The sequence below is a fragment of the Acinetobacter piscicola genome (assembly GCF_002233755.1).
Classification (GTDB): Bacteria; Pseudomonadota; Gammaproteobacteria; order Pseudomonadales; family Moraxellaceae; genus Acinetobacter; species Acinetobacter piscicola.
In genome coordinates, this window is record NZ_NIFO01000005.1 from 173,015 (window position 1) to 230,685 (window position 57,671).

45 protein-coding genes, 3 tRNA genes and 2 pseudogenes (2 of these 50 running past the window's edge) are annotated in these 57,671 nt (G+C 36.0%); 28 read left to right on the forward strand and 22 right to left on the reverse strand.

Annotated features, from left to right (window positions below):
* Both CDA10_RS10585 and CDA10_RS10590 read left to right on the forward strand, forming a co-directional pair.
* On the forward strand, positions 1-742 hold the 3' portion of the coding sequence (locus tag CDA10_RS10585) for a helix-turn-helix transcriptional regulator (protein WP_089605569.1). The gene continues 254 nt to the left of window position 1, outside the view; the window shows 742 of its 996 coding nt (coding positions 255-996); its start codon lies beyond the left edge, outside the window; its stop codon occupies positions 740-742.
* A 469-nt stretch (positions 743-1,211) separates the two neighbouring features.
* On the forward strand, positions 1,212-3,290 hold the full coding sequence (locus CDA10_RS10590) for an SIR2 family protein (RefSeq protein ID WP_228704621.1): 2,079 nt from the start codon (positions 1,212-1,214) through the stop codon (positions 3,288-3,290).
* A 44-nt stretch (positions 3,291-3,334) separates the two neighbouring features.
* Here the strand turns inward: CDA10_RS10590 and mnmG are convergent, their stop codons facing one another.
* Positions 3,335-5,215, reverse strand: coding sequence for a tRNA uridine-5-carboxymethylaminomethyl(34) synthesis enzyme MnmG (mnmG, locus tag CDA10_RS10595; protein ID WP_089605570.1), 1,881 nt, complete (start codon positions 5,213-5,215; stop codon positions 3,335-3,337).
* A 255-nt stretch (positions 5,216-5,470) separates the two neighbouring features.
* Here mnmG and CDA10_RS17010 point away from each other — a divergent pair.
* From CDA10_RS17010 to purD, 7 genes and pseudogenes are all read left to right on the forward strand, one after another.
* Positions 5,471-5,704 (forward strand): annotated as a pseudogene (locus CDA10_RS17010) (hypothetical protein); the annotation flags it as partial.
* Positions 5,705-6,166: 462 nt separating this feature from the next.
* Positions 6,167-7,060 (forward strand): bile acid:sodium symporter family protein, encoded by an 894-nt coding sequence (locus CDA10_RS10605; protein WP_089605572.1) that lies wholly within the window; start codon positions 6,167-6,169, stop codon positions 7,058-7,060.
* A 118-nt stretch (positions 7,061-7,178) separates the two neighbouring features.
* Positions 7,179-8,081, forward strand: a complete 903-nt coding sequence (gene prmA, locus CDA10_RS10610; protein WP_089605573.1) for a 50S ribosomal protein L11 methyltransferase — start codon at positions 7,179-7,181, stop codon at positions 8,079-8,081.
* 20 nt (positions 8,082-8,101) lie between these two features.
* Complete coding sequence (locus tag CDA10_RS10615; protein ID WP_089605574.1) at positions 8,102-8,977, forward strand: zinc-ribbon and DUF3426 domain-containing protein; 876 nt, start codon at positions 8,102-8,104, stop codon at positions 8,975-8,977.
* Between the two features lie 371 nt (positions 8,978-9,348).
* Positions 9,349-9,618 (forward strand): DNA-binding transcriptional regulator Fis, encoded by a 270-nt coding sequence (fis, locus tag CDA10_RS10620; RefSeq protein ID WP_001086304.1) that lies wholly within the window; start codon positions 9,349-9,351, stop codon positions 9,616-9,618.
* 95 nt (positions 9,619-9,713) lie between these two features.
* Positions 9,714-11,288 carry a bifunctional phosphoribosylaminoimidazolecarboxamide formyltransferase/IMP cyclohydrolase gene (gene purH / locus CDA10_RS10625; protein WP_089605575.1) on the forward strand — a complete coding sequence of 525 codons (1,575 nt, stop codon included), beginning with the start codon at positions 9,714-9,716 and terminating at the stop codon, positions 11,286-11,288.
* Positions 11,289-11,416: 128 nt separating this feature from the next.
* Entirely contained in the window at positions 11,417-12,700 is a 1,284-nt protein-coding gene (gene purD, locus CDA10_RS10630; RefSeq protein ID WP_089605576.1) for a phosphoribosylamine--glycine ligase, read from the forward strand.
* A gap of 269 nt (positions 12,701-12,969) precedes the next feature.
* Here the strand turns inward: purD and CDA10_RS10635 are convergent, their stop codons facing one another.
* A complete protein-coding gene (locus CDA10_RS10635) occupies positions 12,970-14,049 on the reverse strand; it encodes an AraC family transcriptional regulator (protein ID WP_089605577.1) in 1,080 nt (359 codons plus the stop codon).
* A gap of 203 nt (positions 14,050-14,252) precedes the next feature.
* On the opposite strand from CDA10_RS10635, the gene CDA10_RS10640 reads away from it, so the two are divergent.
* The 7 genes from CDA10_RS10640 (at position 14,253) to CDA10_RS10670 (ending at position 20,603) form a co-directional block, all read left to right on the forward strand.
* Positions 14,253-15,143 (forward strand): 3-hydroxyacyl-CoA dehydrogenase, encoded by an 891-nt coding sequence (locus tag CDA10_RS10640; protein WP_089605578.1) that lies wholly within the window; start codon positions 14,253-14,255, stop codon positions 15,141-15,143.
* A gap of 499 nt (positions 15,144-15,642) precedes the next feature.
* Positions 15,643-16,515 carry a MetQ/NlpA family ABC transporter substrate-binding protein gene (locus CDA10_RS10645; protein ID WP_089605579.1) on the forward strand — a complete coding sequence of 291 codons (873 nt, stop codon included), beginning with the start codon at positions 15,643-15,645 and terminating at the stop codon, positions 16,513-16,515.
* 73 nt (positions 16,516-16,588) lie between these two features.
* Positions 16,589-17,614, forward strand: a complete 1,026-nt coding sequence (locus CDA10_RS10650) for a methionine ABC transporter ATP-binding protein (RefSeq protein ID WP_089605580.1) — start codon at positions 16,589-16,591, stop codon at positions 17,612-17,614.
* Positions 17,611-18,306, forward strand: coding sequence for a methionine ABC transporter permease (locus CDA10_RS10655; protein WP_089605581.1), 696 nt, complete (start codon positions 17,611-17,613; stop codon positions 18,304-18,306). The genes CDA10_RS10650 and CDA10_RS10655 overlap by 4 nt, the downstream gene beginning before the upstream one ends.
* A gap of 156 nt (positions 18,307-18,462) precedes the next feature.
* Complete coding sequence (locus CDA10_RS10660) at positions 18,463-19,080, forward strand: hypothetical protein (RefSeq protein WP_089605620.1); 618 nt, start codon at positions 18,463-18,465, stop codon at positions 19,078-19,080.
* A 119-nt stretch (positions 19,081-19,199) separates the two neighbouring features.
* On the forward strand, positions 19,200-19,931 hold the full coding sequence (gene gloB / locus CDA10_RS10665; RefSeq protein WP_089605582.1) for a hydroxyacylglutathione hydrolase: 732 nt from the start codon (positions 19,200-19,202) through the stop codon (positions 19,929-19,931).
* Between the two features lie 468 nt (positions 19,932-20,399).
* Complete coding sequence (locus CDA10_RS10670) at positions 20,400-20,603, forward strand: hypothetical protein (protein ID WP_089605583.1); 204 nt, start codon at positions 20,400-20,402, stop codon at positions 20,601-20,603.
* Between the two features lie 344 nt (positions 20,604-20,947).
* Here CDA10_RS10670 and CDA10_RS10675 read toward each other — a convergent pair.
* The 5 genes from CDA10_RS10675 to CDA10_RS10695 all read right to left on the reverse strand — a co-directional run bounded on the left by CDA10_RS10675 (position 20,948) and on the right by CDA10_RS10695 (position 23,723).
* A tRNA-Leu gene (locus CDA10_RS10675) sits at positions 20,948-21,032 on the reverse strand.
* Between the two features lie 38 nt (positions 21,033-21,070).
* Positions 21,071-21,144 (reverse strand) — tRNA-Trp (locus tag CDA10_RS10680).
* Between the two features lie 41 nt (positions 21,145-21,185).
* A tRNA-Leu gene (locus CDA10_RS10685) sits at positions 21,186-21,270 on the reverse strand.
* Between the two features lie 108 nt (positions 21,271-21,378).
* The gene (locus CDA10_RS10690; RefSeq protein ID WP_089605584.1) at positions 21,379-22,212 is read right to left on the reverse strand and encodes a protein kinase domain-containing protein; all 834 of its coding nucleotides are present in this window, start codon (positions 22,210-22,212) and stop codon (positions 21,379-21,381) included.
* Complete coding sequence (locus CDA10_RS10695; protein ID WP_089605585.1) at positions 22,212-23,723, reverse strand: DUF3336 domain-containing protein; 1,512 nt, start codon at positions 23,721-23,723, stop codon at positions 22,212-22,214. Before CDA10_RS10695 ends, CDA10_RS10690 begins: the two co-directional genes overlap by 1 nt.
* A gap of 226 nt (positions 23,724-23,949) precedes the next feature.
* Between CDA10_RS10695 and CDA10_RS10700 the strand changes: the two genes are divergently transcribed.
* The 6 genes from CDA10_RS10700 (at position 23,950) to CDA10_RS10725 (ending at position 33,539) form a co-directional block, all read left to right on the forward strand.
* Positions 23,950-24,822, forward strand: coding sequence for an ATP-binding protein (locus CDA10_RS10700; RefSeq protein WP_089605586.1), 873 nt, complete (start codon positions 23,950-23,952; stop codon positions 24,820-24,822).
* Between the two features lie 261 nt (positions 24,823-25,083).
* On the forward strand, positions 25,084-28,653 hold the full coding sequence (dnaE, locus tag CDA10_RS10705; RefSeq protein ID WP_089605587.1) for a DNA polymerase III subunit alpha: 3,570 nt from the start codon (positions 25,084-25,086) through the stop codon (positions 28,651-28,653).
* 40 nt (positions 28,654-28,693) lie between these two features.
* Complete coding sequence (locus CDA10_RS10710) at positions 28,694-29,527, forward strand: RNA methyltransferase (protein WP_089605588.1); 834 nt, start codon at positions 28,694-28,696, stop codon at positions 29,525-29,527.
* Complete coding sequence (cysE, locus tag CDA10_RS10715; RefSeq protein ID WP_089605589.1) at positions 29,527-30,372, forward strand: serine O-acetyltransferase; 846 nt, start codon at positions 29,527-29,529, stop codon at positions 30,370-30,372. Before CDA10_RS10710 ends, cysE begins: the two co-directional genes overlap by 1 nt.
* A 116-nt stretch (positions 30,373-30,488) precedes the next feature.
* Positions 30,489-31,409, forward strand: a complete 921-nt coding sequence (locus CDA10_RS10720; RefSeq protein WP_089605590.1) for an ABUW_2363 family tetratricopeptide repeat lipoprotein — start codon at positions 30,489-30,491, stop codon at positions 31,407-31,409.
* Between the two features lie 99 nt (positions 31,410-31,508).
* Positions 31,509-33,539: a lipase family alpha/beta hydrolase gene (locus tag CDA10_RS10725; protein ID WP_089605591.1), complete on the forward strand. Its 2,031-nt coding sequence runs from the start codon at positions 31,509-31,511 to the stop codon at positions 33,537-33,539.
* Positions 33,540-33,798: 259 nt separating this feature from the next.
* Here CDA10_RS10725 and CDA10_RS10730 read toward each other — a convergent pair whose 3' ends face one another.
* Entirely contained in the window at positions 33,799-34,176 is a 378-nt protein-coding gene (locus CDA10_RS10730) for a winged helix-turn-helix transcriptional regulator (protein ID WP_089605592.1), read from the reverse strand.
* A 128-nt stretch (positions 34,177-34,304) separates the two neighbouring features.
* On the opposite strand from CDA10_RS10730, the gene CDA10_RS10735 reads away from it, so the two are divergent.
* The gene (locus CDA10_RS10735) at positions 34,305-35,159 is read left to right on the forward strand and encodes an SDR family oxidoreductase (protein WP_089605593.1); all 855 of its coding nucleotides are present in this window, start codon (positions 34,305-34,307) and stop codon (positions 35,157-35,159) included.
* A gap of 63 nt (positions 35,160-35,222) precedes the next feature.
* On the opposite strand, the gene CDA10_RS10740 is transcribed toward CDA10_RS10735, so the two are convergent.
* The 8 genes from CDA10_RS10740 to uvrB form a co-directional block, all read right to left on the reverse strand.
* Complete coding sequence (locus CDA10_RS10740; RefSeq protein WP_089605621.1) at positions 35,223-35,903, reverse strand: hypothetical protein; 681 nt, start codon at positions 35,901-35,903, stop codon at positions 35,223-35,225.
* 9 nt (positions 35,904-35,912) lie between these two features.
* Positions 35,913-36,641, reverse strand: coding sequence for an MFS transporter (locus tag CDA10_RS10745; RefSeq protein WP_089605594.1), 729 nt, complete (start codon positions 36,639-36,641; stop codon positions 35,913-35,915).
* A gap of 140 nt (positions 36,642-36,781) precedes the next feature.
* Positions 36,782-37,243, reverse strand: a complete 462-nt coding sequence (locus tag CDA10_RS10750; protein WP_089605595.1) for a hypothetical protein — start codon at positions 37,241-37,243, stop codon at positions 36,782-36,784.
* A 107-nt stretch (positions 37,244-37,350) separates the two neighbouring features.
* Entirely contained in the window at positions 37,351-38,808 is a 1,458-nt protein-coding gene (locus CDA10_RS10755) for a glyceraldehyde-3-phosphate dehydrogenase (protein WP_089605596.1), read from the reverse strand.
* 343 nt (positions 38,809-39,151) lie between these two features.
* Positions 39,152-40,876, reverse strand: coding sequence for a hypothetical protein (locus CDA10_RS10760; protein ID WP_228704622.1), 1,725 nt, complete (start codon positions 40,874-40,876; stop codon positions 39,152-39,154).
* A 482-nt stretch (positions 40,877-41,358) separates the two neighbouring features.
* Positions 41,359-42,282 (reverse strand): EamA family transporter RarD, encoded by a 924-nt coding sequence (rarD, locus tag CDA10_RS10765; protein WP_089605598.1) that lies wholly within the window; start codon positions 42,280-42,282, stop codon positions 41,359-41,361.
* 160 nt (positions 42,283-42,442) lie between these two features.
* Positions 42,443-43,030, reverse strand: a complete 588-nt coding sequence (locus CDA10_RS10770; protein WP_089605599.1) for a lipocalin family protein — start codon at positions 43,028-43,030, stop codon at positions 42,443-42,445.
* 128 nt (positions 43,031-43,158) lie between these two features.
* Positions 43,159-45,180: an excinuclease ABC subunit UvrB gene (uvrB, locus tag CDA10_RS10775; protein ID WP_089605600.1), complete on the reverse strand. Its 2,022-nt coding sequence runs from the start codon at positions 45,178-45,180 to the stop codon at positions 43,159-43,161.
* A gap of 263 nt (positions 45,181-45,443) precedes the next feature.
* On the opposite strand from uvrB, the gene CDA10_RS10780 reads away from it, so the two are divergent.
* Together CDA10_RS10780 and CDA10_RS10785 are read left to right on the forward strand one after the other, a co-directional pair.
* Positions 45,444-46,223 carry an A1S_2505 family phage non-structural protein gene (locus tag CDA10_RS10780; RefSeq protein ID WP_089605601.1) on the forward strand — a complete coding sequence of 260 codons (780 nt, stop codon included), beginning with the start codon at positions 45,444-45,446 and terminating at the stop codon, positions 46,221-46,223.
* Between the two features lie 575 nt (positions 46,224-46,798).
* Positions 46,799-48,244: pseudogene (locus tag CDA10_RS10785) on the forward strand (diguanylate cyclase domain-containing protein).
* 73 nt (positions 48,245-48,317) lie between these two features.
* On the opposite strand, the gene CDA10_RS10790 reads toward CDA10_RS10785, so the two are convergent.
* Entirely contained in the window at positions 48,318-48,500 is a 183-nt protein-coding gene (locus CDA10_RS10790) for a hypothetical protein (RefSeq protein ID WP_089605602.1), read from the reverse strand.
* 219 nt (positions 48,501-48,719) lie between these two features.
* Between CDA10_RS10790 and CDA10_RS10795 the strand changes: the two genes are divergently transcribed.
* Positions 48,720-49,955 (forward strand): pyridoxal phosphate-dependent aminotransferase, encoded by a 1,236-nt coding sequence (locus CDA10_RS10795; RefSeq protein WP_089605603.1) that lies wholly within the window; start codon positions 48,720-48,722, stop codon positions 49,953-49,955.
* Positions 49,956-50,089: 134 nt separating this feature from the next.
* Here the strand turns inward: CDA10_RS10795 and CDA10_RS10800 are convergent, their stop codons facing one another.
* The 3 genes from CDA10_RS10800 to CDA10_RS10810 all read right to left on the reverse strand — a co-directional run bounded on the left by CDA10_RS10800 (position 50,090) and on the right by CDA10_RS10810 (position 52,968).
* Positions 50,090-51,418, reverse strand: coding sequence for an MATE family efflux transporter (locus tag CDA10_RS10800; RefSeq protein ID WP_089605604.1), 1,329 nt, complete (start codon positions 51,416-51,418; stop codon positions 50,090-50,092).
* Between the two features lie 235 nt (positions 51,419-51,653).
* Positions 51,654-52,493, reverse strand: a complete 840-nt coding sequence (locus CDA10_RS10805; protein ID WP_089605622.1) for a DMT family transporter — start codon at positions 52,491-52,493, stop codon at positions 51,654-51,656.
* Positions 52,494-52,551: 58 nt separating this feature from the next.
* Positions 52,552-52,968, reverse strand: coding sequence for a GFA family protein (locus CDA10_RS10810; RefSeq protein WP_089605605.1), 417 nt, complete (start codon positions 52,966-52,968; stop codon positions 52,552-52,554).
* A 168-nt stretch (positions 52,969-53,136) separates the two neighbouring features.
* On the opposite strand from CDA10_RS10810, the gene CDA10_RS10815 reads away from it, so the two are divergent.
* Together CDA10_RS10815 and CDA10_RS10820 are read left to right on the forward strand one after the other, a co-directional pair.
* Positions 53,137-53,382 carry a hypothetical protein gene (locus CDA10_RS10815; RefSeq protein ID WP_089605606.1) on the forward strand — a complete coding sequence of 82 codons (246 nt, stop codon included), beginning with the start codon at positions 53,137-53,139 and terminating at the stop codon, positions 53,380-53,382.
* A 116-nt stretch (positions 53,383-53,498) separates the two neighbouring features.
* Complete coding sequence (locus CDA10_RS10820) at positions 53,499-53,936, forward strand: PaaI family thioesterase (RefSeq protein ID WP_089605607.1); 438 nt, start codon at positions 53,499-53,501, stop codon at positions 53,934-53,936.
* Positions 53,937-54,027: 91 nt separating this feature from the next.
* Here CDA10_RS10820 and CDA10_RS10825 read toward each other — a convergent pair whose 3' ends face one another.
* Together CDA10_RS10825 and CDA10_RS17105 are read right to left on the reverse strand one after the other, a co-directional pair.
* On the reverse strand, positions 54,028-54,645 hold the full coding sequence (locus CDA10_RS10825) for an HD domain-containing protein (RefSeq protein ID WP_407640372.1): 618 nt from the start codon (positions 54,643-54,645) through the stop codon (positions 54,028-54,030).
* A gap of 195 nt (positions 54,646-54,840) precedes the next feature.
* Positions 54,841-57,671: the 3' portion of a calcium-binding protein gene (locus CDA10_RS17105; RefSeq protein ID WP_089605609.1), read on the reverse strand. 2,005 nt of this gene lie beyond the right edge of the window; only the last 2,831 of its 4,836 coding nucleotides appear in the window; its start codon lies off the right edge, out of view; the stop codon is at positions 54,841-54,843.

The following is a 57,671-nucleotide window of genomic DNA, read 5'->3' on the forward strand; positions in this document are numbered from 1 at the left end:
CATGACCAGCTCTCAAGCGGTGACCTTTATGATGGTTGAAGAACATTTAAAGCATTTATTACCACCAAGTTTAATCGATGAAATGAATCCATGGTTTGACTTAGCAAAACGTAGCTTATCGACCCAAAATAATGTTCGACAATGGATTAATCGTGTCCGTATCGTCCCTGCGACACAACCTGTGATTCCGCCTTTGGTTGAGCGCAATGCACAACAAGCAATTTATGAAGGTCTGTTACAAGACAAACAAATTGAGTGTATTTATCGCTCACGTGGACATTTGGGTGAAGACAAAACTTATTTGCTCAATCCGCTCGGCTTAGTTCAAAAAGGTGCAATTATTTATTTGATCTGCACGCGTCATGATAAATCTGACGTACAAACTTTTGCTTTGCATCGTTTTAAATCGGCAACCGTTCTAGATACACGTGCTTTGCATCCTGTTGATTTTGATATTGATACTTATATCGACTCTGGTGCTTTAGGTTTCCGCGTTGATTTTTCAAAACCGACAGAGAATGTAGAGTTAAAACTCATCATGCACGAAGATGATGCACAGTATTTTACTGAAAGCCAGCTGAGTAAAGAGCAAAAAGTTGAAGCTTTGAATGATCAGCTTTATCAAATTAGTGCGGTTGTTCCTTTTACCTCACAATTGGTTTGGTGGCTCAGAAGTTTCGGTAAAAAATTAGTCCGTATCGAACCTGTTGAAGTATTTAATGCAGTGCATGAGATTGAGTAATTGAATACTCATTTAAATGACTCACTTGCTTTTAAATCTATAAAAAAAGAGCCTTAACGGCTCTATAGTTTGATCATTTTTGTTTTGTTTACTTTTACTGATTGTTTTATTGCTGATTTAAATCATTGATGTTGTATGTCCACACCAATACAACATCAATTTTTTATTGGAGAATGATGAACTAAGGTGACATCGCACATGCAAGCTCACCCGTGTTATAACGTATCGATTTCATCGTCATCGCAATTTACCTCTTGTTTTAGAATGTAAATTAACTATAGTCAAATTTTCTTTCACTGGAAAATAATTAAAAATGCTTTTTATTTAATTAATTTTCAATAAGATTTTTTTTATAAGCTTATATAGGAAATTTTTAAGCTACAAATCTCTAGTCATATGGATTATGAATGAGATTTAAATTATTAAACTCTATATAATTAGATAGTTACCTTTTACACCAAGTCATATCATGAGTTATAACGTTAAAGACATTGCTAAAACACTGAAAGATAATAAAAAACAAGGTACACCAGTTGTTATATTTACTGGTGCAGGCTGTTCGAAAAGTGCTGGCATGCCATTAGCCAACGAGCTTATTGCTGAAATCAACAAAAAACATAAAGGTAATCTCAGGAGTCTATCAGAGCAGGACAAAAAAGATTATGGTCTATGTATGAGTAAGCTCACCCCACATGAGCAAAAAACGCTAATCGAAAAACACATCACTAAAGCAAAAATCAACTGGGCACACATCGCTTTAGCTAGTCTTTTAAAAAATGGTTATTTAGGAAAAGTACTTACTTTTAATTTCGACAATATCCTAAATCGTGCTTGTAGTTTAGATAATTTTTTCCCGCCCATATATGACTTAAAAGTTTTATCAGAAGAATACTTTACTGCCATTCCCAATCAATCTATTGTCCATTTACACGGTCAATGGAGTGGATTTCAGCTTGCAAACTCAGATGCTGATACACTTTCTCAAGCCAATAAATTAAAAAATTATATTAAAAATACAATTAATACCTCACCGACTTTATTTATTGGCTATAGTGGTGGAGCTGATGCTTTCTTTCAATTAGTTCAAGAAAATTTTATTGGTCAACATCGTTTATATTGGATTGATTATGGTAAAGAACCTAATGCCAATGTGAAACAATTTCTTGAGGTGAATCCAAATCATCGTAATTTTATTGGTGAACAAGATGCGGATAAGTTTTTATTAGAACTCGCAATTGAACTTAAATGTTTTCCAACAGAACTTTTCAAAGACCCAATCAAACACCTAAAAGAAATTTGTGAATATGTAAATAATTTCCCTCTAAATACACCTGAAAATGAAATTGATATTTTAGAAGATACTAAAAGAACTTTAGCGATTGCAGATGCAAGCAAGCCTGCAATTACACAGCTAAAATTAGTTGAACTTTTACATACTCAAAAATTCGAAACCATAATTAACCAAACAAAAAACTTAGACTTAGGTTTGAAACCTATTTCTAAAATTGTAGCCTCAGCATATTTAGGTAAATCTCTAACATTTCTAACAAAAGATGATAACCAATTCCAAAATAACTTCGATAAAGCTATAAAATTAGAACCCAATTTTTATCAGGCATATGCCAAAGTCGGTGATCAACTAGTTCACAGTTCAAAAAAACAAGATTTAGTACAAGCGAAGCTTTTTTACGAGAAATGTTTTTCAATAAAATCTAATCTTAGAGATGATACAGTTATTGGTAATTTTGCTGTTGTTTTAACTAAATTAGCAATCTTAGATAAAAATGAAATTCTTTTTAATCAGTCATTTAAACAATTTGAAAAAGCTTTAAAAATTGAACCTGATGATCCAGTCCACCTTGGTAATTATGGTAATGCTCTTTTTTCACTTGGCAAATTAAAAGAAGATGAGCATTTATTTAATAAAGCTTTCGAACAATATAAAAAAGCCTTAAATATTCAACCTGATCATATCAATAATCTTGGCAACTATGGCAACTCTCTTTCTGATCTAGCAAAATTAAAAGAAGATGAGGATTTATTTAATAAAGCTTTCGAACTATACGAAAAAGCTTTAAAAATTCAGCCTGATCATACTGATCATCTTGGTAATTATGGTACTGCTCTTTCAGATCTAGCAACATTAAAAGAAGATGAGGATTTATTCAATAAAGCTTTCGAACTATACGAAAAAGCTTTAAAAATTCAGCCTGATCATGCTGATCATCTTGGCAATTATGGTACTACTCTTTTAGATTTAGCAAAGTTAAAAGAAGATGAGGATTTATTCAATAAAGCTTTCGAACAGTATCAAAAAGCTTTAAAAAACAATCAAAATAAAACTTATAACATCGCATGTTATTATGTAGTAAAAGGTGATTTAAATTTAGCCAAAATCAACTTATTACATGCCGAACAACATAATACTTTACCTAATTTAAAGTATTTAAATGAAGATAAAGATTTAAACAATGTTCGCAACGAAACTTGGTTTATTGAACTCTTAGAACGCTTAAGAGCAAAAGAAGAAACAAACAAATTAGCATAAACAAAAAACCCGCACTCAGCGGGTTTTTTTACAACTTTAAAATCCTACGCAGACTTTTTCGCTTGATTATTCTTACGAATCGTAATCATCACCAATTGAACAGCTGCAGGTGTTACACCCGGAATACGACCTGCTTGCGCCAAAGTTTCAGGACGTACATCTTTCAATTTCAAAGTAATTTCACGAGATAAGCCTGAAACAATATCATAATCAAAATCAGCAGGAATACGCGTTTCTTCCAAACGCTTCATTTGAGCCACATCTTCTTGCTGACGGTTAATATAACCTTCATATTTCACCGCAATTTCAATCTGCTCACCAACAAATGCCGAAACTTCAGAACCTGTCAATTCAGCAATTTGAGCAAAATTGATATTTGGACGTTTTAACAAATCAATCGCAGAACATTCTTTAGAAAGGTCAGCACCTGTCATTTCAACGAATTTTTTACCCATTGGATTGTTTGGCGCAGCCCAAAGATGTTGCAAACGACCTGTTTCTTTCTCTACCGCTTCCATTTTTTCGCAATACGCATTCCAACGTTCATCATCTACCAAGCCCATTTCACGACCAATAGGTGTTAAACGTTGATCCGCATTATCTTCACGCAACATCAAACGATATTCAGCGCGTGAGGTAAACATACGGTACGGTTCTTTAGTACCTAATGTAATCAAGTCATCGACTAGAACACCCATATACGCTTCATCACGTTTTGGTGTCCATTGCTCTTGATCCCACGCACGGCGAGCAGCGTTCAGACCAGCAAGTAAACCTTGTGCTCCCGCCTCTTCATAACCCGTCGTACCGTTAATTTGACCTGCAAAATACAAATTAGCAATCGCTTTGGTTTCTAAAGAGAATTTCAAAGCTTGCGGATTGAAATAGTCATATTCAATCGCATAACCCGGACGAAGGATGTGTGCATTTTCCATACCACGAATCGAACGAACCAATTCAAATTGAACATCAAAAGGTAGTGACGTTGAAATACCGTTTGGATAAAGTTCATGCGTATCCAAACCTTCAGGTTCTAAGAAGACTTGATGTGAATTTTTATCTGCAAATTTATGAATTTTATCTTCAATTGATGGGCAATAACGTGGGCCAACGCCTTCGATCACACCTGTATACATGGGTGAGCGATCTAAACCCCCACGAATAATGTCATGGGTACGTTCATTGGTATGTGTGATGTAACAATTCACTTGCTCAGGATGCATAGACGCATCACCCATAAATGACATCGTCGGAGATGGGAAATCACCCGGTTGTGGTGTCATCACTGAAAAATCTACTGAACGTGCATCAATACGTGGCGGTGTACCTGTTTTCAAACGACCTACAGGTAAATTCAATTCGCGTAAACGAGCAGCCAACGAAATTGAAGGTGGATCACCTGCACGACCACCTGAAGAATTATTTAAACCGACGTGGATCACACCACCAAGGAATGTACCTGTGGTTAATACAACCGTTTTCGCATCAAAGCGGATACCCATTTGAGTAACCACGCCTTTAACGGTATCACCCTCAACAATTAAGTCATCTGCTGATTGTTGAAAAATGTCTAAATTGGCTTGATTTTCTAGCGTATGACGAATTGCAGCTTTAAAACGAATACGGTCGGCTTGAGCACGTGTTGCACGAACCGCAGCACCTTTCCGTGAGTTGAGAATACGGAATTGAATACCACCTTTATCGGCAGCCAAAGCCATTGCACCGCCTAATGCATCAATCTCACGAACAAGATGTGATTTTCCAATACCACCAATCGCTGGGTTACAGCTCATCTGCCCTAAAGTCTCAATGTTATGAGTTAGGAGTAAAGTCTGTCGACCCATACGTGCCGCAGCAAGCGCCGCTTCCGTACCTGCGTGACCGCCACCAATAACAATGACATCGTAAACTTTAGGATAATGCATAGTGATAATTGAGAGATAAATAAAAATGACAGAAAATTATAGCAAAATTTTGCTTTTTATTTTAGCTCGTTTTACAAATTTTATTTTATACAGAATAACTATAGATCTTACACAAGCTGACACTTTGTTTCATGATTCCCTCATAAATAAAATTTAATTTAATCAAAAACTTCTCTAGGATAAAAACCGAACTGGCAATGATCTAATCTCTTTTTAGCGATTGAATCCGCATTTTTTAATAAAAGGAATATCATCATGAAAAACACGATGTCTAAAGTGATTGCAACAACTTTACTCAGTTTTGTGACTTTTTCCTTCGCCCATGCAGCAGATGAAAATGCCAGCAAAGCTGAAGTTAAAAAACAAATTCAAATTTGTAGCAAGAAAAAACAAGGTGACTGGGTGGTATATGCCAATAAAGGCGTTACTTTTAATGGTACTTGTGAACCAAATGCAGAAGGTAAACTACAATTCACGTTCCCTGCACCACCTGCTGGAGCTAGTGCGATGAATGCACCGAGTGCCGAAGCAACAACAAATACCGCAACAATGGAATCGGCACCTGCTGCTGAACCGATGGCCGCTCCTGTAAATGAAGCACCTCAAGCCACTCAACAACCAAGTGAAAGTCAGCCTGCTGAAGCGCCTATTCAAGCGCAATAATTCAATACTGTAATATTCAACTATTGTACATTATAAAAATGCCTATTTCAGCGATATTGAAATAGCATATAGATGAAGAGAACAAAAAGTGGTTGACGATAATGTCAGCCACTTTTTTATTGTCCAATCTCTTTATTTTTGGATATTGAAAAATCTTAATTTAAATACAAGCTATTAATATGTATAGCATTTTAATTAATCAAAAATTCATTTTAAAAAATAAAGATTATCAATTACACTCAAAGAAAATAGATATTTTAAAAACAATGACATGGAGTGTACAAAAAGATGGATTCGGGAATTATTACCATAATGTTACCGCTAGCACTGGCCATTATTATGATGGGTTTGGGCTTAGAATTAACACCAAAAGATTTTGCACGTGTTTCAAAACACCCCAAAGCTGTACTGATTGCTTTATTTTGCCAATTGGTACTTTTAGTCGGAATTGCCTTTATTATCTGTAAAGTTCTTGCTTTACCGCCCTTACTTGCAGTCGGTTTAATGCTCTTGGCAGCATCACCGGGTGGAAGTACTGCCAATTTATTTAGCTATTTATTTAAAGGTGATATTGCACTTAATATTACCCTCACGGCAATTAATTCTATCATTGCAGCTTTTACCTTACCTTTAATTGTGAATTTCGCTATTCAGCACTTTATGAATGACGGACAACAAATCACTATGCAATTCGGTAAAATCTTACAGGTTTTTGCCATTATTTTAGTTCCTGTGTGTATTGGTATGCTCATTCGCCACTACGCACCCTCTTTTACCGAGAAACTGAATAAACCCTTACGTATTTTCTCTGTAGTCTTTTTAGTCTTGATTATTATTGGTGCGATTGCCAAAGAACGTGCTCATATTTTGGAATATTTAGCGCAGGTCGGTTTAGCCACAGTGATCTTCTGTATTTGTAGTTTAATGATTGGTTATTTTGTTCCAAGACTACTTGGTATTAATAGTGCCCAAGCACGTGCTTGTGCTTTTGAAATTGGTATTCATAACAGTACATTGGCGATGACGATTGCACTGACAGTCATTGCGAATAGTACCGTGGCGATGCCTGCTGCTGTTTATTCTATTTTTATGTACATTTTCGCAGCGATTTTTGGCATGCTCATTACACGTTTAACCGCCAATGAACCCAGTATAGAAAACTCACCAACCCCCAGTACATAATGCTGAATAAATAGTTTTAAAATGAATGGTTTAGCCATCCATTTTTATTTTCATAAGGCGTGACAATGGAGTTTCGGCTACAATAGCTTTTTTTAAGAAAATACATTAGGTCTTTACCGTGAAGTGGTTACAAATTCATATTACTGTTGAACAAGCTCAAGTTGATTTTACAGAAACATTATTAAGTTCTCTTGGCGCTGTGAGCGTTACACTCGATGATGCTGAAAATCAAGACCTGCTTGAACCACTTCCGGGTGAAACGCCACTTTGGAATAAAGTTATTGTTACTGGCATCTATGCGCAAGAAGATGACGAACAGATTGATGTTGCAGCTTTAGAAACATTTATTCGTACACAAATGCCTGAAGCACCTATGCGTAGTGAGTTTCTTGAAGACCAAGAATGGGAACGCACTTGGATGGATGCTTATGAACCAATCCAAATTGGCGAAAAATATTGGATCGTACCTGAATGGATGGAGCCACCAGAAGCCGATGCGGTCAATATTAAATTAGATCCGGGTTTAGCGTTTGGTACTGGTAACCATGCCTCAACATTTCTATGCTTACAATGGTTAGGCAAAATTGATGTTAAAGATAAAGTTGTCATCGATTATGGTTGTGGTTCAGGTATTTTAGGTGTCGCTGCCCTACTTCTAGGTGCTCAAAAAGTATATGCCACTGATATCGACCCACAAGCCGTTTTAGCGACAAAACAAAATGCTGAATTGAATGGTGTCCTCGATAAGCTTTACGTGGGACTTCCTGAAGAATTTAATCAGGAGCTCTCAGGTCAAAAAGCTGATGTGTTTGTAGCAAATATACTTGCAGGACCACTTATGGCACTTGCGGCTGAATTCTCAACTTTAATTAAATCTGAGGGTGAGTTCGCACTTGCAGGTGTAATTGAAGAGCAAGTTACTGATGTTTCTAATGTTTATTCTGAGTTTTTTGATATAGTAGATGTCGAGAAGCGTGATGAAAATTGGTGCCGAATTTCAGGGTCACGTCAAAAGTATTAATTTGTGAAATATAAACACCCATGACAGAGAAACAAACCCGCTGCCCAAATTGTCAAACGATCTATAAAGTATCAGTTACGCAACTAACTGTTGCTCAGGGTATGGTTTGTTGTCCCAAATGTTCAACTAACTTTAATGCTTTATTAAACTTACAGATAAATCTGCAAACAGATCCACAAAATCATCATGATTCGGATCTAAAAGAACCAAACCTAGACGCTAAGCATGGTGAGCCACAAACATTAAACCATCAACCTGAAACACATATTTTAGATATTTTTGATCGTAAAATAGAAAATTCTAATATTGATTTAAGAACCTACTTAAACAACCTTAATTATTTTAATAATGAACCGATTCAAAATATTCCCAGTTTAAACTTATCCCAAGGGATCAATGACTATGCTCATCAAGGGGAAAACCCAAAGAGTACATTTTATTATGCTTCATGGGGGTTGATTAATATTGCATTACTTGGAATCTTACTGTTTCAAATCGTGTGGTTTAATCCGAGTTTGACTGACCGATATCCTTTAATCAATCGCATATTTACTCAAACCTGTTCAATTTTACGTTGCGATACTGCTGACCAACGTTATAAGCACATTGTGATTAGTAACCTGCAAGTAAAAGTCATCGATAAGCAACAAACACAATTTACTGGTCAGCTGAATAATAAATACTCTAAAAGCTTAGAACTCCCCCTTATCAAGGTATTACTCAAAGCACATGATAAAGTTGTGGTGACCTATATCATCACACCCGATGAATATCTAATTGAAAGTCTCATTGGTATTAAACGTATTCCAAAGGATAGCCCATACCCCTTTAAATTTGTTGTTACAGCGTCTAGAAACACATTCGATGCGTACCAATTAGAAGTAATTCACCCTTAAGATTGAAAAAATCTATAAAAAAATGAAAAAAAATGTAGTTTTCTTGCTCATTTTTTCTTAGACAATGGTATCATATGCGCCACGAAAGCTTTGCGCCACAAACTCCTCGCAATTTTCCACAAAAAATACAATCTTGTTTATGTGCTTTATAATAAATTTAGCGCATCAGGGATATTTTTTGTTTTGAGGCGTTCAGTAACAAATATTAATCTATTGTTACGCTTATTTTTCGCTCAATTGTGTAAGCTGTGGCAAGCTAATTGTTTCTGTTTTAGAGCTAACCGTTTTAGGATCTAAAACGGAGCTCAGTATTTTTTAGACCACATTTATCACTTTACCCAAGTGATTATAGATTTTTCGGATTAACTCGCATGAATAGCAAATCTCCTATTTTTACTGCACAATCTGATGTCGCTCTTCGTATCCACGTAGATCGCGCAGTTCGTCACTATTTTGCACAATTGCAAGGTGAACAACCATCACAAGTGTACGACATGGTGCTAGCAGAAATGGAGAAACCTCTTTTATCTGTAGTTCTAGAATATACGCGAGGTAATCAAACTCGCGCCGCTGAGATTCTAGGACTCAACCGCGGTACTTTACGTAAAAAGTTGAAAGCTCACGGTTTAATGAGTGAATAAATGATAAAATGCTCACGACTTACGTGGGCATTTTTTTTACCTACGTTTTGCCTATTTGTTTAAATCTCTAGACTTAAAAACTGTTGATGAAGATCATGACTATTAAACGCGCTTTAATCTCTGTTTCCGATAAAACTGGGATCGTTGAATTTGCCCAGAACCTTGTTGCTCTTGGGGTAGAAATTTTATCTACTGGTGGTACATATAAGTTGCTTAAAGACAACAATGTGTCAGTAGTTGAAGTTTCAGAGCATACTGGTTTTCCTGAGATGATGGATGGACGTGTAAAAACACTACATCCGAAAATTCACGGTGGTATCTTAGCTCGTCGTGGTCTAGACGAAGCTGTTATGGCTGAACATAACATCGATGCGATCGATTTAGTTGTTGTTAACCTTTATCCATTTGCAGCAACTGTAGCAAAACCAAATTGTTCACTGGCTGATGCAATCGAAAATATCGATATCGGTGGTCCAACAATGGTTCGTGCTGCTGCGAAAAACCATGCTTCAGTTGGTATTGTTGTCAATGCTTCTGACTATGCAACAGTGATTAACGAATTAAAAGCTAATGCAGCGTTGTCTTATGAGACTCGTTTTGATTTAGCTGTGAAAGCTTTTGAGCACACTGCACAATACGACGGCATGATCGCTTCATATTTAGGCGCACGTGTAGGTAAAGAAGAAGGTCAAGCTGATAAGTTTGCACGTACTTTTAATACGCAACTGAATAAAGTACAAGATTTGCGTTATGGTGAAAATCCTCATCAATCTGCTGCCTTCTATGTAGAAAGCACAGCAACTGAAGCTTCTGTTTCAACTGCGAAGCAACTTCAAGGTAAAGAACTTTCTTATAACAACATCGCAGATACCGATGCAGCACTAGAATGCGTTAAATCATTTGCAAAACCTGCTTGTGTCATCGTTAAACATGCGAACCCTTGCGGCGTCGCTGTTTCTCTAGACGGTATTCAAGTTGCTTATGATCTTGCTTATGCAACTGATCCTGAGTCTGCTTTTGGTGGCATCATTGCTTTCAACCGTGAGTTAGATGTTGCAACTGCACAAGCAATTGTTGATCGTCAATTCGTTGAAGTAATTATTGCACCAAGTATTGCAGACGGCGTACTCGAAGTGACTGGTGCAAAGAAAAATGTACGTGTTTTAGTTTGTGGTGAATTACCAAAAATTGATGAACGCGCAACTCAATACGATTATAAACGTGTGAATGGCGGTTTATTGGTTCAAGACCAAGACTTAGGCATGATCACTAAAGATGATCTTAAAGTTGTAACTAAACGCGCTCCAACAGATGCAGAAATTGATGACTTAATCTTTGCTTGGAAAGTAGCGAAATACGTGAAGTCTAATGCGATTGTTTATGCAAAAGGGCGTCAAACCATTGGTGTCGGCGCTGGTCAAATGAGTCGCGTGAACTCTGCTCGTATTGCTGCAATTAAAGCTGAACATGCAGGTCTAGTGGTTGAAGGTGCTGTAATGGCTTCGGATGCATTCTTCCCATTCCGTGATGGTATTGATAATGCTGCAAAAGCAGGTATTAAATGTATTATCCAACCGGGTGGTTCAATGCGTGATGAAGAAACAATTGCAGCAGCTGATGAAGCAGGTATTGCAATGGTCTTTACTGGCATGCGTCATTTCCGTCACTAATTAATTTTTAAATCCTCCCTAGCCCTCCTTTATTCAAGGAGGGTTTTCTATATCATAATAGAACGAAGGGAGTCCCCCTTTTATAAAGGGGGATTTAGGGGGATTCTATTTCTGAAGGATTTTTGAAAATGAACATTTTAGTATTGGGTAGTGGTGGTCGTGAACATGCACTTGCATGGAAAATTGCGCAAGATGAAAAAGTAACTAAAATTTTTGTTGCTCCTGGTAATGCAGGCACTGCAACTGAAAATAAATGTGAAAATGTCGCTTTAGATATTCAAAACAATCCTGCAATTATCGATTTTGCTCAAAATAATGCTATTGATTTGATCATTGTGGGGCCAGAAGCACCACTCGTGAATGGTGTCGTTGATGCATGCCGTGAAGCTGGTCTTAAAATTTGGGGGCCAACCCAATTTGCTGCACAGCTTGAAGGCTCTAAAGCATTTGCCAAGCACTTCTTAAAGCGCCATAACATCCCTACAGCGTTCTACGATGTGTTTACCGAAGTAGATGCAGCAAAAGCTTTTGTTGAAAAAAATGGCGCACCGATTGTGATCAAAGCCGATGGTCTAGCTGCTGGTAAAGGCGTGATTGTTGCGATGACCAATCAAGAAGCATTTGATGCGATTGATGATATGTTGGCAGGCAACAAATTTGGTGATGCAGGTTCTCGTGTTGTTATTGAAGAGTTTCTTGCAGGTGAAGAAGCCTCTTTCATTTGTATGATTGATGGCGACAACATATTACCAATGGCAACTTCGCAAGATCATAAACGCATCTTTGAAGGTGACCAAGGTCCAAATACAGGCGGTATGGGTGCGTATTCCCCTGCTCCAGTTGTAACTACCGATGTCTTTGATAAAGTGATGCAACAAGTGATGCGCCCAACAGTGGATGGTATGAAAGCTGATGGTCATGTCTATACAGGCTTTTTATATGCAGGCTTAATGATTGATGATGCAGGTCAACCTCGTGTCATTGAATTCAACTGCCGTTTCGGAGATCCTGAAACTCAGCCAATCATGATGCGTTTAAAATCATCTTTAGTTGATTTAGTTGAAGCAGGTATTGCTGGAAACCTTCCTGCAGAAGCTGAATGGGATGCACGTAAAACTGTAGGTATCGTTCTTGCATCTAAAGGCTATCCTGAAACTTCAAGTAAAGATGATGTGATTTTTGGTCTAGATACCAAAATGACTGATGCTAAAGTTTTCCATGCAGGTACAACAAGTAATGCCAATGGTGAAATCGTCACTGCTGGTGGACGTGTACTTTGCGTAACGGCTCTTGGCAACACCATTGGTGAAGCTCAAGCGAAAGCTTTAGCACTCTGTGAAAAGGTAACTTTTGATGGCGTTCAATATCGCAAAGACATTGGTTACCGCGCAATTGCACGTGAAAATGCTTAATTAATTAATTTTCACAAATAAAGCCCGCTCAATGCGTAATTCTGATCAGTTAAGCATTTTTAATCCTCCCCAACCCTCCTTTGAAAAAGGAGGGAGTATCTTGGATTTAATACCGTATTGAATTCACGAGTGTTCCCCTCTTTTGTAAAGAGGGGTTAGGGGAGATTTATTAATCAGTAATAATAAAATTACGCTTAACTGACTGACATTAGCTAAATGCAATTTTTCATAACACATTATTTTATATGAAAAATAAAAAAAATTGCCTGTTAATTTCCGACTTTTCGTAATTGTCTAGGTGTCATTCCAAACCAATTTTGGCATGCACGACTTAAAGCAGATTGCTCAGAGAAACCAAGTACTGAGGCAATTTGACTCATCGATGCATGTGAATCTGCTAAATATTGTAAAAGTAACTGTTGTCGCAGTTTATCTTTAATAAGCTCAAAACTGGTTCCTTCTTCATGTAGTTTGCGCTGTAAACTTCTCGGATGCATGGCAAGCATATATGCAATATCAGTTTTATTGGCTTTGGGTGTAGATAAATGAATACGGATCGCATGACGAACACGATCACTGATTGATCCTTGATGACTGCGAAAGTTCCGCTCAAGATAGCTCTCTACAATTTCACGCAAGCCATGATCTGTATTACCCAGTGGTATATCGAATATTTTTTTATGTAAATACAAAGCAGCATGCTGTTGATCTGCAATCACTTCTGCTTGAAAAAATCGCTTATAGACACTCAAAGAAGCAATAGGACTATGCGGCAAAGTGACTTTAAGTAGTTGATAATGATCACCACTGAGGTAACGCATCACCCGATGGCAAACTGCAAGCCCAAGATCCATCGATTGCCGTTTACTTAGAATATGAGTTGCGTCATTCAATTGAATATCAAAAATAATTTCAACAATATCATGCTCATGTTCAAATAAATCTGTTGTCACATATTCATTTAAATAAAGTCGTGGTGCTGAAGCATGTAAAAATAATAAATCCGAACTGTATTTAAGGACGTCTCGAAGCGTTGATGCACTTTGTAAAATCATCCCCAGCACACCCAAGATGGTAATATCTTGATAACGCGATATTCGCAGACCCAGATCTGCACATTGAGATTGCCGCGCACTTTCTTCTAAAAGCTGAATCAACGCATAATGTGAAATCCACGCATTATCATCCTGCAATTGAGCAAGCTGAATACCATACTTTTCCAACAAAGGCATTGGGTCAATGCCCAACTGTTGCATCACTTCGACATAACCACGCAAGCCAGAACTATGCACCATATCCTCATGGGCATTTGCCGTCCGTGTAAAACCCATTAAATTTGAGCGATCCATTCGAACAATCCTTGTCTCAATGCGTCAAAAAATAGGCTCATTTTGTCAAGTTAGCATAAAAATTCAAAGACACAATAGTACTAATGAACATTTTAACCACTCATTGATTTCGCACCTTCAATTAACCAATTGATGTGCCATATGAAGAGGGTTCAAGGATACGAATGCTTCATTTTCATTAAGGATAATACAAGGGAAATATAATGAATTTTAAAAATGTAACCGTTGCAGGCAGTGGTGTATTGGGTTATCAAATCGCGTTTCAAACTGCTTTTCACGGCTTTAAAGTTACGGTTTACGATATCAACGATGATGTGCTTAATAAAGCAAAAGTAAAATTTTTTGAATTGGCTGAATGCTATAAACATGATTTAAATGCAAGCCAAGAGCAATTAGACAATGCATTTAACAATTTAAGTTATCAGTCTAATCTTGCAGAAGCAGTCAAAGATGCAGACTTACTCATCGAAGCTGTACCTGAAGACCCAAGTATTAAACAAGACTTCTATCAAAAACTCAGCCAAGTTGCTCCCGAAAAAACCATATTTGCAACCAACACCTCGACTTTATTACCGAGTCAATTTGCAGAATTTACAGGAAGACCCGAAAAATTCTTAGCACTGCATTTTGCCAATATGATTTGGGTCAATAATATGGCTGAAATTATGGGACATGCATCTACAGACCGTGAAGTCTTTGACGATCTAGTAGAATTTGCCAAGGCGATTAATATGTTGCCATTGCCTATTTACAAAGAACAACCGGGACATATTCTCAACTCAATGCTTGTGCCCTACTGTATTTCTGCATTAGAACTTTGGGTAAAAGAAGTTTCAGACCCTGAAACCATTGATAAAACATGGATGAAATCGTTCGGTTCACCAAAAGGCCCATTTGCGATTTTAGATATCATTGGCATTAACACTGTCTACAATGTTGCCAAATTGAATATTGATACTAGCCCACTTATGGCTCGTATCGCAGAAAGACTACAAACTGAATTTATTGATCAAGGACATTTAGGTATGCCTACTGGAAAAGGGTTTTATAGTTACCCAAATCCAGCCTATGAATCGGACACTTTCTTACAGTAAGTTTGTATTAAAAATATTGTAAAAGTATTGTTTATCGTATAGTTGCACATAAAATGCTTCGCTGATTAAGTAAAGTGAATTAAGCCTTCAAGTCATTGAAGGCTTTTTATATGCAAAAACAAGATAATTAATCCGAAAAAACTTATATATTAAGAATAAGTATAAAAATAAACCACATAGCTCAATCAATTATATCAAAGCATTTGTTTTATTTATTAATTTAATAAAATCATGCATTTTCATTTGAATGTTTTACGATACAAGGCAAAAAAGCGACACTATGTATAATATAAATTTATTGATATGATAAACAAATCTTTAGCGTACATTTTAAGAAATCAACTTTAAAATGCGACACTAATCAACAAATTAAAGAAGGCAATATTCACAGATAAACACAACAAAAATCTATGAATATGGTTTTCGATATAATGCTAGAAATTCAATTAAATCAATTGAGAATACAAAGAAATTTGTACTTCTTCATTAGGACGAATACATGAAAAAGCTGTTTGGTGTTTTATTCAGTGCATCTGTGCTTACTCTTGCTGCATGTGGTAAACAAGAAGCACCTAAAAATGATGTTGCTCAAGCTGATGCAGGGAAAGAACAAACTGTCGTAATGGCATCTACTGGTTCAGATGCAGATATTTGGCGTTATATTGCAACATTACCTGAAACAAAGCAGGCAGGTATCAAATTAGAAGTTAAAAACTTCACTGACTATGTTGCAATGAATACTGCTGTTGCAAACAAAGAAGTCGACATCAACGCTTTCCAATCTTATGCATATCTTGTTGCGTTCAACGACTCAAACAAAGATAAAATTGCTGCTGTTTCTACAACTTACTTAGAGCCTATGGGTATTTACTCAAGCAAAGTTAAAAAAATTGAAGACTTCGCTCAAGGCGCAACAATTGCTATTCCAAATGATGGTGCAAATGAATCACGTGCATTGTTACTTTTACAATCGGCTGGCTTAGTAAAATTAAAAGATGGCTTTGACCTTGTAAAAGGTACACCTGCTGATATTACTGAAAATACTAAAAAAATCGTGATCAAACCAATTCAAATGGCGACTGCTGTACGAGCTAAAGATGAAGTTGATGCAATTGTATTGGGTAATACACTGGCAATGGAAGGTGGTTTAAACGTACTGAAAGACTCTATTTACTACGAACCAACGGATCAAAGCACGAAAATGAATGTGAATGTTCTTGCCGTTGCAGAATCTCGTAAAGATGATCCTATTTTGAAAAAAGTGGGTGAGCTATATCACGTTCCTGCTGTAGGTAAATACGTTCAAGAACACTTCGGTGGAACTAAAGTCGATGTAAATAAACCTGTAAGCTATCTTACAGAATCAAAATAGTCTTATAATGGCTTAAACGAAACAGGCAAAGTTACTTTGCCTGTTTTTTCATTTTTGTATAGTTTCTGACGATATGATTGAATTTAAAAACATTTCAAAACACTATGAGCTAAAAGGTCAAACCATACATGCTCTGGACCAAATTAATTTGGAAATTCCAGCAGGCAGTATTTTCGGAATTATCGGCTATAGTGGTGCAGGAAAAAGTACCCTAATCCGCTTGATTAATTTGCTTGAACGCCCAAATCAGGGGCAAATCATTATTAATCAAACAGATTTTACGGCACTGGATTCGCGAGCATTACGTCAAGAACGCGCAAATATCGGCATGATTTTTCAACATTTTAATTTACTGCAAACTAAAACTGTTGCTGAAAATATTGAAATGCCTTTGAAATTGCTTGGTGTAAATAAAGCTAAGCGTGAAAATCGTTTAAATGAATTACTTGAGTTTATTGATTTAAAACATAAAAAAGATGCCTATCCTGATGAGCTTTCAGGTGGTCAGAAGCAACGTGTCGGAATTGCACGAGCTTTGGCAAATCACCCTAAAATTTTACTTTGCGATGAAGCCACTTCTGCACTAGATCCGCAAACCACCAAATCTGTTTTAGCATTGCTTAAAAAGATCAATAAAGAGCAAGGTATTACCATTGTCATGGTTACACATGAAATGGATGTGATTGAAAGTATTTGTGATTACGTTGCAGTGATGGAACAAGGTAAAGTGATTGAAACGGGTTCTACACTGGAACTATTTAGTCAACCACAACACCCAACGACTCAAAATTTTATTCAAACCGTGTTGCAGCAACAATTACCGATTAATATTCTCAATAACCTTGAAAATCAAAATCATAAAAGTATTTATAGCCTACAATTCCTTGGTACTTCTGCACAAGAAACGGTAGTACAAGCAGCGATTAAACAATTTGATATTAGTTTAAATATTTTATTTGCCAATATGACTGAAATTAATGGTTCCGTCATTGGGCAAATGTTTATTCAATTACTAGGTGATCCAAAAATCATCCAACAAGCAATTGAATTTTTTGAACAAAATGGCGTTAAAGTTTCACAATCAGGAGTAACTGTATGAGAGATTTAATCGTACAATGGCTCACTCAAATCACTGCACCCTTTTGGCATAGCTCATTATCAATTGATCAATTCGTTACAGCACTTCAAGAAACCTTTCACATGGTTTTCTTTGCAATGCTATTTGGTACGATTTGGGGCTTTATACAAGCGATTATCCTGTTAGTGACACGTCCACAAGGGATTATGCCAAATCGCGCGATTTATCATATTTTAAATCCAATTGTGAATGCTTTACGCTCACTACCGTTCATTATTCTTTTAATTGCAGTAATTCCATTAACTAAGCTCCTTGTGGGAACGTCAATTGGTACTTGGGCAGCGATCGTTCCTTTAACGATCTATGTAGGCCCTTATATCGGCCGTTTGATTGAAACCTCACTACTTGAAGTCAATGAAGGCATAATCGAGTCAGCACAAGCAATGGGCGCTTCTCCAAGCCAAATTATTTTTAAATTTATTATCCCTGAAGCACGTAGCTCTTTGATTTTAAATTTAACCACTGCAACCATTAGTTTAATCGGTGCAACTGCAATGGCTGGTGCAGTCGGTGCAGGTGGTATTGGTGACTTAGCTATTTCTTATGGTTATCAACGTTTTGACACTAGTGTTGTTATTTTAACCGTTATTGTTTTACTTATCTTGGTGCAACTTGTACAAAGTATCGGTGATTGGTTATCTAAATTGAGATAATTACTTTTCACTCTACTATTTAGTTTAGCATTTTCAATATACCCTCTTTTCAGAGGGTATTTTTATTACCACCGCATCACTGATTTAATAATCAAATCATTGAAAGATCTAAATATATTGGTTAATGTAAAATAAATTTTAAGATAAACCATGCAAATGAATAAGCTTACTCAAATAACCACAACGATCGCAGTCCTATTACCATCAATAAGTTCTGCACAAATCATCATGGACTACACAACCACAGTAAAAGTCAACGAGGTTGAGCTCGTTCAAAGCGTGGCTGCCAACCAACTTGAGAAACTTATTGCTAAACCTGCACAAAAAATAAAGAAAGAATACTCTGAATGCACAGCAAACTATGAATATTCCACATCATTTCCAAATGGAAAAACTTTGAAGTTTGAAATATTTTCAGAAGATAATCCGCAAATTAAATCAGAGAATTTCTATAAAACTAAATATAACTTTCAACAACTTGGCCTAACTCAAGGACGTGTCTGGCTCTCATGGAACAACACACAATCACTCACTGAAAAAGTACTCGTAAATGGCAAACACATCAATAATCAATACACATTCAATCAATTTAAAAAAGACTTTCCACTCAGTGCCAAAACAGGAAATTCAGTGTTAATGTTGAGTAATCTAGAAGTCAAAAGCTACCTTAAAAACCCGAATGACTACACTGCTGGCTATACAGCATATGTTCATTTTGAGTTTAAACATGGAAAATTAAGTCAGCTAGAAATTAATCAAGCCATAGCCTGCTAGCGAGAGAGCGTAATTTCTTAAATAGTCCAATTCAATGCAGATCAATACATAAATCCAAGATTTAATAGGATGATTCATTTAAAATATACATTAAATAAGATTAGAGACGGAAATCTGTCATGAGTTATAAAATTCACGTAATCGATGTAAAGAATCAGTTACAAAACTATATTTGGCTCATAGAAGAAACCAATAGTCATGATGTTGTTGTTATTGACCCTACACAAGCTGATTTGGTAGAAAATTACTGTACTGAACAGCAACTTCATTTAAAACAAATTTGGCTAACACATTGGCATAAAGATCATATTGGTGGCGTACCTAAACTCATTAACGATTATCAAATTCCTGTTTATGGCCCTCGTGGAGAATTGAGCCAAATCCCCTTCCTAACCCATCCATTACAACATGATGATCATTTCAAATTTCATGATTTAAACATTGAAATTATTGCAATTCCAGGTCATACCTTAGGGCATATTGCATATTTTATAGATGAAATAGACAGTGTTTTCTGTGGTGATACTTTATTTGCAATGGGTTGTGGACGTATGTTTGAAGGCACACCTGAGCAATTCTATCATTCACTAAATCGCTTAGCAGCTTTACCTCCAAGAACTAAAGTTTACTGTACGCACGAATACACGCTCTCAAATGCTCAATTTGCGCTACATATCGAACCAGAGAATAAAGCCATTCAACAACGCGCAGAAGAGGTTACACAACTTCGTGCACAAGGTGAAATTACACTACCCAGTACGATTGAATTAGAACTTGAAACCAATCCATTCTTAAGAGTTGAAAGTGCCGAAGAGTTTGCCCGTATTCGCGCATTAAAAGATAACTTTTAAGCCAAGCAATGAGTGAAAGCTTGTGTTGTATTTAATGCTTGAATTTGACTATAAATTTTGATGTTTTTATCAGCATCTTCATTTGGTACGTATTGCCCAGTATTTTTTAAGTTACTACGACCTTAATAAATAAATCACACATCACTGCTATGCCTTGATAAATTTATTTACATTTTCGAGGCATTATTTTTATCTAAGTCTATTTAAAGAATTTGTGACAAATCATTTAGCAAAATTGAGCCACCCTTTACCACCAAAAACCCTATCCAATTGATATTTTTAATATTTAAATAATAAATTCGCACTCAATAACCTTTTTTGAAGCATTTAATTGTTTTATATTTAAAATAGTGATTTTTACTTATGATCAAAAATTGATATAAAAAATAACTTTATGCAAATTGCCCCTTTAAAAGTTTAATGATCATCCCTATTAAATTTTATAGGAAGAAATTAAGGAGATCTTCAGTGAAAAAGGTTGTTAAAGCAAAGAATTTAATTGCATTTCGTATTTGGTTAGAAAAGTTAGGTTATTCAGTAAAAAATTTGGCTGATAATAAGGGATTTACTTTCAGCTTTAAAAAAGAATACGGTTTAGTCACATGTGATTTATCAGGTAACCCTTTGGCGGTTCAACTTGGTGAAGAATTTGAAGATCACTTAAAAGCATAGTGAGTTTTAAAAGTTTAGTGAATTTTATAAACTATATTTAAATGAAGCGTCTCTTTGAATCAAAGACCTGTGTTGTATTTTGCTTAGAATAAGCAAAGCTCAGGTCTATTATAATGAATAAAACATTACACTCTGATCTGTCTGCCGTTCCCAACAGCTCATCACGATATTGTTATTATTAAAACCGCTATTTGGCCCTTATGGCTTAAAGTGTCGCAAAAACTCAGCTTATGTCAAAATATCAGCCTTGATACATTAAATAAATCGATCATGTATAACTGAATAGCACATCACTTATTTTAGACAATAAAAAAGGTAAGATTTTCATCTTACCTTCTTAAATATGGTGGGGACGGAGAGACTCGAACTCTCACACCTTGCGGCGCTGGAACCTAAATCCAGTGCGTCTACCAATTTCGCCACGTCCCCGAATAAAAAAACCACATCAGTGGTATTTTTAAATAACTTGGCAGAGGATCAAGGATTCGAACCTTGACGAACGGTTTTGGAGACCGTCATGCTACCATTACACCAATCCTCTATCACATTTCATTCTGCTTTAATGCCACAAAATGAATTGCTTGGTGGGGACGGAGAGACTCGAACTCTCACACCTTGCGGCGCTGGAACCTAAATCCAGTGCGTCTACCAATTTCGCCACGTCCCCAATGGCTGTGTATATTATAGAGATCATTTCAGTATGACAAGTCCTTTTTTATAAAAAGATGTTCGTTTGTTTAAATAAAAAACAAAAATAAGCAACTCTGCCTTTTCATTAAACAATTCGGCTTAATACTTGTTTTAATTGATAAATATTTGAGCAACGTTGTGCTTTATTTTTCATTAACATACTCAATAATATTTCTTCTAGCATTTTAAACTGTACTGGGAGATCAATTTTTAAACGCTGACAATGCAACTTCGCCCAGTCCAAATAACTTTTTTGCTGAAATCGAATTTGAGTTAACCATTCTAGCCAAATCATCCCCAATGCATAGACATCACTGGCAAACGACTTGCTTTCAGCATGAAATAATTCTGGCGCCATATAGCGTGGAGTCGCTGTATTTGGCATACGACGAATCCATTCAATCTGTGAAGCTTGTTCAAAATCAATTAAAGCAGCTTGATCATTAGAATAACGGAAATGCGCTATTTTCAAATCACCATGTATATAACCATATTCATGTAAATTTTCTAAGACATCTAAGCTTAATTTTAAACGCTGAAAAATTTCAGCTCGTGATAATTGACTTATATTGTCAGAAAATAATAAAGCGGCATCTTCAACACACAATACTTGCTCAACAAAAGCATCATGTTCTTGAAAATATTGTGAAGTGTCCAATATTGAAAAGTTCAGCAACAGCTTTTTTTCAGGTGTTTCACTTAAACTAAGTTGCGTATAGCACTTAAGTTCATTTAAAAAGCTGTGTTCATATGCATAATAATCACATCGACCCGCTGTACTTTTTAATTGTAGCTTGAGCCAAAAACGTCGCCCCTGCTGCTCGATTAAATAAATACGACGACCCAAACTTTGGCTTTTAGGCGAGTTGGTCGCTGTCGTTAAATTAATCCATCCAGCGTCTAATCCAACAATTGCCATTAGACCTCTACGAGTTGCACCGAAGAACTTTCTGCTTTTTTCTCAAAGTTTAAAACTTCCAAGCAATGTTGAATGGTTTTACCAATCCGTGCATGTGTTTCAATACTTGAAATTTTCGGCCAAGTCGCCCGCTCACCTTCTCGCTGTAAAAGTTTAAACAAATGTGGGCGGGGGTTTTGCAACATATAACTATAATGACGCAAACTATACTGTCCGATAATATTAACATCACCATAATAACGTTGATCAACCACACCATAGCCATGATCGAGCAAACGGCGTACCGATGGGATCCGTCCCATGCGCCCACGAGCAAAATCCATAATTCCCATGGTTGCCAATTTGCCTTGTTGACGCACAATACGTTCAGGCCAACTCAATAAATCTTTGCGATAACGATCTTCATCATTTTGCATAAAAGGAACAATATGCGGATTTACTTGACTCGCAATGGTGTAATTTAAATTATATAAACGTGACATGCGTTCTTGAGGAAAGTCATTGCGCACACTACCATCCACCCAACGTGTATTGGCTAAATAAGGTGTATGTACTCCATCAAAACGTTTACTGGTCAACCGTACTGGTGGAAATAAGATCGGTACAGCACAAGAAGCAAGGACTGCACTCCATACCAATAAATCAGGTGAAGTGTATTTGTTCATAATCCGTGCGTCTTCTTGCGTGACATCATAAGGCGCAACCGTGACATTAATGTCTAGACCTGATTTCTCAAAAGCCTCTTCAAACGTCACATCCCCCAAATTTTCGATTAAGAATTTTTTGAGATATTTAACATCGGCAAAGCCACCATTTCCTTTAATGAGCTCTCTAAAACCACGGAAATGAAATGCTTCACTATAGAATTGATCACCTGAAAGCAAATTTGGAATTTGACTCGGTTCATTCACACCCAATAAAGCAGTCATGAATGCGCCTGCACTTGAGCCTGATAGTACATTAGGCATTAAATCCTGTTCCATCAATGCCTTACACACTCCACTATGGAATAGACCTAATGTTGCGCCACCTGAGAACATTAATGCAGGCTGACCATAGGCTTTTTCACAGTTTTTGAAGAAGTTTATTTTATTTTCAATGGTGAATAATTTGCAACTTTCTGAAGCAATAAACGTTAAGCTTTTATTTACCTCATCGATATAATCTTCAATGATTTTTTTAGTACCAAAATAGCTATGGGCAAACAACATCGGATGACCAATATTTGCAACATCATGACTAAAGCCTTCACGAAGAATATAAATTAAATCTTGTGTTCTATTTTGTTGACGATAACGACGGAGTAAATTTAAACGATAAGAAATAATTTCAGCATCAAAATAAGGTGAGCTGTTATCCAATTTCCACTCTTGCGCGCCTGTTTCTTCATCCAGTTTTAAGGCAATAGATTGCCACTCTTCATAGCTTTCAGCCTGTTCTAATCTTCTTTTAAGTTTTTTTATACGATAAGCCTGATGCGGATTTAAATCTTGAGTAAGTTCTAATAACATTTCAAATATTCCTTTGATTTTAATCCGATGGACTACACGAACATCTAACTGGACTCAATTCCATCTGTAAACTATGCTTAAAAATAAATAGATAATCAATCACCATAGCGCATTTAATCCCAGTAAAAAGATCAATGCTCTATATCTGAGGATAAATAGCTTAAAAATACTGTGCTAATATCCATAATTCAAAGTCGTTTATTTAAAACCTTGAATGGATGTGGCAATGGCAGCTTTCGATTTACCTGATAATATCATTGAAAAATTATCAGCTGTACTAGATCAGTTACAACAAGTTCTTCCAGAAACTAAACAAGACACTGATTTTTCAGCACCTGCATTTAGATGGCACGACAAGCAACTTAAAGCCATATATCAACCTACTGCAATGCATTTGGATGACCTTAAAGGGATCGAACGTCAAAAAGCAAAAATTCTGCAAAATACTGAACAATTCCTACACGGACTTCCTGCAAACGATATCCTGCTTACAGGTTCTCGTGGTACGGGAAAATCATCCATTGTCCGTTCTTTATTGACTGAATATAGTGCTCAAGGCTTACGTTTAATTGAAATTGAACGTGATGATTTGTCTGATCTTCCTGACATTCAAAAACTCATCAAAGATCGTTCTGAAAAATTCATCGTCTATTGTGATGATTTAGCATTTAACGCTGAAGATGAAAATTACCGCAGTCTGAAAAGTGTTTTGGATGGCTCATTACAATCGGGTGCGAGCAATTTTATTATCTATGCAACCAGTAATCGTCGTCATTTACTGCCTGAATTTATGCATGAAAATACACCAGTGACAAAAGTTGATGTTCCTCAATATAAAGAGCTACATCCTCAAGAAGCGATTGAAGAAAAAATCTCTTTATCCGACCGTTTTGGTCTATGGTTATCTTTTTATCCGATGGATCAAAATTTGTATTTAGAAATTGTTGAACATTATTTAAAGAAAGAAAATATGTCTTTTAATGAAGATGTTCGCGCTGAAGCATTACGGTGGTGCCAAGCACGTGGACAACGTTCAGGGCGTGCAGCTTATCAGTTTTCTAAACATTGGGTCGGCTCAGAGCGTTTAAAAGCGCTTTAATCTAAAGCTGATTTAATATTTGATTTCAAATCAAAGTGATGATTGGAAAATACTACGCCAATGATCACTTTGACTGAGTTTTAAAACCAAATGATTTGGTTTTTTTACATTCAATTAGAAAAAATCTCTTTAAAAATATTTTAATAACAATAAATTTCAATAAGTTAAAATAAGTCACTGCCAAATTAAAGAATCAGTTATTTCAGCACATCACAGTTTAAGCGTGATAAAATGCCCAACAGTTTGATATAGGATTCATCTATGCAGTTTGTTCATCTTGGTATTCATACAGAATTTTCGATCACTGAGTCGATCGTACGGATACCTGATCTGATTAAAGCTGCGACATCAGACGAAATGCCTGCTTTAGCCATTACAGATTTATCCAATCTGCATGCTGCTGTTAAATTTTATAATAAAATACAAGGCAAAGGCATTAAACCAATTTTTGGTAGTGTCATTCGTCTCAATGATGCCAACCACAAAGCAACTTTATTAGCGATGACCAATAAGGGTTGGCGTAGTCTGACTGAAATTGTGTCACGTGGTTTTATTGAAGGTCAGCAACTTTCTATTCCTTGTATCCAGAAAGATTGGATTCTTGAACAATCTGACGATTTAATTATTTTATTAGGCTTACACAGCGATATCGGAGAAATGTTGTGCTCTGCTTATCCTGAAAAAGCTGAACCTTTATTAGAACAATGGATTGAAAAGTTTGGCAATCGAGTTTATTTGGCACTGACTCGTACAGGTCGTCCATTAGAAGAAAGCTTTAACCAAGAAGCGCTTAAACTTGCTGCAAAATATAATATTGGTGTTGTGGCACATAATGATGTGCATTTTGTTAGACCTCAAGATTATGAAGCACACGAAGCTCGAGTATGTATTGCGGATGGTTATGTTTTAGGTGATAGCAAACGACCTAAAACCTTTACAGCTGAACAATATTTTAAATCTTCTGCTGAAATGATCGAGCTTTTTGCCGACATTCCAAGTGCGATTGAAAACACCTTACAAATTGCTAAACGCTGTACTGTATCACTACGTTTAGGTTTCAATGATTTACCTGACTATCCAATTCCTGATGGTCACACGATTCATAGTTATTTTAACCATTTGTCTGAGTTAGGTTTAGAAGAGCGTTTAGCTGTTCTCTACCCTGCTGAAAAGCGTGATGAAGATTGGGCTGAAATCCGAAAACCTTATGATGAACGATTAGCTTATGAGCTGGGTATCATCAATAAGATGGAGTTCCCTGGTTATTTCCTTATCGTCATGGATTTCATTCAATGGTCTAAAAACAATGGTGTTCCTGTCGGCCCTGGACGTGGTTCAGGTGCAGGCTCTTTGGTTGCTTATAGTTTAAAAATCACAGACTTAGACCCACTTCGCTATGATCTACTGTTCGAACGTTTCTTAAACCCAGAACGTGTGTCCATGCCCGACTTCGATATCGATTTCTGTATCGCAGGTCGTGATAAAGTCATTGATTATGTAGCTCGACACTATGGGCGTGATGCTGTTTCTCAGATCGCAACTTTTGGTACCATGGCAGCAAAAGGTGCGATTCGTGATGTAGCACGTGTTTTAAGTAAGTCCTATGGTTTGGCAGATCGTATTTCTAAAATGATCCCGACCAAACCGCTAGGACTGACCTTAGAAGAATCGATTGAAGTTGAACCACAACTGAAAGATATTGTGACCAACCCTTCAAACCCTGATTATGATGATGCCTCAGAAATTTGGGAAATGGCTCTCAAGCTTGAAGGCATTACTCGAAACACAGGTAAACACGCAGGTGGTGTGGTGATTGCACCCACTAAAATTACCGATTATTCAGCAGTTTTATGTGAAGCAGATGGTACAGGTCGTGTTGCACAATTTGATAAAGACGATGTTGAAGCCGCAGGACTGGTTAAATTCGACTTTTTAGGTTTACGTAACCTGACCGTGATCGAAGCCGCTGTGCAAAATATTAATAAACGCATTCAATTAGAAACACCTATCGATATTTCGCTTATTTCTTTGACTGATCAAAAAGCTTATTCAGTATTTGCTGATGCAAATACGACTGCGGTATTCCAGTTTGAATCCGTGGGTATGAAAAAGATGCTCAAAGAAGCACGCCCAAGTAAGTTCGAAGAAATTATTGCCTTTGTATCCTTGTATCGCCCCGGCCCAATGGATCTGATTCCAGACTTTATTCATCGTATGCATGGTGGTGAGTTTGAGTATCTACATCCTTTATTGGAAAGCGTACTTGAACCAACCTACGGCATCATGGTTTACCAAGAACAAGTAATGCAAGCCGCTCAGCTCTGTGCGGGATATACACTTGGTGGCGCCGATTTACTTCGTCGTGCGATGGGTAAAAAGAAAGTCGAAGAAATGGTCAAACAACGTGCCACCTTTATTGAAGGTGCTGCGTTAAAAGATATCGATGAAGGTACAGCCAACCATATCTTCGACTATATGGAAAAATTCGCAGGCTACGGTTTTAACAAATCACATGCTGCCGCATATGCACTGGTTGCATATCAAACCGCTTGGTTAAAAGCACACTACCCGTCTGAATTCTTAGCGGCCGTTTTATCTTCGGAAATGCAGAATACAGATAGCGTAGTCTTCTTGATTGATGACTGTCGAAATAATGGCTTAGAGGTTTTACCTCCATCAATCAATATGTCGTTCTATCAATTCCATGCCAGTGATGCAGAAACCATTATTTACGGTTTAGGTGCAATTAAAGGTGTTGGCGAACAAGCCATGCAATCTGTGATTGACTCACGAATTCAAGATGGCCCATATAAAGATTTATTCGATTTCTGCCACCGCGTAGATTTAAAGAAAATCAATAAACGAACTTTAGAAGCTTTGATTCGTGCAGGTGCTTTGGACTGTCTTGGTATTGAACGTGCAAGTTTAATGCTACAACTTCCAGAAGCCGTTCAAGCTGCTGAACAAGCCCGATCTAACCGTGAAACAGGTATCATGGACTTGTTTGGAGAAGTTGAAGAAGTTCAACGTAAACCTGCTAAGCCTGTAAAACCATGGTCAGACGAAGTTCGTTTAAAAGGTGAAAAAGATACACTTGGCCTGTATTTGACAGGTCATCCGATTGATGTTTACCGTGCTGAACTTAAAGCTTTTATTCCAAATAAAATTAATGAATTAACGCCTACACGTCGTGGAGTGACCACTGTTTTTTCAGGCTTGGTTGTCGACGTTGCGAACTTTCCAAACCGCATGATGATCACACTTGATGATGGTACAGCGCGAATCGAAGTTTCTGCGAATCATGAAAGATTTCAGCGCTTTAAAGATATCATTCAGAATGAAAAAGTCGTTGTTATCGAAGGTGAAATTTACGAACGTGAAGGTTTTGACCGTCCAATGGGACGCTTAACCAAAGCATTTACACTGAATGAAATTCGCCAGAAACGTGCTAATAATATTTCTGTAAAATTAAATCCTGAGATTATCACTAAAACCTTAGCATCTGATATTCAAAAGATTTTATTACCTTATTGTAATGTCGATATGTGTCAACACATTCCAATGCAAATTCAATTGGACTATGACTATGCCACTGCTGAATTGCATTTAGGACAACAATGGAAAATTGCTCCTTTAGATGAATTACTTGCAAAATTACGTGACTATTTTGGTAAAGAAGCAATTCACATTGAATATCAAGTCAAATCAAAAGCTGCGAAAGCTGTTGATCATCGACAACAACCAACTCAGCAACTTGCTCCTCCCTCAAGTGACATGAGTATGGATGATGCTATGGATCAATACATGGCTGATGCAGGTCAATTTTCGTAATTCACAGTCTTAAATTAAAGCTTATATTTTTGGAAAAATAATGGATATTATCGACAATGCTGTGATTTCGCAGCATTTAAGTCATGTACGTATTGTGATGGTCAATACCACACTTCCTGCAAATATTGGAAGTGCGTTACGTGCAATGAAAACCATGGGATTATCTAAATTAGTCCTTGTTGCACCAAAGACCTATCCACATCCAGATATTGACGCACTCGCAGCAGGTGCTACAGATCTTATCGATCAAATTGAAATTGTAGAAACTTTAGAACAAGCCATTCAAGATTGCCATATCGTCTTTGGTACCAGTGCACGTAGTCGTACCATTCCATGGCCACTTTTAGATGCTCGTCCCGCTGCACAAAAATCGATGCAAGGTGTCATAAAAGATCAACAAGAAATCGCTATTGTCTTTGGGCGCGAAGATCGTGGTTTAACCAATGAAGAATTGGCTCTAGCGAATTACCATGTCACTATTCCTGTGAATACGGATTATGGTGTTTTAAATGTAGCCCAAGCCATTCAAGTGTTATGCTATGAAATGCGTATGGCAACCTTAGAGTTAGTAGAAAAAGAAACAGATACGCAAGCAGTCATGCATGTTACTGACTCAGATGCTATGCACTGGGATGAACCTTTGGTCACACATGAGCAAATGGAACAGTTTTACCCACATATTGAAAAAATGCTCGCTGAAATTGAATTCTTAGACCCTAAAAATCCAAGATTACTACCATTACGCTTGCGTCGATTATTTGGGCGTATACAATTAGATAAAATGGAATATCATTTATTACGCGGCATATTTAGCCGAGTTCAAGCTTTAAATAATGGTACATGGAAAAAATCCCAAAATGAGGATCAAAACTAATGCTTAAACAGCTCAAAGAAGATATTCAAGCTGTATTTGCGCGAGATCCCGCTGCGCGAAATACATTCGAAGTTTTAACAACTTACCCAGGTATACATGCCTTAATTATGCATCGTATAGCACATGAGCTATGGGAAAAAGAGTGTAAAACTTCAGCACGAATTTTGTCTTCTTTTAGTCGTTTTGCTACAGGTATTGAAATTCATCCAGGTGCTAAAATCGGTAGACGCTTTTTTATTGATCATGGCATGGGTGTCGTGATTGGTGAAACGGCTGAAATTGGCGATGATGTGACTTTATATCATGGCGTAACATTAGGTGGCACAACGTGGAATAAAGGCAAACGCCATCCTACTCTTGGAGATGGGGTGGTTGTCGGCGCAGGTGCAAAAATCCTCGGGCCATTTATTGTGGGTAAAAATGCCAAAGTTGGTTCCAATGCTGTGGTAACCAAAGCAGTGCCCGAAGGTGTAACAGCAGTCGGCAACCCTGCTCGCTTTATTAGCAAAGACAAAGAATCTGTTCAAGTTAAAGAGCAAGAACCACGATGTCCTGACAATACCAACACAGATCATTTAACTGAAAGCAATGAAAATACTGACTTTCAAGCCTATGCTGCAAGCCAAGAACAGGTCGATCCTATTCTGGAAGGTATGCGTATGCTGATTGATCGCTTAGAACAAAATGAAAAGCGTATGAATGATTTTTGCCTTCGACTCTCATTATTAGATCCAACATTCAATAAACAACAGATCGATGAACAGCCATATAGCGAAGAAGAACTTAAGATTATTGAAGATGTTAGACGTGAATGTAAGTCACAAAGTAATCAATCTAAAAGCTAATGTATAGTTTTTAATACAATAAACTAAATCGAGTTGCATGTTTATACGTCTTTTCATAGACTGATGAATATGCAACTCCACTTTTAATTTTCAATATAAATCATTGGAAGAAATACATGACAATTAAGCCTTTGGCATATGCGTTACTTGCTACTTCAGTACTTACAGCATGTTCTATGACACCAGTGCAGCAAAAACCTGTTGCAAATGAACCTATCGTATATACAGAACCAGATTTATCTCCTCCGTTTTATGCACTCAATCCATTCAATTATGATCAACCACCAGTATTTGAATTAGAATTGAAAAAAGCATCAGCACAACCTGTAAATAAACTTGAAGTGACTGATCCTGCCAATCCAGCGCATAAATTAATTTTAGATACCAATAAATTGATTGTTCCGACTGTAAATAATACACAACGTGCAATGAAGTATGCAGTGCTTGCAGGTGAAAATGAAATTGATATCACCTCAATTGATGACTTCTTACAGATGGTAGAAGGTAAAGCACGTCATTACCCACCTCAATTTACAGATCGCCAAGAACGTAAAGGTTTTGAAAGCAAACTCAGAGAAGTTTCTGCGCAACTTGATCAATTGGCTGCACATCCAAATGCATCTTTTGATATTTTAATTCGTGCATTTAAAGCCAGCGTATTGGGTCGTAATCTTGATTTAGGTTCTTCTTACACCACTAAATCTCTAGACTACGCACAACGTATTTTGAAAATAAACAAAGAAGATCCTGAAGCGAACTTATGGTTTGGTTTCTCTTTATCTGAAGGTGGCGGTCAAAAAGAAGCACAACCTTATTTAGATAAAGCCATTAAACTGAATGTTCAAGAAGCTTATTTATCGTCTGCGAATAACTACATTAGTATGGAGCAGAAAAAGAATGCGATTCAAACTTTGAAAAATTACAAAGTTAAATACCCTTCTGAAGCTGAAGTCGCAGACCGCTTAATTCAAGAAATTGAGAAGCAAGGACGTTATAACGTCTGGCAAATTATGAAGAATCCTGCGCTAGCGCAATAATCTGATATAAAAAATAGACTGATCATTCAGTCTATTTTTTTAAATAAAAATAGAAATTAAACAAAAGTATCGTATTATCCTTAAAAATTGATCTAGTTCATGATTATGCAAAGTACTAAAAAAACAATCTTGCTCTCTATTATGGCGCTCAGCACACTTAGCTTGAGTGGCTGTCAAGTCGTCAGCGTTAAAAATCAGAAAGTTAATGTTACTATTACCAATGAACGTGACAGTATCTTAACGCGCTCAAAGATGAGTGAAGCAAGTTTAAATGTACTTTCGATGACAGGTCGTGAAGCCAAATCATGTGCTGAAGACCCTGACAAATGTGTCAAGGATTTAGAAGCAATACCACAGATTCAAGATGAACAATTACTCTCTACCATCAGTGAAATTTATTTAACCAAAGCCATCAATCTTAATGGTTCATCAAATTGCAAAATTAGTATTCTTTCAAAACATCAATCAGAAGAAAAACAAAAACTCAATCAACAAAACTACGACCAATGTTTAGATCAACAAATGGCGATGTTAGATAAGAGCATCCGCTATAGCTATGCTTATTTATTTAAAACTGAACGCCATGCACAAGATCGTATTTTTAATAACAGACAAGTTCAAATACGTGACTTTTATAATCAGGCTTTAGCCAAACTCATCACCACCTACTCAACTAGAAATAAATATCAAAAGGTGGGTAAACAGATTAAGGTGGGTGCTAGTACTTACAGTATTAACTTCAATGGTTATCCTCAACTTGATAATACTGATTTAGAAAATCTACTCTCTAGCTATAACCTAAACTTTTCAGGATTGCGCTCTATCAACCGTAGAGATGGTTTTGGTGCTGAATTTGTAGCAGTATTACCGAAATTAGAAGAAGAGCCTGAAGAAAGTAAATATATTATTGATCCATTTCATTACAAATATAAAAACGGTATCAATCCGAATATTCATCAACCCCGTTACTTATCAGTCAGCATGACTGCTCAACCTAAAAGCACAGCCACTTTACAAAATATTTTGCATGGCACAGACTTCCAACTAAATGTTTATGATCCCTATAGTGTTGAAAAAATAAATGTCGGTGCAAATGAATACCCGCTTGCGGCAAATTTCTCTGCACCTTATGGGCTATGGCTGGCCGAAAATAACTTAGGCGCTGCAGCCTACCTGAGCTTGATCGATCGTGATCAGCGCTTAACCATGCCACATTTATATATGCTTGAACCCTATAACCCAAACAAAAAAGTGATTGTTTTGGTACATGGTTTGGCAAGTAGCCCTGAAGCATGGATTCGTTTAACCAACGATATTATGGGTGATCAAGTTTTAAGAGAAAACTATCAAGTTTGGCAAGTTTTCTACTCGACCAATATGCCAATTCTTGAAAGCCGTTATCAAATTAATGCGATTATTAATCAAACCTTTGCTGCTATTGATCAAGAATCATCATCTGTAAAGGATGCAGTGTTGATTGGACATAGTATGGGAGGAATTATTGCGCGTTTATTGGTCAGTGATGCCGATTTAGTCAAACCTGCCTTAAAAAGATTAAATAATCGAAAATACGATAAATTTAAAGATGACCCGATCTTTAAAGAACGTTTAACAATCAAATCTGTACCTAACTTTGAGCGTGCTATTTTTATTTCCGCACCGCACCGTGGTACTGAATTTGCGGATCGTTGGTTTACTTTAGCTGCACGTAAAATTATTAAACTTCCGGGCGCATTTTTAGGCGCTTTAGCTGATTCAATCGATGATCGAGATATCAATGCTAAAAACTTCTTAACAGATGTTGGACAAGGTTTAATCCAAAATGGTCCGAGTGATTTAAGTCGTAATTCTAAATTTACTTTGGTGACTGAAAACGTCATACCTAAAAAAGATATGATTTATCATTCGATTATGGGTAATGATACCGATAGTACTGACCCTAATGTGATGTCCGATGGTATCGTTCCTTATAAAAGTTCTCATTTAGATGGTGCTGTTTCTGAAAAAATCATCAAAGGTGGCCATTCTATTCAAGAAACGCCTGAAGCTGTTCTAGAACTAAGACGTATTTTGAGATTACATCTGACTGATTTGGGTATTTATAAACCCAATAATTTAAAAACCCAGTAACCCATGCTGAACAGCTAAGCGTAAATAATTTGTCATTGGCTAAAATTCTACATACCCTGAACCTTATATGGTTCAAGGTATGTGAATAGAGATCTAAATAAAGATCTGAATTAAAATTTTGTTCCGATTCATTATTTTATATTTATTAACTAGATTTTCTTAACACGATCCAACTTAAAAGACTAAATGAATCATTAATATCTAATACTTGAATGAATGAATTTTACAACTTCTATCACCAAGTACGATAAAGTCATTATTATTTTATTTGAACACGTTGTTTATTTTCCAAAATATCAGGCAAGCTACGCTCAATCCAACCGATGAGATAATTGAGTTTCTCTGCGGCTTGAGCACCTAAAACAGTCAGCTGATACTCTACTTTAGGGGGGACTTCTGGATATACCGTACGTAAAATAAAGCCATCTTTTTCTAAAGTTTTCAGCGTTTGAGCAAGCATCTTTTCACTCACGCCTTCTATACGATTTCGTAACTCACTAAAACGCTGTACCCCTTCGCTTAAACAACGAAGAACCAACACCGACCACTTACTGGTTAAATGTTCTAGGATTTGACGTGAGGGACATTCACTGGATAAAACTTGACCAATTAAATCACTACGACCATAAATACTCATAAAATTCTCTCTATCTAGTAATTAACTTACTTTTAGGTACGTACTTACATTTGGTAAGTTTAATAATTATGATATTAACATCAAGTTTAAAAAACATCCAACTTAAATCTTAAATGAAGGTAAATACTATGAAAATTGCAATTACAGGCGCTACTGGTCAACTTGGTGAATTGGTTATTCACAACTTATTAAAACAAACAAAAGCTGAAAATATTATCGCTTTGGTCAGAGATTTTGGCAAAGCTCAATCACTTAAACAACAAGGTGTTGAATTAAGATTATTTGATTATGACCAACCAGAAACACTTATTCCTGCCTTACAAGGTGTTGATAAATTATTACTTATTTCTGCAAATGAAATTGGTCGCCGTACACCACAACACCAAGCTGTTATAAATGCAGCTGTTTCAGCAAAAGTACCTTATATTGCCTACACCAGCTTATTAAATGCCGATACAAATCCATTAGGCTTAGCCCAAGAACATCGAGAAACTGAAGCTGTGATTCTACAAAGCGCTATGAAGTACACCTTTTTACGTAACAACTGGTATAGCGAGAACTACCTTGCAAATGTACAGCATGTTGCTGAAACAGGAGTGCTTTATGGCAGTGCTCAGGATGGTAAAATCAGTTCTGCATCAAGACTCGATTATGCTGAAGCCGCAGCTAAAGTCCTCCTCACAACGAACCATGACAATAAAATTTATGAATTAGCAGGATCGACCAGTTATACCCTTACAGATTTAGCATCATATATCGCCAATTCTTCTGGTAAAACAGTCCATTATCAAAATATCAGCGCAGAAGACTACAATGAAGCTTTGACATCAGCAGGATTACCTAAAGCGCTTGTAGAGGTTATTATTGATGCCGATGTTCAAAGTGTAGCTGGCGCAATGTTTAGTGATAGCAAAGATTTAGAAAATCTAATTGGTCGAAAAACAACACCTATCCAAGATCAGGTACAGGCACTATTTAAATAATCAGTTCAATGTACAAAATTAACTGCGTATATAATCATATTTTTAAATTCAATAACTTACCCATCAAGGATGAATGTTTTTGATGGGTAAATCGATATTCATATTTAAATCAGCAATAGATTGTCTTTCTGCATTGATCATTGTCGCATTAAAGGTTGAAATTTTACGCATTGTAATCGGATCATTGATTTTCAATACAGGTCTAAATTGATGATTAACCATGACATCTACGGCTTCATCAAATTGAAAATAAACTGATCCATCAAATAAAATTTTGATCGGGATTTCATAACTGCGTTTTAATTGAAACGGTACAGATAGCTGAATTGGAATATCCATTTTCAATGGAAATTTAGGCAGTAGTTTATTTTGATAGACTAAATCTGTATTGGTTTCCAAAGGCATCACCGTTTCAATTTGAATATTGGTTGTATAATCAATATCAACGATAATCGGTGTTGTTACTGCAAAGCTAAGATCTGCAAGATATTTGCCAGTTAAAGGCAAATTAAGCGTCCGCTCAACTTTTAGATCCGCATCTAATGCTCCCTTGGCTTGAGCTTGTAAATAATTTCCAACTTGGATTTTGGTAGGTAATTGCTTTGACAATTGAATTTGTGCATTTTTTGCCGAAATATACATAGAAGCCTGAACATTCAAATATATCCAAGCCAATGATGCAATCAGTAATACTACAATTATAAAGCTAAACAGCATATACCGAACCGAACTAAAAATCCCCATCATTCAACCTCACTTACTTTGTATTTGAACTTGTGGATGATCAGGAGCAATATCATGTTGAGACAGTTTTAAGCTATTTAATGGGATCTTTAATTGCCCTTTTTCAATTTTCACTGGCAAAGTATTTTGAACATCTACAGTTGCAGCCAAAGCCGATTTGATTGGAACATTTAAATGTCCTTCTATAGGAATATTGGTTTTCAGTGTTGCTTTCAGCGGTACTTTTAAATTCTCTTTGAGTACAGTTTTAACAGGTACATCAAATTTCAAATGTACTTTTTGATTCAACGGTATTTTCAAATCAATCGGCACATCCATATGAATGGGTATCGTGCCTTTCAATGGCAAACTAATGTCTTTACCCAATACCTTCACTTTAACAATAGTGTCAATTGGCATATTTTGATTTACTTTCAAAACCTCTTTGACTGGAATCGTGGTTTGAATCGGAACATGATTATCGAAATAAACTCGCGGCGTTAAAGTCTGTGAAATAGGTAATTCTAAATTCTCATCAATTGGAATCGTTGCATTCACCTGCCCTGTCACGTCGACATCTAAAGCATCATGAATCACAACTTTAGCCTGTAAGGGTTCTTGCAAATCAATATTTACCGCTTGATTTTCAAGCGGAATATAAATACTGAAATGTTTAAATACCCAAATCGCGATCAATACGCCACATAACGTTGCAATGAGAATAAAAGCAACACCCATCATTATTTGTTTTAACTGCAAAATTCATCCCTTGAATCTTAGTTTTATCTATTTTCTATTCTAAATATTATTGTGAATCAATTTGCCTTTTTCTGTACGAAAGTTGAATCTATTTGTTCTTATTTTAAGCATTTATGCATTCTTAAGTTACGTTCATGTGATTAAGAATAATCACTTAACCAATAACAATGTACGATTGCCGTATTTTTCTTATACTCTACACCAATAGCACCATTCTTATAATTTTGTTTAAATTTCAATAATTTAAAGTCTTTCTTTGCAGTAGCTGTCGTTAAATCAAAATATAAATACTCATTGTACTGTTGTGCTGGACGCCCAAAACCAACCTCAATTTTGGAAATAGGAATACCTGCATAAAATGTATTTTTAAGCTGATAGCTGGTTAAATCATAGGCTTGCTGTTCAATATATTTTGAATCAACAATATATGAAGCTAATGGCTCTATGACTTCTGTATTTTTATCATGAAAATCATAAGCTTGTCGCACTGCACAATTTCGCTCAAAGCGATCTTTAAGCAGAGGACGTAGTTCAAGTGACTTAGCATTAACTAACGTTGAAAAGAATATGCAAGAGATACTCAATAAGATTTTATTTTTCATTAAATGCCACACTTGAATTTTTATGCTGTATCAAAGTTTAAGGCAAATCCAAAAATTTAGGCAATAAAAAACCCGACATAAAGTCGGGCTTTATTTACGTTAACAAATTATGCATTTGTTTCCGCAGGAATTTTAGGATAGCTTACGCCGCCCATTTGCTCTGCAATACGTAATACTTGGCAGCTATAACCAACTTCGTTATCGTACCAAACATATGCAGTTAAACGGTTGCCAGAAGTGATTGTTGCTTGCGCATCAAATACACCTGCTGTACGAGAACCGATAAAGTCAGAAGATACAACCTCAGTTGAGTTTGTATAGCCGATTTGACCTTGAAGATTCGAGTTAATCGAAATTTGACGGATATATTCGTTCACTTCTTCACGATCAACTTCTTTATCTAAAGTTAAGTTTAAAATCGCAAGAGAAACGTTTGGTGTTGGAACACGCACAGAGTTACCTGTCAATTTACCTTGAAGTGCAGGAAGTGCTTTAGCAACTGCTTTAGCCGCACCAGTTTCAGTAATAACCATGTTCAACGTTGCAGCACGACCACGACGGTCTGCTTTATGGTAGTTGTCAATTAAGTTCTGATCGTTTGTAAACGAGTGAACTGTTTCAACGTGACCATTCAACACAGTGTATTTGTCATGTAATACTTTAAGTGTTGGTGTAATTGCATTCGTTGTACAGCTTGCAGCAGAGATAATCGTATCTTCATCAAGAATGTCAGCTTGGTTTACACCAAACACCACGTTCTTCATGTCGCCTTTACCTGGTGCAGTCAAGATCACACGTGCAGCGCCTGGGCACTTAAGGTGTTGAGCAAGACCGTCTGCATCACGCCATTTACCTGTGTTATCGATCACCAATGCATTGCTGATACCATAATCGGTATAATCAACTTCAGATGGATTAGAAGCATAGATCACTTTGATGAACTGACCATTTGCAATAATTGCTTCGTTTTCTTCATCAACAGAAATCGTGCCAGAGAATGGACCATGGATTGAGTCACGGCGTAATAAAGACGCACGTTTTTCCAAATCACCATCAGATGACTTACGAACCACAATCGCTTTTAGATTTAAACCACGACCAAGACCAGACTGACCAATCATTAAACGTGCAAGAATACGACCGATACGACCAAAACCATAAAGTACAACGTCACGACCTTCTACTGAAGTCTCACGACCTTCTGCGGTTTTAACAGCTGCTGCAACAAATGCATCAACATCGCCACCTTTTTCTTTAAATTCAACTGCAAGTTTACCTAAATCAACTTCAGCAGTGCCAATATTTTCAATTTTAGCCAATGCTTCAAGAATTGGGAACGTGTTTACAACTGAAAGCTCAACGTCCAACATACGTGTACGACGGTGTGCTTTTAAAATTTGAATCACTGAACGGTTAACTAAAGAACGACCGTAAACAGAAGTCACAATATTTTTTTCACGGTATAATTGACCGATTAATGCAATCATACGTTCCGCGATTTCTTCACGGTTTTTCCAGCGACCTTGGTGCTCTGCATGTAGGGCGATGATAGTGTCTTTGCTCACAGATACGTCCTCTATTTATGTATATCTAGACATGGTTTTTAAAACCCCATAATTGTAAAGCAATTCTCATTTAGTTGAAATCAAATCATCTATCATTTTTATAAAATTTTGTAATACTTACTATTTTAATGTGTATTACAAATTGATTTTAAACAATTAAGAAGCTACTAAATCACTTTTACGTATCCATAATGCACTTTGTGAACAGCAAACCTCATAGCAAACTAGACTATCAAGTTTATTCAATTCACAAATCAATCATTACAGACCATAAAACATCAAAAAGAAAATGAGCCACTTAAAATCAATCAATTCACAGATTCATTCAGCATCTATTTACACACTACGAATTTGGTGAAAAGTGTAAATCGTAACTAATCGCCGTGTTGAATGCTTCAATATCAAAATCGACTAAATTTTCTGGTATTTTCATCAATAAAGGCAAACGAATCAGTCCATTATCTCCGCTTGGGAAAGCATAATGGCGTTCCAACTCACTCATAGATGTTAAACTTTCAAATTCAATAAATACATGATATTTGGGTAAACTTTTAGGAATAGCTAGAACATCCATGTAAGTTTGCTTTTTAATCAATAATGCAGCCTGATTGGTTTGCGTAATTTCATTATCAACACGATCGCCTCGCAAAATTCTTTTAATAAAAGAACCTTGCCACGACGTTTGCTCTTTTTTCAATTGAGTAACGTAGTGAGTTAAATCACGATAATCCGTCATTTGATCAAACAAAATGCTTTGAATTTTTTTAATCGGTTGTTGTGAACGCTCATGCATCACTTGCCATTCATGCTTACTCATTGGAATAAAAATTTCATCTTTCCTTTTTTCCAAAAGTTTTAAATAAGCCAATAAACGATATTCAAAAAGTTGTACGGCGTGATTAAAGAATAAAGCTGGCTGTTCTTTAAAATCTCGATAATGTGCAAGAATTTCAGAAAAAATTCGATGTACACTCATGAATAAGTATTCAAACTCTTCTATATGCGATAAATCACTTTTAACTGCATTGCGCAAAGGCATTAGAATATTGGCCGTGATCAATTGCTCAATCTTTTTTAAATGATTTTGAGCAACTGAATCACTATTATTCGCCGACATACCTAAAGGTTCCATTAAGAATGGCAACAGTGTTTTATCTGTAAAATGTTCAAAATCTTGCACGATTTCAATCACATCCTTCTGCACTTGGCTTTGAATCGTGATCATCCTCTGCATCATTTCAGCTATGTCGTCTTTATAGTTTTCATCATTAATTTTATCAATTTCAACGACTAGTCCAGTCACATAAATTTGATTTTTATATTCAATATTTTCTTCAAATAAAAAACGTCGAATTGAATATGGATTTTGTTCAAAATTCTGAATTGGTGCGATTAAATAAATAAATTCAGATGTTTTAACAATGTCAAATTTTCTAACTTTTTGTTCAGTTAAAACATAATATTTAAAAAACGGATGGTTTCTTAATTCTGCCGACTTAGGCAGTAAAGGCTTAAACCAATAACCCAATAATTGTTGCTTAATAAAGACTTCAACAATAAAACAGCGTATTTGTTCGCACGTCAGATTGCGAATCCCTTGAGGCGGCTGAATTTTAATTTTGCGAATCAGTTTCGCAACATCTTGCAAAAAGACTCTGCGAATCAACATTTTTTCACGCTGTAGACTTAAATTATCATCAACAGGGATTAAATCGATTTGATGCAAAGCATTTTCTAGATAGTCTGCAATTTGCACACTGTCTGTAACGTCCTTCAACCAATTTATAGAGTTGCTTAATTTACTCGCAATCGATCGCATACGTTCACTGGAAAAACTATGCTTTAAAATACTTAAAGAATTGGTAATCGTATACTCAAATGTATTGGTGACACGATTCCATTGAATATCTTTTGGCTTTAAAATTTGACGGTCAATTTCTTCTCGCACTTCAATATTTTCAGTGTCGAAAACATGCAATAAAGTACCTTCCCAGTTTAAATCTGTACTCGGTTCTAATTGTGACAGCATTGCTCTTGTTTGGTATGGTATTACAGCAGAGTTCATCATATAACCAACTTTTTACTTGTAAAAAGTAAATATAAGAAACTTTAATATTGAGACATATTTAACATATTTTTTCATTTTTGTTAATTATTTATGTGTGAATTGGCAAAATCTTATTCTTTTGATAACCATTTTAAACTGTGCATAATTTATCTATATTCTTTTAATTTGAGCATTTTTCAATCAACTTTTACTTAAAATACCACATTGAATTGCTTTAAACATTCAGAAGCACAGCTTCACAAAAATAATGATACCACTTTAGAATATTTTGATAGTTACTGTTTCTTAAACGACGAACAAAACATGATCTGTATATATTTCGAGCTTCCTGCTCAGATTGTGATTAAAATGATCTCATCATTCATTATTAAATTAAACTTGGAAATCATTTTGTTATTTTCATTCATACTCTAAGGTAAATATACCTCATGTATCATGTTAATTTGTACAACAATCAACCATTTACAAAACATCAATAAACCTTAATATTTATCGAATTTTTCAATATTTAACGTTAAGTCTTTCTTACGTTGTTTTTGTTTATAAAGATGAACAACGCCTTCGATCACTAAAACGCCAACAGCACACCAAATCGGTATATAAGTTAGCCATTCTTCTTTTGAAATTGACTCACCCAATGCAAGCGATGCCAAAGCGAGTAAAACTGGTTCTAAATAACTCAATAAGCCAAATAAAATCATGGGTAAATGTCGACTGGCAAGAATATAGCTACCTAAGCCAATTGCACTCAATAAACCAAGTCCAGCAACAACAAGTATTAAACTCGGTGAATCAATAAATTGACCATAAGCGTTTAAGCCCGTTTGGGTAAAATAAATCGCAAGTGGAATACAAATCAAAATGTCCCACCAAAAACCACCAAGATTGTCTGTTTGAATTTTTTTACGAATCAGAAAATATAGCGAATAACCCACCGCAACGCTTATTGTTTCCCATGCAATACTTCCCAATCGCCACAATTCATGCCCCACACCTAAAGTAGCAAAAGCTACGGCAACCATTTGGAACTTTGACAATTTTTCTTTGTATAGAACACTACCGACCAAAACTAAAACGAGCGGTAATAAAAAATATCCAAGCGAAACTTGTAATCCCCGACCATTCATTGGTCCCCAAAGAAATAGCCATAATTGAAAACAAGTTAATGTAGAAGTAATTACTAAAACCAAAAGCAGAAAAGGCTTTTCGAGAATTCTTTTATAAATTGTTTTGACGTGAACAAAATCACCGCTAAACAACATAAATAAGGTTAAAAACGGTAATGTTGAAATAATTCTCCAACCAAAAGTTTGCTGACTATCCATATCCCCAAACAGTTTGGTATAAAAATACAAAACACCAAATGTGACAGATGCCAATATAGACAATGCTACGCCTTTAAACATCTGTTACCTCAATCTCCACATATTTAGAGTTATTATAAACATTTTTCATTAAATATCACTTGAAAGATCAATCATTTTTATTATTTAAACAATCACTTTCGAATTCAACAATCTATTTAAAAATCAATATTTTGAAAATTAATATAATTTATACTTATGACTATTGATCCGTTTGTTTGGTACGAATAATATCTTTTAAATTAAAGCCTACGATTTGCGCATAGCGTAGAAATTCAGTAACTTTTGCTTCATCTGGATGAGGATTACGGGACAATAACCATAAATATCTCCGTTTCGGCTCACCCACTAAAGCCATTTGGTAAGCTGGATCTATTTTCAAAATCCAGTAATCACCACGTCCTACTGGCATCCAACGAATAGACTCAGGAAGGAAACTCACCTTTAATTTTGAATTAAATGGCTCATTGCTAATAAAACCTTCCCCTAAAGAACGCAATTCATTGCCATCAACATCAATACACCGATTATCAACTGCAATATTTCCGTATTCATTTACGGTATAACGTGCGGTTACATCCTTTGCACATTGTTTTTGAAAATACATCGGTTTACGTGCAATCTCATACCAAAGCCCTAAATATTGACTTAACTCCAACTTGGGGACAGCTGCCAAAGTTGAATTTTCTGCATAAGTTTGACTATAAAAATTAGGCAAAGCGATCACGCTACATAAAATTATTCGTTTTTTTAAATCATTCGCTTTGGGTAATTTTTTTAGAAATTGCACCTTATACCCTCATTATTTGCAAATACTATAATTATTAAAATAATCAGAAATTTAAACTTAGACTGTAGCTTTATGTATCTCAAACAATACTTAAAGCTACAGCATGATATCGCGTTGAATTGAATGAATTATTGTAACATTCTAGTTTTTAAGCGAACCATTTCATCGCGTAAACGAGCAGCTTGTTCAAACTGAAGCTCTTTCGATGCTTTTAACATCTCCTTCTCTAGTTTAGACAAGTGTTTGCTCAATAATTTAGGATCAGCAAGTAAATGTTGTTCGTCTGCGGTTAATGCACCATTTTGTTCAAGAATTTTTGCATCAATTTCATCATCTTCTAACACTTCACCTGAATCAATTTCCTTCATAACTTGGCGTACCGCGCTGCGTGGAATAATACCATGTTCTTCATTAAACTGAATTTGTTTAGCTCGACGACGCTCAGTTTCATCAATCGCTTTTTGCATTGAATCTGTAATACGATCTGCGTAAAGAATTGCTTTACCATTCAAATGTCGTGCAGCACGACCAATCGTTTGAATCAATGAACGCTCAGAGCGTAAAAAACCTTCTTTATCTGCATCAAGAATGGCAACCAAAGAAACCTCAGGCATATCCAAACCTTCACGTAATAAGTTAATGCCGACTAAAACATCATGCACACCTGTCCGCAAATCATGAATAATTTTAACCCGCTCTACGGTATCAATATCTGAATGTAAATAAGCCACTTTTACACCATATTCTTTCAGATATGAAGTTAAGTCTTCAGCCATACGTTTAGTCAAAGTTGTCACTAAAACTCGTTCATTTAATTCTTTACGAATATTAATTTCAGAGAGCACATCATCCACTTGAGTCAGCACTGGACGTATTTCAATTTGAGGGTCAACTAATCCTGTTGGACGAACGACTTGCTCTGCGACTTGCTCAGACTTCTCCAATTCATATTTTGCAGGTGTTGCACTGACATAAATCGTCGCTGGAACAATACGTTCCCATTCTTCAAACTTCATTGGACGATTGTCCAACGCACTCGGCAAGCGGAAACCATAATTCACTAAATTTTCTTTTCGTGATCGGTCACCTTTATACATCGCCCCAATTTGTGGAACTGTCACATGTGACTCATCGATAATCAATAAAGCATCATCTGGAATATAATCAAATAAGGTCGGCGGTGCTTCCCCCGCTGGGCGACCCGATAAATGTCGTGAATAATTTTCGATACCATTGGTATAACCCAATTGTTGCATCATTTCTAAATCATAGCGTGTACGTTGTTCAATACGTTGTGCTTCAAGTAATTTTTCATGCTCTTTAAAAAAGATTAAACGCTCAGCCAATTCTTCACGTATGGTGCCAATCGCTCTTTGCAAATTATCTTTTGGTGTTACGTAATGACTTTTCGGATAAATCGTTACACGTGGTGCTTTGCGTACTAGCTTACCTGTTAATGGATCAAACCAACGAATTGAATCGACCTCATCATCAAACAACTCAATACGAATCGCATGTTGGTCTGACTCCGCAGGGAAAATATCAATAATTTCACCACGAATACGATAAGTACCTCGTAAAAACTCAAGCTCATTACGGGTATATTGCATTTCTACTAAACGACGGATAATGTCATCACGACTAATACGATCACCTTGCACAATGTGCAACAACATACTCATATAAGCATTCGGATCACCCAAACCATAAATTGCAGAGACAGACGCAACAATAATGGCATCACGTCTTTCCAATAAAGCACGTGTTGCAGAAAGTCGCATTTGATCAATATGATCATTGATGGCTGAGTCTTTTTCAATAAAAGTATCAGAGGAAGGTACGTAGGCTTCAGGTTGATAATAATCGTAATAACTTACGAAATACTCAACAGCATTGTTTGGGAAAAAAGCTTTAAATTCCCCATAAAGTTGTGCAGCTAAGGTTTTATTATGTGCCATGACAATTGTTGGTCGCTGCGTTTGAGCAATCACATTGGCCATAGTGTAGGTTTTACCTGAACCAGTTACCCCGAGTAAAAGTTGATCGCGGAAACCTTTATTTACGCCTTCGACTAATTTTGCAATGGCTTGCGGCTGATCGCCTGCAGGCTCATAATTTGTAACAAGTTCAAAAGGTTGATGATCACTCACGGGCTATTCTCTTCTTACCAATACAATTGACTCATTCATATATGCAAATGAATTGCACGATTCAATGAACCACAGTGAATAGGAAATGACTCTAAAAATAAATAACAAATACAATGCCACAACAAGTCTAACAGAAAGCTGACTATCCACTTGTCGAGATTTATTATAAATGGGGTTAATTACACAATATTCAATAAATATCCTTGACCCTTTTTTAATTCAATAGCAACATGGAAACAAGCCGACTAAAAGATTGAAAAAACATGACTTATCAATATCATGATGAAAGTATAATCAAGAGCTTAACTGAAGATACGGTTTTTGTTTTTGGTAGCAATATGGCAGGTACACATCAAGGCGGTGCTGCGAAAACTGCACATTTATATTTTGGTGCAATGAAAGGTGTTGGACGAGGTTGGTCAGGTCAAAGCTTTGCTATTCCAACCATGAATGAACATTTACAGCAAATGCCACTTTCACAAATTCAACATTATATTGATGATTTTAAGATCTATACCAAGAATCATCCAAAACTAAAATACTTTATTACTTCAGTAGGTTGTGGCGTTGCAGGTTATAAAGTTGAAGAAATTGCGCCGATGTTTAAAGGCATTTCACGTAATGTGATTTTTCCGCAATCTTTTCGTCCTTTTGTAGAAAAAACATTACCTAAACTTACGCAAAAATTACTCCATAGTTTTATCAACGAACAGGTTATTTTTAATGCTGAGCTTGAACAGGCTATTCATGGTTTAGATTTAACGGATGCAGAAAAAAGTTTAGCCACGATTATTTTAAATACGCCTATGTACCCGACCGATAGTAATGGTCGTGATCGTGAATTTGAAATTCAGGATATTCTACATAATCTGCATGGTAAAACATTTGAATTTCAACCAGACGCTGAAGGTTCTATGATTTTTGGTGGTGCAATATTAGCGTTATTAGAACTTTATCATTTAAACGAAAATGATTTTATTGATGTATGGAATGGTACGCGAACAATTGCAGCACCAAAGGCTGAAAATCATTCTAAAAAATAAATGATTAAATGGCTATTGATTAAATAAAATATTAATCGTTTGAATATGCAAATATCGGGATCAGCAATTATAAAATTAAACTGATCCCTTTTTTAATTATAAAAAAATTCTAATCTGTAAGGGTTATAGCTTAGTAAAATAAGAACAATGTCAGTTGTTTCATATAAAAATACAAATGTATTTTTATTAATACATTACGTTTATACCAAATAATAATAGCTAACACTATTTTACTCATTAATAAAAAACAAATTCGTTAATGCAAACAAATTAATTAGAAAATCTTATCAAATAAAACTCACCTATAACATTTAAGAGACGAATCAATCTCAAGTCCAACTGATATTTTATGTATTTTATTTTTTATATTTTACCTACAGATATTACAAATCAAAAAACTCATAAGATTATATTTACGGTCAAAAAATAACTTAAATTTAATTAGTTTTACTAAAAAATAAAAGAATAATACAACAAATAATAAACAATTCTTTATTCTTATTATTTTGATATTACAAGCTTTTCATGTATATTTTGTTCTACTTTAGAACTTAAAAACAAATGAGAATCCTGTAATGGATATTACAAATTCCACTATATTTGATATATCACCAATCCCCATGTGGTTAGAAGATCTGAGTGAAATCAAAAAACAATTCGACCAGTGGAAACAGCAAGGTATTACTGATCTTCAACCCTTTTTAGAAGACAATTTTGACTTGGTTATTGAATGCGCACATAAAATTAAAATTATTAAAGTGAATAAAAAAACTTTAGAGCTTTTTGAAGCGCATAGTCAGCCTCACTTATGTCAAAATCTCAATGTTATTTTTCAAAAAGAAATGTTCAAAGCACATCTTCGAGAATTAGTCTCTTTGTGGAATGGCAACAATGAGTATTTAAGTACAACCACAAATTATACGATTTCGGGCAAGAAACTTGATATTAAACTGAGAGCAGTCGTACTTCCTGGTTCAGAAGATACGTTTAACCAAGTATTAATCACGACTGAGGATATTACTGATTACCAAAATGCTCATCGTCGTGAAGAAACCAATCGTCAGCTTGCTGAATCTCGATTTATTTATTCTCCAACTTCATTATGGGTTGAGGATTTTAGTCGTGTAAAAATGCGCTTAGACCAATTGCGAAATATTGGAATTGAAGACTTTCGTACCTTTTTAGATGTCCATTCAGATTTCGTCAATCAATGCGTAGAAGACATTATTCTCCTCGATGTAAACCAAGCAACCTTAGATTTATTTAAAGCAAAAGATAAAGATACTTTATTTAAAAATCTATATCGTGTTTTTGCTAAAGAAATGCATCAAACTTTTCGTGAACAATTGATTGAATTATGGAACGGGAAAATTCATCATCAACGTGAAGCTGTCAACTATGCTTTAGATGGCTCTATTCGAAATGTATTGTTGCAGTTTACAGTTTTTCCCGGCTATGAAGACGATTGGAGTTTAGTCCAAGTTGCCTTAACCGATATTACTGCGCGTAAAAAAGCTGAAAGCTATTTGGAATATTTAGGCAAACACGATGTTTTAACTAAACTGTTCAATCGATCTTTCTATACTGAAGAAATCAACCGCTTAGAACGTAGTGTACTCCGCCCTGTTTCTGCTATTTTCATCGATATGAATGGTTTAAAAGCCATAAATGATCAATATGGGCATGATGTCGGTGATGAGTTGCTTCGTCGCATGGGTAATATATTAAATCGTACCGTTACACATACTAGCTTTACAGCGTCTCGAATCGGTGGGGATGAATTTGTAGTGATGATGTCTGGTGCAAATGAATAGGCTGTCAATTCAACCATTATGACCATTGAAGAATTACTCAATATCGATAATCAATATTATTCGTCACACCCGATCAGCATTGCTATTGGTTATGCAACAACAGAGCCTCATGAAAAAGTTGAGGATATGTTAAAGCGTGCCGACCAAGTCATGTATCAAAAGAAAAAAGATTATTATGAATATTTTACTCAGCCTTTGGATCGCTAATAAATAACGCTCTCCATATCATTTCGTTCAAGTAACACACATAAAAATAGGTGCTGAATGCACCTATTTTTAATTACCTTTTGCCCATAGAGCGACGTGTACCACGTGGTGGCATCCATGTCCGATCTGCATATTGTTCAGGCTTTGGACGCACTTGATTATGTGCGACATCATCTTGATTTTCACCTGAAGCCGAAGGCATTGGAAAAGGTAACTTCGCCAAAGACTTTTTCTTTGGAGTATTTTGGGTGCTCATATGATTCACTCAATTTTAACTGAACATATTGTACGTAAAATTACTGAATGATGCGAGTGCTCATGTGAGACATTCACGATTTGTCGTCTCTTGATACAGTAAATTTTAATTTTCGTAGCTTTCTAGTGAATTTGCTTAGATATTGAACAACGACATACACTATTTTAAGCTATGATAGTGTGCTTTTTATTTTTAATCCCTATAAGAAGGAATAATGCCGTGGACGTACGTCTTTCAGATCGTGTTAATGCCATCAAACCGTCCCCTACTCTTGCTGTTACCAACAAAGCAGCAGAATTAAAAGCTGCAGGTAAAAATGTAATTGGTTTAGGTGCAGGTGAACCTGACTTTGATACCCCGCAACACATCAAAGATGCTGCTATTCAAGCAATTAACAACGGTTTTACCAAATACACAGCTGTAGATGGTACGCCTGGCCTTAAAAAAGCAATTATTGCAAAATTCAAACGTGACAATAATCTTGACTATGCTGCAAACCAAATTTTGGTTTCATGTGGTGGTAAACAGTCATTCTTTAACTTAGCACTTGCTTTGTTAAACAAAGGCGACGAAGTGATTATTCCTGCACCATACTGGGTAAGCTACCCTGACATGGTGATTATCGCTGAAGGCGTTCCAGTTGTTGTAAAATGTGGTGAAGAACAGCGTTTCAAAATCACTCCTGCTCAATTAGAAGCAGCAATCACTGACAAAACACGTTTAGTGGTTTTAAACAGCCCTTCAAACCCAACAGGGATGATTTATACCAAAGCTGAATTAGAAGCTTTGGCTGAAGTTCTCCGTAAATATCCAGAAGTTTTTGTTGCTTCTGATGATATGTATGAACCAATCCGTTGGGATGACGAATTCTATAATATTGCAACTGTTGCTCCAGACCTTTATGACCGCACAATCGTGTTAAATGGTGTGTCTAAAGCCTATGCAATGACTGGTTGGCGTATTGGCTATGCAGCCGGTCCTGCTAAGCTGATTGGCGCAATGAAAAAAATCCAATCTCAATCAACTTCGAACCCAACTTCAATTTCTCAAGTTGCTGCTGAAGCTGCGTTGAATGGTCCTCAAGATGTTCTTGAACCAATGATCGAAGCATTCAAACGTCGCCATGATTTAGTGGTGAATGGTTTGAACGAAATTAATGGTATTTCATGCTTGCCTGCTGACGGCGCATTCTATGCTTATGCAAATATTCGCCCATTGATCCGTGCCAAAGGTTTAAAATCTTGCACAGAATTCTCTGAATGGTTATTGGAAGAAACTGGTGTTGCCGTTGTTCCGGGTGATGCATTCGGCTTAGGCGGTTTTATGCGTATTTCGTATGCGACTGCAGATGAAGTACTTGTAGATGCACTTGCACGTATCAAAAAAGCTGCTGATTCAATTGAAGGTGTAGATGCTGCAATCGCTTCTATTCAAGCTGAAAAAGCTGCTCAATAAAATCTATAAACATCTATAGATTGAATAAAAACCCGCTCAGTTCTACTCAGCGGGTTTTTTACTTAACGCATTATCATGTATCAATAAAATAAGTGTTCAATTTTTGAATTAAACAATTGAAGCATTTAAAAACTTTATTTCAAATATTGACGATATTTAAGACATACACCACATATTGCTACAGCAAGAATATAGGCAAATGTCAGTAAAATCCAAAATCCATAAATTCCCAATGCGGGTATATGAAACTGATACAAAGCAATAGGATGATAAGCAACATACCAGCCACCACCTAAGCCAAGTGCTAAAATTACTGAGGTGTAAATAAACATCGGAATAATGGTCACAGACCAACAACGCAACATATTGACCAAAATACACAACATGGCATCTGCAATATGCATGATGCAAACAATCAGTAATAAGTTCATTACAAATACAGTCACAGCTGCATCTTTGGTGAAAATTGGAATCAAGAAATCTTTAAAACCATAGACACAAATCACAATAGAAACAGCTAAGAAAGCCCCCGTTTTTAATGCTTTTTGAGTTAATTCCCATGCTGCTTGAAGATCACCTTCTCCTACTTTTGTAGAAATTAAAATACTATATGCAGCAGACAATGATGATGGGAACATAAACAATAATGAAGCGATTCCCATGACAATTTGATGTGCTGTTAAAGCTGTATTTCCTAAAGGGATAGAAAGCAGTGAAATAAAAGTCACAGCAATCACGTCAATTAAAATAATAACGGCCATCGGAAAGCCAATACGCAAAATTCTTTTTAAAATATTAAAATCAAAAAACTGACCTGTGAATTGAATCCGATACTTTTTCTCAAGGAAAAGCCCATAATAAACAAACAACATGATCCATTGCGTAAATAATGTCGCAGCAACAGCGCCTTTTACACCAAGTTTAGGAATGTTGAAATAAGGAACGCCATAAATCAATGTATAAGATAAGCTCAACTTTAGAATCAGCGCGAAAATATTCGCATAGAAAACCAGTTTGGCCTGACCGCATGTTTGAGTCACAATAAAAAAAGTACGTAATAACAATTGTGCAGGCAATGCCAAAGCTAAAATAAAAAGACAATCTAAAACCAAAACTTGTAGATTCTGATCTGCACCAAGAAGTTTTAAAACTGATTCTGCATGAGTAAGAAAAATGATTCCAAAAACTGAAAGCACTAAAACCATCAATACGCCTTGTTTAATGATGATTTGTGATGCATTTAAAGCATGTCGTCCATTGGCTTCAGCAAGTTCTTGCATCATGCCTTGCAATAAACCATAGCCCAAAATATAAACTAAGGCATAAATTGAAAGCGTCACTGACATTGCAGCAACATCGATGGTACTCACATGCGATAAAAAAACAGTATCCGCAACACCGCCTAAAACAACGGCGAGGTTGCTTAACAGAATAGGAATAAACAGATTGATAAACTTTTTCATACATTCTTGATTTTGTTGTGTTCAGCATCTGATGGCATTAAATTTTATATTTTAAGCATGAAAAATCGTCTATGTTAAACCGATACTTAACATATTAAATAATTTATCAAACAATAAAATTTGGTTATTTTATGACTATATCTAATTTTTATAAAAAATAACATTGAAAATTAAAGAAAAATTTAAATAAGTATCCCTACAAAATCTATGCCATTGTAAATGAATTGAAGTTAAATCACTTTTTAGGTACAGCAAAGATCACCAATAATATTCCACATAAAACGATACTAGATGATAGTAATATCCTTAAACCAATGCTTTCTCCAATAAAGAGTGAACCTCCAATAATAGCCAAACATGGCACACTTAACTGCACCGTACTCGCCATGATTCTATCTATATGTTTTAAAATGGAATACCACAACACATATGCAGCACTTGAAGTCAGCCCGCCAGAAACGATTGCTAAAATAAAGCCTTGCAGATTGATATGTATATCTTGAGCAAATAGAAAGCCAGCGAGAATAACAAAAGGCACAGCCAAGACAAAATTGGTGTAGGTGCTACTTAAAGGATGTGGAGAATTTTTACCTGAAAGACTATAGGCCGCCCAAGCAATACCAGAAATCACCATAAGCATCGAATAACCAATGCTTGGCGCATTTGCTCCTGGTATAAGTAAAATGCTCATACCAGCTAAAGCAAGTACTAGCCCTACTGCTCTTTTAAAATTAATTTTTTCACCATGACATAGCCCATACATCACCATAGTGAATTGCACTGTACCAAATAGTAATAAAGCACCTACACCTGCATCAATTTTCACATAAGCCAATGAAAATGCGATGATATATATGGCTAAATAAAATCCATTTTTAATTTTCCAATCTAAAGGTATTGCTACCTTTGATTTACGTTTTTTAATGACACATAATAAGCTTAAAACCAATACACCGCTCAGTACACGCAGAATGCTAAAACTCATCGGATCAATCTGATCTTGAGCCAATGCAAAACGACAAAGTACTGAATTTGCAGCAAAGGCAATCATTGCCAATACGATTTTAAACAACATCGTTGATGCACTCATTTTCAACAAATTTTTGAAATCCATTTCCAAAAAAACGACTCGCTTATTCTGTTTTCGGGCTAAATAAAGCCACCACTTCTGCCTCGGTCATTTTTTTCGTTTCATTTTTAAAGCTATAAAACTCAGGTTTATTGTCGATATAAATTTCCAGATTCAACTTCAAATCTTTAGGAACATTTTCCAGTGAAAATGCATTGATATTACAATAGCTTTGATCTTTAGTTCGCCAAAACAAGGTTGTTCCACATGTATTACAAAAACCACGCTCACCCCATTCTGATGAACTAAATACACTCAAGTGATCTTGCTGATCAAACTTTAATGTCCCTTGTTTTATATCAATGGTCATAATCACACCACTGGTTTGGCGACGACAAATTGAACAATGACACACATGTACGTCATGATTACTCAATTCGACATCAAAAGTTGTTGCGCCGCAAAGACATTGCCCTTTCATAGCTTTATTCCTTTTTTACTGTAAATTTATAAATTGATCTTATGGTTTGAAGTTAAAATACTATGCTTTTTAAATGATGTCCATATTTATGTTATTTTTCATTTGAAATTTACAATTCATTAGGATTAGACTAGAAAAACAATAAATTAAATATAATCTTTGGAAAATATGCGCTATAAAATAATTGATGTTTATACATTACAAGGTATTCAGCGTTATATCGCTAAATGTTTAAAAGTTCAATCGCCTCAATTTATTGTTATTGAAAGTACAAGAACACTCTGTAAAGAACTCGATATCATCGATGTGGATTTAGAAGAAGCACATGCGACATGGGCAACGGGTGAAAAAATTGCCTTAAAAATCATTCATCAATCTGATCATTTTGAAAAACTTTACATCACTGAATACTAAAATTTTCCAACGCTACAGTCACAACAAAAGATTTGACAGTAATATTCTCTGAGCATATCTTACCTTAATAGTTCTTTTTTGGAACTAAAACTTAAAATAGCACTCAGGATAGCAAGATGAAACACCCTAAAGAAATGACAGGTTTAGAATTTTTACAGGCAATGATTGCAGGACATATTCCAAGAGCAAGCATCAGTGAAACTATTCCAATGGATCTCTATGAAATCTCAAATGGTCAAGCCAGTTTTAAAGTTAAAGCAGATCAACGTCATTTAAACCCTTTAGGTGGTGTGCATGGTGGTTTTGCTGCAACAGTTTTAGATTCAGCAACAGGTTGTGCGGTACACACCACCTTAGAAGCGGGCGTGGGCTATGGAACCATCGATTTAAATGTCAAAATGTGCCGTCCTGTACCTAAAGATAAAGAATTACTTGCTATTGGTTCAGTGATTAATTTAAGTAAAAATCTTGTAATTTCTGAAGGTAAACTGGTTGATGAAGATGGCAAGTTATATGCTCACGCCACTGCAACATGTATGATTATTCGCCCTTAATCTATGTATTTTTCAAGTGCTATTTATTTTTAATGGCACTTTTATACTGATTCAATTCCTAAGCCCCAAGTTTAATACGTTAACATGCTATTCAATCGTTTGATAAATTATATTTAGCTTGTTCTTCCAACAAGTTTCTAAAATATTCAGTCTGATACAAAGGTTTCATTTCCAAAAAATATTTTAATACTTCTGCCCTTTTTATTTTATACAATGTAGGTTCAACCCACGAATATTCCTGCTGAATTTGTTGTTCATATTCAGCAAAGCGCTGTTTGGAACTTCCTAAAATCGCTAAATCGATATCCAATAAATAATTTAAGTCCTGCTCTGTCGTAGGTAAATGCCTTTTGGTTGCAATAATCCAATCATAAACTTTATGAATTTTAGCGGTTTCGAATAGCTGAAAACATTGTTGTTTCATCAATTCAGCACTTTTTTCTTCATTGTCCGTGGCTTGCGGGTCATAAATCACATCATGAAACCAAATCGCCAACTCAACAGCAATTGGATCTTCAAGTTGATCTTTAATTTGGTGAAAAAGTGCTAAACATTCAACGATATGTTGCACTGTATGATAATACCGCTGTGGCTCTGTATAAGCATTTAATAACAAAATCAATAATGCTTTTGAATGCACTTCATCAATCTTTGAATGATTGGAAAATTGCTTCCAGTAGGATTCAAATTGCTGTTTTAACATATACATTCTCAAATTTTAATATTGACTGTTTTATGGAAATAGCCCAGATCTTAAATAAGTCACTATTTTATACAATATTCAACTTAGGATTTACAAACCAGTCTTTGTTTTAATGTATGAAAATAAAAACTCAATTTTGAAAATAATTACTAAAATAAATAAGGTGACCTAAGCCACCTTATTTTTAATTTCAGTTTCGAATTAATACAGAATTGACTGATTCAACAATAAATCGTCTACGTACAATTGCTCAGCCTGATTGGTGAATATCAACATATCTTTATGCGTATTATTTACCGATGTTCGAACACTTAAAGTATTAGTTTTCGCATCTGCATCATAGAAAACTTGCAAATAGTCATCAAGATTGGAATTATTCACCTGACTATTCACAAAAACTGCTGATAAATCTATTTTGTCTTCAACTAGACTAAAATCACTGACGTAATCTTTTGCTATTTCACCCGAAGTATTTTGGAGTAATTGAATAATATCTTGACCTTGATCTAGGATAAATAACTCACTCACCGCTGCATCACTCATGAGTGTATTGTCACCTGTATCACCAAGTACAACTGCATTAACTTCATCTTCTGCATTGAGTGGTCGATCTAAACCAAAAGCTTGATAAATCTGACTGGATGAAATACTTCCACCTGTTTCAAAACTAAAGTTTTCTACCTCATGTGCTCCGCCTAAGAAGAAGTTTTTAACCGTAACTTTGTTGGTATTGCTTCCATCAATTTTCAGGACAAGATCATCACCTGACATCATGAGCTGTGAAGCAACTTGATTGAAGGTAATTCCATTGCTAAATACAATCTCATCTGCTCCATAATCTTCATCGATTTGCAACACACCTGAGGTATAGGTATATGTGCTGTTCATCGCCTCAAGACCTATTTCAGATTGGGGCGTTTCTGGATTATTTTGTTCTGGAACAGTTAAGCCAAATGCGCCAAAAATCTGCTCCGCAGTGATTTGTCCACCCGTTTCAAATTGGAAAGTTTCAACAAGGTATTCACCTGCCAAGAAGAAGTTTTTAACCGTAACCTTATTGGTATTACTACCATCCACTTTCAAAATCAGGTCATCACCAGACATGGTTAGATAGTTAGCAACCTGACTAAAGCCAATTCCATTTTTAAAAATGACTTTGTCATTACCGGATTGCTCTGTAATGGTTAAACTGCCTGTAGTGTAATCATAGGTCGTATTACCTACTACATTTGGCGATTCTGGTTCAGTTGGATTTTCAGGCTCTGTCGTTGGCATGGTTATACCAAATGCACCAAAGATTTGCTCTGCACTTAGTTGTCCCCCCGTTTCAAACTGGAAGCTTTCAACGAGATATTCACCTGCTAAGAAGAAGTTTTTAACGATGACTTTATTGATATTACTACCATCCACTTTCAAAATAAGGTCATCACCTGATTTAGTCAGATAATTCGCCACTTGACTAAATGTAAGACCATTTTTAAAGATAACTTTATCTGTACCTGATTGCTCAGTAATGGTGAGTTCACCTGTCGTATACTGATAGGTCGTATCACCCACGACATCTGTAGAACCTGTTTCTTCTTCTGTTTCTGGTAGTGTCACACCAAAGGCATTAAATATTTGTTCTGCTGTAAGTTGCCCACCTGTTTCAAAATCAATGGTTTCAATCAAATGATCTCCTGCAAGGAAATAATTCTTTAAAGTGACTTGATTGGTTGTACTTCCATTGACTTTTAATACAAGGTCATTGCCTGTCTTCATCAACCCTGAACCGACTTGATTAAAGGTAATCCCATTACTAAAGCGTAAGATGTCTATCCCACCTGCATCCTGAATAGTATCTTTACCCGCTGTATAGAAGAATACGTTGTCTTCAGTTCCACCAACAAGTGCATCATTTGCTGAGGTATCGTAGATTCCACCTTCAATGGGTGGATTTGGCTCTTCAATCTCAGATGCAAATAATGCATTAATTTCTGCTTTGCTGATTGTGTATCCATTATTCGGTTGAACTGCTGAAATGGCTTTCTCACCACCTAAGAAGTGATCGACAATACGGATTGATTGATTGGTATTATTATCGATAGTGACAATCAGGTCATTTTCTTCTTTTGTGAACTGAATACGATCTCGGGTAATTCCGTTATCCATCAACCAAAGGACATCTACTCCACCACCCATTTGATCAATTACATCTGGACCATCTGTTAGGTAATAGAAGTATTTGTCGTCACCCGCACCGCCGTCTAAAGTATCTACACCCGAATGACCACGAAGAATATCGCTTCCTTCATTACCATAGATCAGATCATCACCAGCGCCACCATAGAGCGTATCATTATCCTGATCTCCATGAAGAATATCAGCTCCTTCATTCCCTTCAATATAGTCTGCACCAAGCCCACCATACAAAGTATCGTTGCCTAATTGCCCCCACAAAACATCATTTCCAGCCTGTCCATGAATGATGTCATTTCCGGAGCCTGAATAAACTTTGTCATCACCAGCACCCATTTCAAATGTTTCATGACTGTTTCGATAGCCCCAAACTTCATCATTACTGACTGTTCCATGATAAGTGTAATGATTTTCTATATAACTGTTGTCCCAAATAGTTGCATCACTAAACTGGATCTCATTAATTTTATGATGTCCACCAGTGAAATAGTTTTGGACAGTAATTTGATCGGTATTATTCGCATGTTGAATAACTAAATCTGAACCATGACGATGAAGGCTAATATCAGTTGTCGCAATTTCTTCACCCAATCGTAAAACATCAAATGAAACCGCAACATTGCTAAAATTTTCACCTGGTCGACGTTCTATGATCGTATCTTGACCATCACCAAGGTTAAATAGATAGACTTCATTACCAAATGAACCGTATATCGTATCATTACCCTGTCCGCCATCTATATAAACAGCTTGCTCGGATTCAGGAATTTCACTCTCTTGAATCACATGATAACCATCTGCATCCTGCATAAAGTCATTGGCATTATTTACATTAACGAAAATCTTTTGATCCA

Excerpts from the sequence above, each read along its gene's own strand:
- CDA10_RS10590 (WP_228704621.1), top strand. The coding sequence starts at position 1,212 with ATGAGTTATAACGTTAAAGACATTGCTAAAACACTGAAAGATAATAAA.
- mnmG (WP_089605570.1), bottom strand. The coding sequence starts at position 5,215 with ATGCATTATCCTAAAGTTTACGATGTCATTGTTATTGGTGGCGGTCAC.
- CDA10_RS10605 (WP_089605572.1), top strand. The coding sequence starts at position 6,167 with ATGGATTCGGGAATTATTACCATAATGTTACCGCTAGCACTGGCCATT.
- CDA10_RS10615 (WP_089605574.1), top strand. The coding sequence starts at position 8,102 with ATGACAGAGAAACAAACCCGCTGCCCAAATTGTCAAACGATCTATAAA.
- fis (WP_001086304.1), top strand. The coding sequence starts at position 9,349 with ATGAATAGCAAATCTCCTATTTTTACTGCACAATCTGATGTCGCTCTT.
- purH (WP_089605575.1), top strand. The coding sequence starts at position 9,714 with ATGACTATTAAACGCGCTTTAATCTCTGTTTCCGATAAAACTGGGATC.
- purD (WP_089605576.1), top strand. The coding sequence starts at position 11,417 with ATGAACATTTTAGTATTGGGTAGTGGTGGTCGTGAACATGCACTTGCA.
- CDA10_RS10635 (WP_089605577.1), bottom strand. The coding sequence starts at position 14,049 with ATGGATCGCTCAAATTTAATGGGTTTTACACGGACGGCAAATGCCCAT.
- CDA10_RS10640 (WP_089605578.1), top strand. The coding sequence starts at position 14,253 with ATGAATTTTAAAAATGTAACCGTTGCAGGCAGTGGTGTATTGGGTTAT.
- CDA10_RS10645 (WP_089605579.1), top strand. The coding sequence starts at position 15,643 with ATGAAAAAGCTGTTTGGTGTTTTATTCAGTGCATCTGTGCTTACTCTT.
- CDA10_RS10650 (WP_089605580.1), top strand. The coding sequence starts at position 16,589 with ATGATTGAATTTAAAAACATTTCAAAACACTATGAGCTAAAAGGTCAA.
- CDA10_RS10655 (WP_089605581.1), top strand. The coding sequence starts at position 17,611 with ATGAGAGATTTAATCGTACAATGGCTCACTCAAATCACTGCACCCTTT.
- CDA10_RS10660 (WP_089605620.1), top strand. The coding sequence starts at position 18,463 with ATGAATAAGCTTACTCAAATAACCACAACGATCGCAGTCCTATTACCA.
- gloB (WP_089605582.1), top strand. The coding sequence starts at position 19,200 with ATGAGTTATAAAATTCACGTAATCGATGTAAAGAATCAGTTACAAAAC.
- CDA10_RS10690 (WP_089605584.1), bottom strand. The coding sequence starts at position 22,212 with ATGGCAATTGTTGGATTAGACGCTGGATGGATTAATTTAACGACAGCG.
- CDA10_RS10695 (WP_089605585.1), bottom strand. The coding sequence starts at position 23,723 with ATGTTATTAGAACTTACTCAAGATTTAAATCCGCATCAGGCTTATCGT.
- CDA10_RS10700 (WP_089605586.1), top strand. The coding sequence starts at position 23,950 with ATGGCAGCTTTCGATTTACCTGATAATATCATTGAAAAATTATCAGCT.
- dnaE (WP_089605587.1), top strand. The coding sequence starts at position 25,084 with ATGCAGTTTGTTCATCTTGGTATTCATACAGAATTTTCGATCACTGAG.
- CDA10_RS10710 (WP_089605588.1), top strand. The coding sequence starts at position 28,694 with ATGGATATTATCGACAATGCTGTGATTTCGCAGCATTTAAGTCATGTA.
- cysE (WP_089605589.1), top strand. The coding sequence starts at position 29,527 with ATGCTTAAACAGCTCAAAGAAGATATTCAAGCTGTATTTGCGCGAGAT.
- CDA10_RS10720 (WP_089605590.1), top strand. The coding sequence starts at position 30,489 with ATGACAATTAAGCCTTTGGCATATGCGTTACTTGCTACTTCAGTACTT.
- CDA10_RS10725 (WP_089605591.1), top strand. The coding sequence starts at position 31,509 with ATGATTATGCAAAGTACTAAAAAAACAATCTTGCTCTCTATTATGGCG.
- CDA10_RS10730 (WP_089605592.1), bottom strand. The coding sequence starts at position 34,176 with ATGAGTATTTATGGTCGTAGTGATTTAATTGGTCAAGTTTTATCCAGT.
- CDA10_RS10735 (WP_089605593.1), top strand. The coding sequence starts at position 34,305 with ATGAAAATTGCAATTACAGGCGCTACTGGTCAACTTGGTGAATTGGTT.
- CDA10_RS10740 (WP_089605621.1), bottom strand. The coding sequence starts at position 35,903 with ATGGGGATTTTTAGTTCGGTTCGGTATATGCTGTTTAGCTTTATAATT.
- CDA10_RS10750 (WP_089605595.1), bottom strand. The coding sequence starts at position 37,243 with ATGAAAAATAAAATCTTATTGAGTATCTCTTGCATATTCTTTTCAACG.
- CDA10_RS10760 (WP_228704622.1), bottom strand. The coding sequence starts at position 40,876 with ATGATGAACTCTGCTGTAATACCATACCAAACAAGAGCAATGCTGTCA.
- rarD (WP_089605598.1), bottom strand. The coding sequence starts at position 42,282 with ATGTTTAAAGGCGTAGCATTGTCTATATTGGCATCTGTCACATTTGGT.
- CDA10_RS10780 (WP_089605601.1), top strand. The coding sequence starts at position 45,444 with ATGACTTATCAATATCATGATGAAAGTATAATCAAGAGCTTAACTGAA.
- CDA10_RS10790 (WP_089605602.1), bottom strand. The coding sequence starts at position 48,500 with ATGAGCACCCAAAATACTCCAAAGAAAAAGTCTTTGGCGAAGTTACCT.
- CDA10_RS10800 (WP_089605604.1), bottom strand. The coding sequence starts at position 51,418 with ATGAAAAAGTTTATCAATCTGTTTATTCCTATTCTGTTAAGCAACCTC.
- CDA10_RS10805 (WP_089605622.1), bottom strand. The coding sequence starts at position 52,493 with ATGTTGTTTAAAATCGTATTGGCAATGATTGCCTTTGCTGCAAATTCA.
- CDA10_RS10810 (WP_089605605.1), bottom strand. The coding sequence starts at position 52,968 with ATGAAAGGGCAATGTCTTTGCGGCGCAACAACTTTTGATGTCGAATTG.
- CDA10_RS10815 (WP_089605606.1), top strand. The coding sequence starts at position 53,137 with ATGCGCTATAAAATAATTGATGTTTATACATTACAAGGTATTCAGCGT.
- CDA10_RS10820 (WP_089605607.1), top strand. The coding sequence starts at position 53,499 with ATGAAACACCCTAAAGAAATGACAGGTTTAGAATTTTTACAGGCAATG.
- CDA10_RS10825 (WP_407640372.1), bottom strand. The coding sequence starts at position 54,645 with ATGTATATGTTAAAACAGCAATTTGAATCCTACTGGAAGCAATTTTCC.